Origin of the sequence: Gemmiger sp. An120 (genome assembly GCF_002160955.1) — a bacterium.
In the GTDB taxonomy this organism is placed as follows: Bacteria; Bacillota; Clostridia; order Oscillospirales; family Ruminococcaceae; genus Gemmiger_A; species Gemmiger_A avium.
Genome location: NZ_NFLN01000002.1, coordinates 57,344 through 115,014, shown reverse-complemented (window position 1 = coordinate 115,014; position 57,671 = coordinate 57,344). Strand labels below are relative to the sequence as shown.

42 protein-coding genes, 1 tRNA gene and 1 pseudogene (2 of these 44 running past the window's edge) are annotated in these 57,671 nt (G+C 48.1%); 17 read left to right on the top strand and 27 right to left on the bottom strand.

All coding sequences use genetic code 11. The annotated features are described in order from the left end of the window. The 11 genes and pseudogenes from B5E65_RS02255 to B5E65_RS02205 form a co-directional block, all read left to right on the top strand. Positions 1-1,882, top strand: partial view of an immunity protein Imm33 domain-containing protein gene (locus B5E65_RS02255; protein ID WP_087170156.1) — the 3' end only. 3,716 nt of this gene lie to the left of the window's left edge; 1,882 of the gene's 5,598 nt are visible here — the last part of the coding sequence; the start codon falls outside the window, past its left edge; the stop codon is at positions 1,880-1,882. Positions 1,883-1,899: 17 nt separating this feature from the next. Then, on the top strand, positions 1,900-2,178 hold the full coding sequence (locus tag B5E65_RS02250) for an Imm32 family immunity protein (protein WP_087170369.1): 279 nt from the start codon (positions 1,900-1,902) through the stop codon (positions 2,176-2,178). Continuing rightward, the gene (locus B5E65_RS02245; RefSeq protein ID WP_087170155.1) at positions 2,175-3,287 is read left to right on the top strand and encodes a hypothetical protein; all 1,113 of its coding nucleotides are present in this window, start codon (positions 2,175-2,177) and stop codon (positions 3,285-3,287) included. The genes B5E65_RS02250 and B5E65_RS02245 overlap by 4 nt, the downstream gene beginning before the upstream one ends. Positions 3,288-3,340: 53 nt before the next feature. Then, positions 3,341-3,730 (top strand): hypothetical protein, encoded by a 390-nt coding sequence (locus tag B5E65_RS02240; RefSeq protein ID WP_087170154.1) that lies wholly within the window; start codon positions 3,341-3,343, stop codon positions 3,728-3,730. 36 nt (positions 3,731-3,766) lie between these two features. After that, on the top strand, positions 3,767-4,516 hold the full coding sequence (locus B5E65_RS02235) for an SMI1/KNR4 family protein (protein ID WP_087170153.1): 750 nt from the start codon (positions 3,767-3,769) through the stop codon (positions 4,514-4,516). 59 nt (positions 4,517-4,575) lie between these two features. Next, positions 4,576-5,088: an SF0329 family protein gene (locus B5E65_RS02230; protein WP_087170152.1), complete on the top strand. Its 513-nt coding sequence runs from the start codon at positions 4,576-4,578 to the stop codon at positions 5,086-5,088. A gap of 19 nt (positions 5,089-5,107) precedes the next feature. Further along, a complete protein-coding gene (locus tag B5E65_RS02225) occupies positions 5,108-5,467 on the top strand; it encodes a hypothetical protein (protein WP_087170151.1) in 360 nt (119 codons plus the stop codon). 35 nt (positions 5,468-5,502) lie between these two features. Then, positions 5,503-6,711: an RtcB family protein gene (locus B5E65_RS02220; protein WP_087170150.1), complete on the top strand. Its 1,209-nt coding sequence runs from the start codon at positions 5,503-5,505 to the stop codon at positions 6,709-6,711. Positions 6,712-6,729: 18 nt separating this feature from the next. Then, positions 6,730-7,083 carry a hypothetical protein gene (locus tag B5E65_RS02215; RefSeq protein ID WP_087170149.1) on the top strand — a complete coding sequence of 118 codons (354 nt, stop codon included), beginning with the start codon at positions 6,730-6,732 and terminating at the stop codon, positions 7,081-7,083. Further along, on the top strand, positions 7,074-7,379 hold the full coding sequence (locus B5E65_RS02210; RefSeq protein WP_087170148.1) for a barstar family protein: 306 nt from the start codon (positions 7,074-7,076) through the stop codon (positions 7,377-7,379). The genes B5E65_RS02215 and B5E65_RS02210 overlap by 10 nt, the downstream gene beginning before the upstream one ends. A 21-nt stretch (positions 7,380-7,400) precedes the next feature. After that, positions 7,401-8,168, top strand: a pseudogene (locus B5E65_RS02205) (hypothetical protein); the annotation flags it as partial. A 157-nt stretch (positions 8,169-8,325) separates the two neighbouring features. Here B5E65_RS02205 and B5E65_RS02200 read toward each other — a convergent pair. Together B5E65_RS02200 and B5E65_RS02195 are read right to left on the bottom strand one after the other, a co-directional pair. After that, positions 8,326-11,256 carry a TOTE conflict system archaeo-eukaryotic primase domain-containing protein gene (locus B5E65_RS02200; RefSeq protein WP_087170147.1) on the bottom strand — a complete coding sequence of 977 codons (2,931 nt, stop codon included), beginning with the start codon at positions 11,254-11,256 and terminating at the stop codon, positions 8,326-8,328. Between the two features lie 26 nt (positions 11,257-11,282). Further along, complete coding sequence (locus tag B5E65_RS02195) at positions 11,283-12,587, bottom strand: RNA-binding domain-containing protein (protein WP_087170146.1); 1,305 nt, start codon at positions 12,585-12,587, stop codon at positions 11,283-11,285. A gap of 392 nt (positions 12,588-12,979) precedes the next feature. On the opposite strand from B5E65_RS02195, the gene B5E65_RS02190 reads away from it, so the two are divergent. The 3 genes from B5E65_RS02190 (at position 12,980) to B5E65_RS02180 (ending at position 15,412) form a co-directional block, all read left to right on the top strand. After that, positions 12,980-13,055, top strand: a tRNA-Pro gene (locus B5E65_RS02190). A gap of 328 nt (positions 13,056-13,383) precedes the next feature. Further along, positions 13,384-14,322 carry an abortive infection system antitoxin AbiGi family protein gene (locus B5E65_RS02185; RefSeq protein WP_087170145.1) on the top strand — a complete coding sequence of 313 codons (939 nt, stop codon included), beginning with the start codon at positions 13,384-13,386 and terminating at the stop codon, positions 14,320-14,322. Position 14,323: 1 nt separating this feature from the next. Further along, positions 14,324-15,412, top strand: a complete 1,089-nt coding sequence (locus B5E65_RS02180) for a hypothetical protein (RefSeq protein WP_087170144.1) — start codon at positions 14,324-14,326, stop codon at positions 15,410-15,412. A 69-nt stretch (positions 15,413-15,481) separates the two neighbouring features. Here the strand turns inward: B5E65_RS02180 and B5E65_RS02175 are convergent, their stop codons facing one another. The 19 genes from B5E65_RS02175 to B5E65_RS02090 all read right to left on the bottom strand — a co-directional run bounded on the left by B5E65_RS02175 (position 15,482) and on the right by B5E65_RS02090 (position 39,093). Next, positions 15,482-16,711: a tyrosine-type recombinase/integrase gene (locus B5E65_RS02175; RefSeq protein WP_087170143.1), complete on the bottom strand. Its 1,230-nt coding sequence runs from the start codon at positions 16,709-16,711 to the stop codon at positions 15,482-15,484. Positions 16,712-16,767: 56 nt separating this feature from the next. After that, on the bottom strand, positions 16,768-16,986 hold the full coding sequence (locus tag B5E65_RS02170; protein WP_087170142.1) for a helix-turn-helix domain-containing protein: 219 nt from the start codon (positions 16,984-16,986) through the stop codon (positions 16,768-16,770). Between the two features lie 69 nt (positions 16,987-17,055). After that, complete coding sequence (mobP3, locus tag B5E65_RS02165) at positions 17,056-18,996, bottom strand: MobP3 family relaxase (RefSeq protein ID WP_087170141.1); 1,941 nt, start codon at positions 18,994-18,996, stop codon at positions 17,056-17,058. After that, positions 18,984-19,418, bottom strand: a complete 435-nt coding sequence (locus B5E65_RS02160; protein WP_087170140.1) for a hypothetical protein — start codon at positions 19,416-19,418, stop codon at positions 18,984-18,986. The genes mobP3 and B5E65_RS02160 overlap by 13 nt, the downstream gene beginning before the upstream one ends. Positions 19,419-19,597: 179 nt before the next feature. Beyond that, positions 19,598-20,167, bottom strand: a complete 570-nt coding sequence (locus tag B5E65_RS02155; protein WP_242957459.1) for a helix-turn-helix domain-containing protein — start codon at positions 20,165-20,167, stop codon at positions 19,598-19,600. Positions 20,168-20,412: 245 nt separating this feature from the next. Then, positions 20,413-21,114, bottom strand: coding sequence for a hypothetical protein (locus tag B5E65_RS02150; protein ID WP_087170139.1), 702 nt, complete (start codon positions 21,112-21,114; stop codon positions 20,413-20,415). A gap of 174 nt (positions 21,115-21,288) precedes the next feature. Further along, positions 21,289-22,761, bottom strand: coding sequence for an LlaJI family restriction endonuclease (locus tag B5E65_RS02145; RefSeq protein WP_087170138.1), 1,473 nt, complete (start codon positions 22,759-22,761; stop codon positions 21,289-21,291). Then, entirely contained in the window at positions 22,758-25,007 is a 2,250-nt protein-coding gene (locus B5E65_RS02140; RefSeq protein WP_242957458.1) for an AAA family ATPase, read from the bottom strand. The genes B5E65_RS02145 and B5E65_RS02140 overlap by 4 nt, the downstream gene beginning before the upstream one ends. Positions 25,008-25,021: 14 nt before the next feature. Further along, positions 25,022-25,933 carry a hypothetical protein gene (locus B5E65_RS15975; RefSeq protein WP_143402951.1) on the bottom strand — a complete coding sequence of 304 codons (912 nt, stop codon included), beginning with the start codon at positions 25,931-25,933 and terminating at the stop codon, positions 25,022-25,024. Continuing rightward, positions 25,923-26,972, bottom strand: a complete 1,050-nt coding sequence (locus B5E65_RS02135; protein ID WP_158098492.1) for a DNA cytosine methyltransferase — start codon at positions 26,970-26,972, stop codon at positions 25,923-25,925. Before B5E65_RS02135 ends, B5E65_RS15975 begins: the two co-directional genes overlap by 11 nt. Positions 26,973-26,977: 5 nt before the next feature. Beyond that, complete coding sequence (gene dcm / locus B5E65_RS02130; RefSeq protein ID WP_158098491.1) at positions 26,978-28,003, bottom strand: DNA (cytosine-5-)-methyltransferase; 1,026 nt, start codon at positions 28,001-28,003, stop codon at positions 26,978-26,980. A 49-nt stretch (positions 28,004-28,052) separates the two neighbouring features. Continuing rightward, positions 28,053-28,268: a helix-turn-helix domain-containing protein gene (locus B5E65_RS02125; RefSeq protein WP_087170135.1), complete on the bottom strand. Its 216-nt coding sequence runs from the start codon at positions 28,266-28,268 to the stop codon at positions 28,053-28,055. Between the two features lie 365 nt (positions 28,269-28,633). Continuing rightward, positions 28,634-28,948: a DUF6809 family protein gene (locus B5E65_RS02120; RefSeq protein WP_343286377.1), complete on the bottom strand. Its 315-nt coding sequence runs from the start codon at positions 28,946-28,948 to the stop codon at positions 28,634-28,636. A 54-nt stretch (positions 28,949-29,002) separates the two neighbouring features. Beyond that, the gene (locus B5E65_RS02115; protein ID WP_087170133.1) at positions 29,003-29,971 is read right to left on the bottom strand and encodes a tyrosine-type recombinase/integrase; all 969 of its coding nucleotides are present in this window, start codon (positions 29,969-29,971) and stop codon (positions 29,003-29,005) included. Then, a complete protein-coding gene (locus B5E65_RS02110; protein ID WP_087170132.1) occupies positions 29,968-30,678 on the bottom strand; it encodes a tyrosine-type recombinase/integrase in 711 nt (236 codons plus the stop codon). The genes B5E65_RS02115 and B5E65_RS02110 overlap by 4 nt, the downstream gene beginning before the upstream one ends. Before the next feature lie 122 nt (positions 30,679-30,800). Then, the gene (locus B5E65_RS02105; RefSeq protein WP_087170131.1) at positions 30,801-34,109 is read right to left on the bottom strand and encodes an ATP-dependent DNA helicase; all 3,309 of its coding nucleotides are present in this window, start codon (positions 34,107-34,109) and stop codon (positions 30,801-30,803) included. 724 nt (positions 34,110-34,833) lie between these two features. After that, entirely contained in the window at positions 34,834-35,802 is a 969-nt protein-coding gene (locus B5E65_RS02100) for a hypothetical protein (protein WP_087170130.1), read from the bottom strand. A 53-nt stretch (positions 35,803-35,855) separates the two neighbouring features. Further along, the gene (locus B5E65_RS02095; RefSeq protein WP_158098490.1) at positions 35,856-37,763 is read right to left on the bottom strand and encodes a TOTE conflict system archaeo-eukaryotic primase domain-containing protein; all 1,908 of its coding nucleotides are present in this window, start codon (positions 37,761-37,763) and stop codon (positions 35,856-35,858) included. 25 nt (positions 37,764-37,788) lie between these two features. After that, entirely contained in the window at positions 37,789-39,093 is a 1,305-nt protein-coding gene (locus B5E65_RS02090; RefSeq protein WP_087170128.1) for an RNA-binding domain-containing protein, read from the bottom strand. Between the two features lie 759 nt (positions 39,094-39,852). Between B5E65_RS02090 and B5E65_RS02085 the strand changes: the two genes are divergently transcribed. From B5E65_RS02085 to B5E65_RS02075, 3 genes are all read left to right on the top strand, one after another. After that, on the top strand, positions 39,853-41,004 hold the full coding sequence (locus B5E65_RS02085; protein ID WP_087170127.1) for an SIR2 family protein: 1,152 nt from the start codon (positions 39,853-39,855) through the stop codon (positions 41,002-41,004). A 180-nt stretch (positions 41,005-41,184) separates the two neighbouring features. Next, entirely contained in the window at positions 41,185-42,075 is an 891-nt protein-coding gene (locus B5E65_RS02080) for a hypothetical protein (protein WP_143402950.1), read from the top strand. Between the two features lie 3 nt (positions 42,076-42,078). After that, a complete protein-coding gene (locus B5E65_RS02075; protein WP_143402949.1) occupies positions 42,079-47,007 on the top strand; it encodes a DEAD/DEAH box helicase in 4,929 nt (1,642 codons plus the stop codon). 265 nt (positions 47,008-47,272) lie between these two features. Here the strand turns inward: B5E65_RS02075 and B5E65_RS02070 are convergent, their stop codons facing one another. From B5E65_RS02070 to B5E65_RS02045, 6 genes are all read right to left on the bottom strand, one after another. Next, entirely contained in the window at positions 47,273-49,753 is a 2,481-nt protein-coding gene (locus B5E65_RS02070; protein ID WP_158098489.1) for a pPIWI_RE module domain-containing protein, read from the bottom strand. Next, complete coding sequence (locus B5E65_RS02065) at positions 49,743-52,826, bottom strand: pPIWI_RE_Z domain-containing protein (RefSeq protein ID WP_087170123.1); 3,084 nt, start codon at positions 52,824-52,826, stop codon at positions 49,743-49,745. Before B5E65_RS02065 ends, B5E65_RS02070 begins: the two co-directional genes overlap by 11 nt. Continuing rightward, positions 52,810-53,943 carry a restriction endonuclease-related protein gene (locus B5E65_RS02060; RefSeq protein WP_087170122.1) on the bottom strand — a complete coding sequence of 378 codons (1,134 nt, stop codon included), beginning with the start codon at positions 53,941-53,943 and terminating at the stop codon, positions 52,810-52,812. The genes B5E65_RS02065 and B5E65_RS02060 overlap by 17 nt, the downstream gene beginning before the upstream one ends. A 441-nt stretch (positions 53,944-54,384) precedes the next feature. Then, positions 54,385-55,200 (bottom strand): hypothetical protein, encoded by an 816-nt coding sequence (locus B5E65_RS02055; protein ID WP_087170121.1) that lies wholly within the window; start codon positions 55,198-55,200, stop codon positions 54,385-54,387. After that, complete coding sequence (locus B5E65_RS15970; protein ID WP_143402947.1) at positions 55,170-56,402, bottom strand: cell envelope integrity TolA family protein; 1,233 nt, start codon at positions 56,400-56,402, stop codon at positions 55,170-55,172. The genes B5E65_RS02055 and B5E65_RS15970 overlap by 31 nt, the downstream gene beginning before the upstream one ends. Before the next feature lie 105 nt (positions 56,403-56,507). Continuing rightward, positions 56,508-57,671, bottom strand: partial view of a DEAD/DEAH box helicase gene (locus B5E65_RS02045; protein ID WP_087170119.1) — the 3' portion only. It continues 1,104 nt past the right edge of the window; 1,164 of the gene's 2,268 nt are visible here — the last part of the coding sequence; its start codon lies beyond the right edge, outside the window; the stop codon is at positions 56,508-56,510.

Below are 57,671 nucleotides of genomic sequence, written 5' to 3'. Positions count from 1 at the left end.
CGAGGGACACATCCAGCAGTATTTTGGTGATTTCGAGCATGTATTCCATGAGCTGGCCTCCCCGGACATCCATGTGGACATCTGTGTGGTGCATCCCTCTGGGGAGCGGGACTACTATACCCTGGTCACCATGGGCATGGGCGCTCACCGGATGAATGTGCCGGAGGAGCTGGCGGAGTACAAGCTGGAGCGGGCGGAGCTGGCCATCGCCCTGCCCAAGGACTGGAAGCTGAAGCAGGAGGACATGAGAGACGAGCGGTGGTACTGGCCCATCCGCCTGCTGAAAACCCTGGCCCGCCTGCCCATTGCCAGCGACACCTGGCTGGGCTTCGGCCATACCATGGACCATGAGGAGGACTTTGCAAAGGATACAAAGCTGTGCGCCGCTATTCTCACCGGCCCCCAGGGGACGGAGGAGGGCAGCGAGGTCTGCACCTTGCCCGGCGGCGAGGAGGTCAACTTCTATCAGGTGATCCCTCTCTACCGGGATGAATTGGAATACAAGCTGGCCCATGACGCGGACGCCCTGCTGGACAAAATGAACGGCATCAGCTTTGTGGTGGAGCCTGATCGTCAGGATGCTATCACTCGTGGCACCCTTTCCAATGATGATTTTGACGGTGAAATGGACGATGCCTCCTATCATATCGAGAGCATTGAGGAGAAGGGTCTGCCCATTGACCCCATCAATGCCTACAACCATATGGCCATCTACTTGCGTTGGTGCATGGAGCATGATTTGATGGGCGAGGAATTCCTGAAAGAATACGGCGAAGTGGTCAAACAGGTCAAAGCCGACCCTGCCAGTGTGGACCTGCGGGCATTCATCCAGAATGAGTTGGACGGCTGCTTGTTCTCTGTGCTATTCGATCAGAAAGGCCGTGCTTTTGCAGGCTATTACTATGGAGAGGGCGACAGCCCCTACTATCCTGCCGATGTTGATGACAACGCCCTCCGCTTCTTCGGCCCGGAACGGTATCACTCCAATGAGTTCCAGGATGAAGCCTACCTGTTTATCCCCTTTGACGAGGACTACTACCAGGCCATGGCAAAGGTGATCGAGAAACGCTTCACCAACTGGCAGGGACAGGACTTCGACGAGGACACACTGGAGCCCTCTGATACAGCCCGGGCCATTATGGAGTATCTGGACTGCGAATGTACCTATTTCCCCTCCATGAAGGACGATGACCCCATCATGGCAGCTTACGGTTATGCCAAGCGGGACAGCGCCCAGGAAGGCTTTGTGCCGGTGCTCATCAAGGCGGATGACGAAACGCTGCTGGAGTGTCTGGTGTTGAACGCCGACCCGAAGAATGAGGCGGACATTTACGAATTTGACTTCAAAACTGTAACAGAGTACCGGAAGAAGATGCTCTCCACCTCCGTCAAAGACGGAAAGGCGGTTTTGCAGGAATTGACCGGCCAGCGCAAGGAAGAAGCCGAGGATGACGATATGGACTGGGATGAGGAAATCCTGGGCGAGATGGAGGGCGGAGAACCAAACGACCGCTTCTCCAGCTACTGGGATGATGATACGGAGATGACCTATCCGCTCATCCTGGCCAAGATTCCGGTCAAGAATCCCTGGGAGATCTTCGCGTACCTGCCCTTCGGAAACTGGAACGAGTGCCCCAACACGCCGGAGCTGATGGCTGCGGCCAAATACTGGTTCGAGCAGTACGGCGCGGTGCCTGCCGCGATGAGTCACGATGAGCTGGAATTCCTGCTTCCGGCCCCCGTCCCCAAGGAGAAGGCCATGGACACGGCGGTGGAACTGTATGGCTTCTGCCCAGATCTGGATCAGAATGAGGATGGAAGCATTGGCTCCTTGGCAGATGCCCTGTGGCAGTCCTCCGTCTGGTACTTCTGGTGGGATTGATGCAGGGGGTCATGGCGATGCAAACCAAAACACTGACCATTCAACTGAATGATGAACAACTGCCCATCCTTCCAGTGGAACCGGAAGCTCACCTCTCCTTTACCACTCATGCCGATGGAAATGAATTGGAGCTAACGGGAAACCGGGCGGGGCTGCTCCTGTTGGCGAAAGCCGCTTTGGGAATGGCAGAAACCGTTCGTGAGGATGGATTCCATATCCATTTGGATGACCTGTATAGCATCAACTCCGAGGGAAAAAGTATCCTGATCCGAAGGGAGGAACGGGCAAAACCATGATTGAAAAAACCTTTATAAACCCAACCACGAATAAACAGTGGCGGATCGAAATTGACGGACATACCATCCGAACCTGCTTGAATGATGGGAAGGTCAAGGAAATCCTGTGCGACTCCGCCTTCCAGGTCAAGAGCAAGGCAGCCAGCGCCATGATGGGCCAGATGCGGAAAGGATTTGTCTATCAGAATCCGGATGCCGCTATTGGTCAGGCGCGGTGCTATCGGTTTGTCGGTAAGGACAGTAACGGTTTTATGCCCCTGGCTACCACCCTCACACGGGATGACTTCTTCCTGACGAGGGTCGTCGGAGATTTTGAGGACGAGACCCTCTATCACTTCAATGGCAGCGGGGAGATCCTTGAAACGGTCTCTCTGGGTGCCAAGCGGATGACCTATGAGCAGATCCTTTGCCCCAACGATACCCTGCTGCTAAACAACAGCTATCTTCTCCAGCAGTTCTCACTCCGCACTCATGAAATCACGCCCTTTGCCAACAAGAAAAACAGCATGAAGACCATGCTGGATGCCAGCGGCGAACTGGCCCTGTGGTACACGGGCGAGGAGATCGTCGTCTATGACTTTGGCAGCAACACGGAAGTATGGCGGGAAACGGTAAAATGCAAGAAGTCAAAGGACCCGAATTTTGCCTATTACTGCTTCGGGATGCTCTCTCCCCGGCAGAGCAAAGCGGCCTACCGTGTCACCGAGGGTGAGTATGTGCTGGTCGATCTGAAGTCCGCCCAAAAAGTTGTGATTTCCAATGCGGGCTGGCATCCCTTCTTCTCTCATGATGACCAGTGCTTCTCGGTGGGCGGCAGGTTCTATCTGACCCAGAGCGGAGAGGAGATAGCCAATCCTTTCCCGTTTTCTGTCCGGCAAGGGCTGAGTTTTTCAGACACCTGCGCGGTGAAGACAAGGGGCAGCCTGATGGCCGTTCAGCAGGATCGTGGCAGCTCCCCCATAGAGCTGTGGGATACCGGCAGCGGCCAGCTGCTGACCACCATTGATGACCCCTTTGTGGTGCGGCAGGTGAATTTTGCCTTTACCCAAAGCGGGCTTGTCCTGCACACCGATTACGGGGCCATGAGCATCTATTCCTGCGCCCTCTGAAACGGAGAAGTGAACTATATTTATTTTTACGATGAGAAAATGGAGGGGGCACAATGAACTTTAGCGAAGCAATGCAAATGCTTGGAACCAAGTTGCAAGGAAAGTACGGGCATTTAGGATTCAAGTATAAAAAATCCGACAAAACACTTACGAGACACAGTAAAAATTTCACCTATATGATTGCGTTTTCCTCATTCGGCGGGAACACAAAGGATAGCATAAGCATAGAGGTTTGCTATATAATCAACACCCGTCCATACGACCCTTATGGTTATGCCAAACCAGACATCAACACACAACCGCTGTTTTACAGTTTAAGAGACAATGAAATATATCTTGATATAGGAAATGAAGAAAAGATTTACAATGCCTTTGAGATTGTTTGTCAGTGGATGGATAAAATACTGATTCCAAAAATGAATGAGCTTTGTGCTACCGAGTAATGTGGAAGTGATGGCGGAGAAAGAGCGTGGACACCTATGAACACAGAATCATTGACAGCAAAGCTCCTGGACCTGGTCGAAGGCCGGGAAACACCGGAAAGTTGGCGGAGCTGGTGGGACGAGCATGAGCCGGAACTGGAAACCCTGCTGAGTCGGGGCGAGTTTCTGAAGCTAAAGCCCTGCCGGCATGGCTTCCAGTGGGTCCCGGTGTTTGGTAGCCAAAAGGGAGCTATCGCCATTCTGGAAAAGAGCGGCACACCATTTGAAGCCAGCAATCTCTACCAGGAGCGGTATCTGGCCGAGCTGGACGCTTTCTGCAAGGAACAGGAGCGGGTGCAGCGGGAAAAACAAGCGAAATTCAAGGCCGACAACCCGGAGATGTTTCGACGCTACCCCAAGTTCTCCAAGACACTGGCAAAGGTGCTGGACACCTCTGATGAGATCAAGCCCGCCGCCACGGAGGAGCAGATTGGGAATCAAGAAAGCGTGCTGGACTTCACGCTCCCGTCCCAGGTGCGGGAGTTTTTCCTGCTGACCGCAGGCATCAATGTATCCACTGGCGTGATTCTTACCCTTTCCGGGATGTTTGATCTGACCATCCATGGAGAGCGGTATTGTGTGCTGGGCGAGTTCTGGAAAGAAGCGGACGGCGACCAGCTCCTGCTCCGCCCCGGAGAGGATACCATCTGGTACTACGCCCATGAGCAGGACAAGGTAAGGCGCCTCTGCAATGATATGACAGAACTGCTGGAGAAGAAACTGGCGAGGTATCTCAATGAACACTGAAAACATCGCCCATGAAAAACGCTATCGGGACTGGCAGCAGTGGAAAGGAGGCAATCACTATGTCAACCTGGAGCGGAATCCGCAACAAATTAGAGCATGACTACCTGTGCCCGGCGCTCCGGGGGCGCATCCAGTATTTTGCCGCCAGCTACCGGGAAAGCCATGACCAAACAGACCGGGCGGCCATTCGACTGAACGGCGTAGAGGTGCTGCGAAGCAGCTACTATGCCTATGAACAGAACTACTGGAACAGATATCAGGCCCTGCGGCGGGAGGGCGTCGGTGAGGACGACCCGAAGGCCCCCTTCCGGCTGGCCCATGAAGGGACGCTGAACGACGGCTGTTTTGACAACAATTTTCTCTATGAGGCATTTCACGAATTTGATAACCAGAGCATTGAGAACAGCCTTGTCAGCGAGAATCCTCTTGTCCGCATCTTTGCCCTCCTGGACCGCAGGCTGGGAAAGCGCCGACTGCTGGCTTTGGGGAAATCCATGGAGCAGGAGCTGGACTGGGTGCGGGCCTTCTATGTGATCCGGATGCAGGCAGAAGGGCTGATGGAAAAAGAATAACATTTCAGGAGGAATTGCCATGTCACAGATCGCATCCTTTTATCTTCTCAAAGACGGCCAGCGGCAGGAACTGTCCAACGGCGACTGCTCCGGCGCGGTCTATATGGCCATCTGGGACTGGTGTGAGAGCGAACTGGATCTGGATGTCCGTTTTCCTGCTCCCCAGACGGAGGACACTCTGGACTGCGCTCTGCTGGAGGGAGAGCTGGCGTCTCAACTGCTGGCAGCTCTGCGGGAGCAGGAGCTCCCGGAGCTGGCCGCTGAAATTGCCCCGGGCTGGGATCTGCCCACCGAGGCGGTACAAAGCGGACTTGAAACGCTGTGCTCCCATTTGGAACTGGTGCAGGACGATGCGGCCCTGTTGTACGAAATGACTTGACAGAACCATGCCCCATAGAATATTGCGAGGAAATTATGATCGAAATTAAAGGAAAATACAATGAGGCCAAGATCTTCACCGATGTGGTGGACAGTGCCTCCATCGCACAGGTTCAGGAACTGTGCAACCAAGAATTTACGGCGGGAAGCCGTATCCGGCTCATGCCCGACATCCACGCCGGGGCGGGCTGCACCATCGGCACCACCATGACTATCACCGACAAGGTGGTACCCAATCTGGTGGGTGTGGACATTGGGTGCGGCATGGAAACCATCCGCATCCGGGAGGGACGGCTGGAGCTTCAGAAGTTGGACAAGCTGATCTATGAGAAGATCCCCTCCGGCTTCTCCATACGGGATAAGGCCCACCGCTATCTCAATGAGATCGACCTGAGTGAACTGTGCTGCGCCCGCCATGTGGATCTGCTCAGGGCAGAAAAGAGCATCGGCACCCTGGGTGGCGGGAACCACTTCATTGAGGTGGACAAGGACGACGAAGGGAATCTCTACATCGTGGTTCACTCTGGCAGCCGTCATCTGGGCGTAGAGGTGGCCGGCTACTATCAGGAGGCGGGCTACAAGGTGCTCAACCGTACCGATGATGCGTCTCTTCAGACGCTGGTGGCTCAGATGAAGGCGGAGGGTCGGGATAAGGAAATCCAGAAAGAACTGAAGAAACTGAAAAACCTCAAACAGACCAGTATCCCCAAGGCTCTCGCTTATGTTTCCGGAGAACTGTTTGAGCAGTATATCCACGACATGAAGATCGTCCAGCACTTCGCCATGCTCAACCGGCAGGCCATGATAGACGAGATCGTCAAAGGCATGAAGCTCCATGTGGAGGAGCAATTCACCACCATCCACAACTATATCGATACCGACGCTATGATCCTGCGGAAAGGGGCCGTGTCCGCCAAGGAGGGCGAGCAACTGCTCATCCCCATCAATATGCGGGACGGGAGCCTGCTCTGTGTGGGCAAGGGCAACGAGGACTGGAACTGCTCCGCTCCCCACGGCGCCGGCCGCCTGATGAGCCGGGCGGACGCTAAACAGTCATTCACGGTGTCTGAATTCAAAAAGCAGATGGCAGAGGTCTACACTACCTCGGTGAGCAAGGCTACCTTGGATGAGTGCCCCATGGCCTACAAGGGGATGCAGGATATTCTGGACAACATCGGCCCCACGGCGGAGGTGAGGAAGATCATCCGCCCCATCTACAACTTCAAGGCCGGGGATGAGGATTAAAAAACGGAGAGAAATACCATGGTGAGAGATGGACTTGTGTTCAAAGATGAGGATGGTCAGGTCATATTCAACCAGTACAGCTTCTGCGAACTGGTGAAGCATCTGCTGGTGGAGCTGGTGGGGATCTCCTATGCGGAAGCCTCCCAGACAGTGGAACGCTCACCGCTGGCAGCGCCAGTGGCCGATGCCTTGGGAGTGGCGGTATTCAGCCATGACCTGCCTTATTACTGGGCTATGTCTTTCTACTATGGGAACGGTTACTGGTGGGAAAAAGGCATTCCGGCGCAGCCAGAGGATATGGATGCCTATGAAGCTTTGGAAAATAAGATCATGGAGAAATACCACTTAAAGGAGCCATTTATATGGATATGAGAGAGGTGTTCACCATCGACGGCCGCCGCTTTTCTAACATGGCCGGTTTTTATGACGAGGTGGAGCGGGTATTTACCTTCGGTTTGGACTGGAAGATCGGTCGGAACCTGAACGCCTTTAACGATATTCTCCGGGGCGGTTTTGGGCGGCATGAGTATGGACAACCCATCCACATCCAGTGGCTGGCCTTTGAAAAAAGCGTCCGTAATCTCGGGAAAGAGACTATGGACACCATTGTGGAAATCATTTTGGATACCGACCATTCCGGGCACGACTGTACCCTGGAACGGCTTTGACCAAGCAGAGGAGGCATCACTATGGGACTTGACATCTACGCCGGAACATTGACCCGGTACTACTCTCACAACTGGAAAACCGTTGTCCAGCAGTGGGCTGAGAAAAATGGATATACCTTCAACCGGATTACCCCAGATGGAGAGCCTGCCGATGATGGGGAGGAGCTGTCCCCGGCGGAGGTTCAGGCGGCGGTAGAGAACTGGCGGGACCAGATTCTGGCTGCCATCGCCCAGCCGGGGCAGGAGCCCTACGCCCCCTGGCCGGAGGACAATGAGAAACCCTACTACACCGACAAGCCGGACTGGGACGCCTTCGGCGCCATGCTGCTGGTGGCCGCCTGCCATACATATGGAGAGCCGGTGCCGCCTACTGTGGAGAAAAACTGGGACTTTGGGGAGCATCCTCTGATCTCCCGCCTTGCATCAGATGAGGAGCGGGTCTGGTCCCTGTTCCGTGGGGCCACTCGGTGGCTGCCTCTGTCGGATGCCTTCTTCTTTCAGGCCCCTCTGCCCACCGACGATCAGGCTATGATCGCCACCTTGGGCGGTCTGCGGAAGGAACTGGAGAAGCTGAACCAGCTGGCATGGCAGGCGGATGAGGACACCATCCTCGATTGGGCCGACACCGAGGGCTACCCGGTGGACGGCACCATAGGCTCGGACGGACAGTACAGCAAAGCGGACATCCCGGAACACGCCCAGTACGATACCCAATCCCTGGCCAAGTTTGCCTTCTCCATGTTCTGGCGGACCATGTGGTTTGCCGAGGAACAGCGGGCGCCCATTTTGGGACCGCATTCCCAGACATTCGAACCCCACACGCCGGACCAAACACTGCCAAACAGGGTTAAAGAGCATTGAAAAGCAGCAGAAAGCAGCGGTTTTTCTCTACCCCTTTTCTCCATTTCGTGTAATCCCAAATGCGGAAATATCCCGAAGACGACCCCTACATAGAAACATCTTCCATGACAAGCTGTTCGCTTTCTGCATGACCAGAAAGTGCCAGAAACTCACCGGCAATGTCTGGATTTTTGAACCGAAGCACATCCGTATCTTTTCTGCCAAACGCAAGAAAATCCACGCCGCCATACCACACAACGCTTTCATCAACGACGGCATACCGCTGATTCAGTTCTTTGTGCGTATGGACCACAATACCTGTCTGCCTCATCATTTTGATCGCTTCACACACACTTTCTTGATTTGATAATTCTCTGCTATCTGCCGTTCTGGTATGGATCGCAATTTCGACACCGGAAGCAACCGCCTTCTGTAAAGAGGGAAGAAGTTTCACGATTCTGCCTTTTTGCAGATAAGGACTGACGATAACCACGTTGCGGGCGGCATCATCCAGGTCCTGCTCAAAGGGAAGCATAGATGAGTATCCGTCGTAAATCACGCTGACAGACTGATCCGCTGCACCGAATTTGACCTGATATCCCAGTTCCGCATAGCCCTTCAGGCGTTTATGATACATCCGCTCCAGGGTGGGAACATGGATATCCACATAATCATAGATGCGAGCTTCCTGCTTTCCTTCATAATTTCTATGGAGACGTCCGGCATACTGTGCCAATGTACCTTTCCACGATATGGGCATCGCCAGAAGCAAGGTGTCCAGCCGCGGAGAGTCAAATCCCTCTCCAATATACTTTCCGGTGGCAACGACCACCACGTCCTCATCGTCAGGCACATTCTGCAATGCTGCCAGCTTTTCACGCTTATCCTTTTGCTTCTCACTACCAATAAGCAGAAAGACATTTTTCACTTGATCCGACAGACAACCAGCAAGCAATACAGCGTGTTCCTTCCGCTCCGTCAGCAGAATCGGTGTACGCCCCTCCTGTATCAACTTCAAAGTGTCTGACACCAACAGTTCGTTCCTGTTTTGATTTTCAATTACTCCGACGTACATATCCTGAATCCCATTGGCATTTGGTAGCCTCATGCGTGTAAATCTGGGAATTACAATGTGAGAAAAGCTTCGCTTTTCTGCCTGACTTTTGGCGTCCACCAAATACCGGACAGGGCCGCACTGCATAAAGATGATGGGATGATGACCGTCCTTGCGGACAGGAGTAGCAGACAAACCGTAAACATATTTGGCTTCAACTGCTTTCAGCACGGTTTCGAAGGTGAATGCGGCCACATGATGGCACTCATCTACAATGACCATTCCGTACTCTGTCACAAAAGACTTTACCGTCTTTTCTTCTCCCTCAAGCAGGGACTGCATGGTGGCAATATCGACAATCCCACTGCGGGAATTCTTTCCGCTGCCGATTTGGCCAATGAGGTACTGTTTTTTCTTCCTGCCGCGCTTTTTGGGAAGTTCCGGCAGAACCTCATGAACATTCAGAAATTGTTCCAGCGAGGATTTCCACTGTTCCAGCAATGCGCTGGACTGCACCAATACCAGAGTATTGACTTTGCGCTGTCCAATCAGATAGGCGCCAATCACAGTTTTTCCAAACGCAGTAGTTGCTGAGAGAACGCCCATGTCTGCGGCAAGCAGGGCCTGGGCAGCAGGTTCCTGTTCTGGGCGCAGCACCCCATTGAATTCCACATCAATGGAACGTCCCAGTGATCTGTAATCTTCCAGAATGACAGGGATTTCATATTGATCAAATAACCCCAGAATCTCATCCATGCAACCACGGGGAAGGCCGATGTATTCCTCATCTTCATAGCCGCAGTCCAGAACACGAGGAACGCCATAAACGGAAATGCGCATGGCTTGCTTGGAGCGAAATTCCGGATTTGGAAACGCCGCAAGTCTCTTGAGCGTATTCAATGCCCCTTGAGAGAAGTCTTTTTTCTCAATATAGATCAGATTGGAACTATACAGGCTTACCTGCAGCGGAAAATCTCTGTGTGTCAGTTTTGTCTGGGTTCGCTTGCGCTTCCATGGCACTTGCTTCTCCCCAGCATCTTCCAGTTCTCCCATGTCGCCATGATGACATAGTTTCCCCAGACATTCTTCCAACTGTTCCGGTGTAATTTTGGGCAGGGAGGACAGAAACGCCCACTGATCGGGATAAGGCTCAAAGTGATCATCCACAAACAGAGAATTTCCGTCTTTCTGCGCCTGGCCTTGAAATGGCAGGGCAATCAAATTCCCAAAACCGCCCTTCGGCACAATATCCTGAGACGGGAACAACCGGTCATAGGATGAAAAGGATAGCTCATGTCTGCACGACATGGTTCGGGTCAGCAAACCGGTCCCCAAGCGCCTGGCATCGGCGGCAGAAACAGGCTCCGAAAAGAAAAACCAGATATGTGCGCCGTTTCCGGAACGGGAGCGTTCCACTGCTGGTACAAGTCCTGCTTCTTTGCAGGATTTGCAAAATGCAGTCACATCAAGCTTCCAGTTTTCTTCATCAAAATCCGCAGCCAACAGCCAGGTCCTGTTGTCCTCCAGCATCGGATAGATTGCCGCCACATCTCTGCACAAAGCATCACGGCCCATCAAATGCGCCTTGACCACATCGGCCGTGAGTGGCCGAAACTCACGGTTGGGGCACTCTACGCACCTGTATTTCTTTTTATCACACAGGCCATGCACCCATTCATTTTTACAGACTGGGGTGTAACCGGTTTTCCCGGTGGTCGTGCTGTGATATCGGCGTGCATATACATCTTCCCGCCCTTTGAAAACAGAGAGGAAATACTCGATTTTCTCCTGTGAGGAGCTGTGTGCGTGAACCGGAGCAGACTGCACATCCGTTAGCGCACAGCTGCGCCACAGCGGCTCGGAGCATACCGCCCTTTTGCCGTTTTTATCTTCACAGAGAAGCAGCGCCTGCCCTCCATCCAGAGACGGGACAATTTCAAGAAGCGCATACTCCCGGTTATTGATGATCGCTTTTCTATTCATACACAGTCCCCCCTCCACACCCACAGTCACTTCCGTCTATACTTTGTTTTCCTGCCGTTTCCATCCTGATAAATCAGGCCCTTGGCGACCATGTGTTTCAGAATTCGGTTGGCTGTGGCTTGGCTTACATCCAGCAGCTGATCCACATCACGGCGTACGATATGGCCATGGGAACCAATGAAATCCAGAATCCGCTTTTCATCGCCTTTGACCGTGCCAATCAATGTCTCTGTATGATTTGCGCCGGCGTTCCTGTTTGGCAGCGTGATTTTGAATGCGTTGCTTGATACCTCGATTTTTGGTTTCAATTCCGTCTCCCCATAGGCGTTCATAATTTTAGGCATACCTGTGCCGTATGCCTCAATCAGCTGCAGACGATAAAATATGGCTGCCAGCTTGGGATTTCGGCAAACCGAGAGTCCCAGCATAATGTCATCCAGTTCAATGCCGGAAAGCAGTCCGCCTACAGAGACAAATTCAATTCTGTCGGCATATACACTGACCAGGGTGCTTGCACGGAAGGAATAGTCTCTGTGGACCAGCGAGTTCAGCAGCGCTTCCCGCAGTGCATCTTCCGGATAATCCCGTGTGTCGATTCGGTATAGCCCATCAAAAGTTGCCTTTGTCTGGTTACGCATATCCAGATAGCTGTACAGCTCCTCCATTTGCTGAAACAGCGAACCGTCAAATTCCCTTCTGTCCTGAAAAGTTCCTTTATCTTCTCCCGAGAAGGTCGCCGCCTTAATGGTGCTGGGACACTGATCGGACAGGAGCAGCGCCACATTGGAGTAGATACCATCTGCGGAAATCATCCCAAGGGTCTGCATTTTTGCAGCATCAAATGGGATATTCTGCTTTTCAAATTGCTTCTCTGCCGCTTCAAAGCTGAGGTTCTGTTCCAGCGAACGCATGGATTCGAAGCTGTCACCATCGGTTTCTTTGATCATTCTTCGGATCGCAGTATCTGTAGCCGGGTCAGAAGATGTGCCGTTTCTGACATAGACCCCACTGGGTTTCAATCCCTTACTGCCCAGATAATAGGGCCGGTCGGTTCCTTTTTGAATGGTCACAGCAATGATATCCTTGTCGCCGACGTGTTGGTTTTCGTAGCCCACAAACATTGTCACATCAGGCTTGATGGAATCTCGAATCATATTGTTTAGCTGCAAAATGACTTGGTCGGCGTTTTTGACCCCCAAGACATTTCCATCGTTGCTGACGCCAATATACAGCGTACCGCCTTTTGTATTGGCAAAGGCAATGACTTCTTTGCAGATATCTCCCACGACCTCTGCTTTCAGTTCAACAACTTCACTCTCAACAAATGCCATACACAGCGCCTCCTTTTCTTAGTTGTCATTATAATCATTCTTGTCATTCTTGTCAATTTGTATTCATCTGACAAGAAAATTATTCCGTGTTGTCAAAGCCCACGGTCCAGAGTATTTCTTTGTTTATGCGGCGTATTTCCTGCGCCTCTGCTCTGAGATGAACCATCTTGTCATCGCCCCCTAAAACCGGACGGAACATCTTTTAATATACAGAATCCAATCCCACACAAATCCCAAAAGACGAAAGATTTTCTTGAAACAAGCAGGGCAAAAGAGTTCTAAAGAGGAACTGGCGGAGCAACAGAAAGCGTCAAAGAGGGCGGCAGAGTGCTGTTTGAAAGTTCTGACACACGTTTGGGAGAAACCGCCCGGGCTGTCCCACAATTTCATATCGGGGTGTTGCGCAGTTGGTAGCGCGCCTGCTTTGGGAGCAGGAGGCCCGGGGTTCGAGTCCCCGCACTCCGACCACTTTTTGCAGAAAAACCGCCTTTTTAGGCGGTTTTTCTGCGTTTTTAGTTCTGTTTTTGCAGTTTGGATAACTGCCATTCAGCGGTGGTTTAAGGGGCAGAAAAGCGGCGTGAGCATGAGCGAGGATAGTCGCCGAAACCGCCAAATCCCTAACCCATCCCTAATTGGCGTGACTGCCGTTTTCTCGTTGTGGATACGACAAATTCTTGAGTTTTCCAGCCTTATCCACTATAATAGTTCTACGGTGAGCCTTTGCGCCACCAAGGCAGCCGTGTGGGTGTATTCCCATGCGGCTTTTTGACTTTAGAAACCAGATGGAGATGATGGTATGCTCGCTAATAACCAGATTTCCTATTTACCATATGATGACTATGCGCAGAGTGCCAATACGCTTTTTCATTTCATGAAAAAGCAAGAATACTTGAACTCCATTCTCCGTCGCAGGGCCATAATTCCACGGTATTGTATTGAGACCATAGACTACCTAAATATCCGAAATGGAACTCGCTTATTTAACGAAGTTGCCATTTTGCAAAAGTGTTTCTGTGATATTCCTTTTCACAAACTTGCAGATTCATTCGCTGTAAATGTTGTTGGTGATGTTTATAAATCCTTAAGCAAGGATGAACGGGCTGATCTCGAAAAGAACAACACACATTTTGCTTATTATGGAGAATATGCAGTAGCTTTTTCGAAAAGTTGGGGTGAAAAAAAGCATCTCCAGCCGGTTCACTATCTTAACAAAGATTCCCAATATGCAAAAGATTTTTCTGCTCTATTTGGTCGAGTTTTCAAGGATGATGACATTCCAGAAGAATATTCCCAAGATGTAATCAATCGTTTAGCGTACATCAAACCTTTGCGAGGGATTATGAAAAGGAAAATCACTCGTAGCGATTCCAGTTCTGCTACAATTGAAATCCAAAAAAATTTCCATGATGAGCGTGAGTGGAGATATGTTCCGAATGTTGAGGTTCTTACTGCTTTGAATACAGAAAGCATCATCGCTAATCCTTATATAATTCCTTTGGCCGACGAAATTAGCAAGGGGTTAGAACAGGATAAATACAAAAAACTTTGGCTTGACTTTTCGTTTGATGATATACGGTATATCATTGTTCCGGATATCCTCGCCCGAATTGAAATTATTAAAACTATAACCGATTTACCTGATAGTTGTTTCGAAAACCAAGACGATATTTTAATGCAGAAGAATGTTTTAATCAGTAAAATCCTGGTGCTGGAAGAAATCAGAAGGGACTGGTAATATGCCGAATAAACTCAAAGAGATTTTTTCTGATGATATGTTCAATATGAGTGGCACCCTGCATTTTAGAAACGGAGAGGCATATAAGAACTTCTTATCTGCTTTGGAAATTGTATACGCCGAAGGGCGTGTCGTTCCAGTCGAAGGTGTCACTTCAGTTTCTACAACAGTCGGACACCTGGGCACCAAATTCCCATTAGAAGAACAAACCAATATAACCCAATTCTTGGTTGGCCCAGCGGTAGAACCCGTGCCTATTACACTTGATGTAGACGGAAAAGAAAAAACTATAACGCTGTTGCGTAGCCGAACTAAAGATAAAGTAAGTTTGCGTTCCGAGCCTGATTCCATTGTTGCTTTTAATATTACATTCCTGCTTGGCGAAAATAAACATACTCTCAATTATAAGACGCAATTTGAGAAAGCGAAAAGTATTGGAGAAGTTGCTGACAGTTTTGGCATCGCCGCAGCACTCTTGGCGCATTTTTATAACCGCGAAGAAACTACCTCCTCTGAAAGTGCAAATATATCTATATCCGATATAAAAGAGTATTTCCGTCGTTACACATCTTTTTTTAAGCGTTTAAGCGCAATAGAGAGCAAACTTGCGATTTCAATTTCTCCAGATTTGTTGAAGGCTTTATCACTGGAAGAACAGCAGGATATTGATGAGCTTTATTTGCTCCTATGCGAGAAGAAAGTTGTTCGCTTGAGCGCCAAACTCACATCCATAAGTTCAACAGCTGTGACTATGAATAATGCGGAAGCATCTCTCAGTATTGGCGACAAGATAGCATTAACTTTCGTAGGTAGCATTGAGTTTAATTTCTTAAAGCAGTCCGTTACCCTTCACACTGCTAATCTGTTGATAAATGCGCTGGTGAAAGATATTCAAGAGTGTGATGACGGAACAGTAAAGGTTTTGTATGGTGATACTGATAGCAAACCCATGTATATTTCTTTTTCCGCATTTCAAACAAACGAAGAAGCAAAGCGAGAATCAGAAACCATATTGCAACACGAAGGAATCTATGTCAATGCCCTAACAAGCAATGCATATATTACTCAGTACTATGAAGAAAAGCATTAAGGTATCTATACACATCAACAAAGGCAGATGCCCAAGGGACAAATCCATGTCCCTTGGGCATCATCTGTTTTACCCTACCTTCTCGAACGGTATCACCTTACACCGGCTCTCCTCCGGCGGGTCAGGCGGTTCCGGTTCTGGTTTGGCCGTGGCCATCTCCATGAAGCCGCCGATCTTCTCCGCTGCACCTCTCTGCATATCGTTGGTGATATGCGTATAGGTATCGAGGGTGAACCCAGCGCTGAAGTGGCCCAGCATACTGGACAGTGTCTTCACATCCACGCCGCTGGAGAGGGCCATGGTGGCGAAAGTATGGCGCAGATCATGGAAGCGCACATGTTCCTCGATGCCGGCCTTTGCCAGCAGCTTCCGGTTGATCCTGGACACCGCGTCCGGACTCCAGTAGCCTCCAGTGCGGGGCGACGGGAACAGGATGGGATTGTCAGGGTGCTGTTCATGTTCCCGCACCAGCATATCCACCGCCTGCTGAGACAGTGCCACCTTGCGGACAGAGTTCTTGGTTTTCGGCTCCGTTACTACCAGCTCCCCGTCGATCCGAGTGACCTGCTTGCTCACCGATAATATCCGGTCTTTTACATTCAGGTCATCCCACTGGAGTGCCAGCAGCTCTCCACGCCGCAGGCCGCTGGATAACTCCAGGAAAAACATGGGCAGGACACCGTACTTCTCAGCTTCGCTGAGATACACCCCCAGCTTCTCTGGCGGGATAATGGTCATCTCCTTGTGCTCTTTGGGCGGGATGCGGCAGTTGTCGCAGGGGTTGTACGGAATGATCCGCTCCTTGACCGCCTGCTTCAGCGCCGCAGCCAGCACCATGTGGATGCGGCGTACCGTGCTTCCGGACAATTCCGTGTTGGTCTGCTTCTCGAAGCGCTGCACCCGCCCTTTGGTTTTGGAATCGTTGTACATCTTCTGGATCTGGATGGCGGTGAGCCGCTTGAGCTTTACTCCTCCGATGGCCGGTACGATGTGGTTCTCGATGACATTCTCGTAGGTCTTGGCGGTGTTGGGGCGGATCACAGGTTTGCTGTAGGTTTCAAACCACAGCCTGCACCACTCCGCCACGGTATAGTCCTCGTTGTGATTGACCGGGATACCCCGGTTATCCCGGATGGCCTTTGCCAGCTTCTCCTTGCATTCGGCCTGCGTCCTGGCAGATACGCTTTTCTGAATGGCTCGGCCGGTACTGGGATCGATGCCCTGGGTGTATCTGCCCTCCCAGCGGCCGTTGGGCTTCTTTCGAATGCTGCCCTCGCCATTTGCTCGTTTCTTTGCCATTGATCATCCCTCCTTTGGCAACACAAACAAATACCACAGAATCTCGGAAATAGCTACTAAAATATTTCCGTCTTTTTGGCCGCCTGCTCCTCAATCCACGCCATGAGCTTGTCCCGGGGGACGATGATCCGGCTACCCAGGGTGATGGTGGGGAAGTCCTTCCGGTGGGCCACCTCGTAGGCGTGAGCCAACCCAATACCCAGCACATCGGCCACATCCTGTACGGTCAGCATCAGGGGGAGTTCATTGAAAGAGTTATACTTGGATCGTTTCATTGGATTCCTTTCTACCCTTCCCTCGGAAGGGATTTTATTCCTTGTTTTGCGGCCCATTTTCTGCGCCGCTCACATGGTCATTTCGGACTGCTGCTCCTCATGGTCGTCCGGCTTGTGGCCCTGGGCGATTTTCTTCTCCCGCAGCTTTCTGAGCCGCTTGCGGTCGATCTGGATGCCGCCTGGGCGGGACTTGGGGATGGAGTTATCCTGGAACACCCGGCTCATGTGGTAGAGCAGCCGCGTCACCGCCAGCATCACATCGGGCGGGCGCTGTTCCTCCCTGTGATCCAGAAGGTACCGGGCGTATTCGTTTCCCTGCTCCGCCGACCGGGTCAGCCAGAGGATTGCCTGCTCCTCATCCTGGGGCACTTCCTTTCCCATGAGGTACAGCTTGCCCAGCAGATACTGGGCATAGGGGTTCCCGCCCTCGGCGGAACGGGTGAACCACTCCACCGCGCCCGCCGTATCCTGTTCCATGATTTCGCCACGGAGCAGCTCCTTGCCCAGGCGGTACATGGCCCAGCTGTTTCCGCCTGCCGCGGCGGTGCGCAGCCAGTCCATGCCCCGCGCGGTGTCCCGCACCTCCAGATTGGCGGAGAGGTACAACTTGGCGAGGGCATACTGCGCCGCCGGATGACCCTGCCGGGCGGCCTGTTCGAACCAATACCGGGCTTCCTCTCCGTTGGGGATCAGCAGAGGGCCGTCCCGCCAGAGCTTACCCAGCAGGTATTGAGAGTATCGGTCGCCGCCCTTGGCCAGCTTTTCCAGCTCCGATACCGCGCCGCTCCGCTCCTCCAGTGTCAGCTCTTCATTTCGAATGACCTCCCGCAGCGTCCAGTAGGCATAGGGCGCATTTTGAAACTGCTCCGGCTCGTCCCGCTGGCCCATGTCCTGGTCCTCGAAGGTGATTTGGCCCAGCCGCAGCCGCTCCGCTTCCCGAATGACGGCATTTTTGATCTGCCGAAACTCTTTCTCCTTGGACAGCGGGCGCCGCTCCCGGGGCTTATCATGGTAGTAGCTGTCCACCTTTCCCTGGAGCAAAAGCCACTGGTCATAGCACTGGCGCACCATAGAAAGCCGCTCCATCTGGTCCACGATCTCGTCCACCAGCTGCTTGAGCCGCTTGGGAAGGTAGCTGTAGGACTTCTTTCCCTTGACTGTCCCAAGCCCCGCCGCCAGCTCCTGCATGAGCTGCTCAGCCTCCGGGTGGTCGCACAGGCCATCCCGCATCGCCTGCACCAGCTCCAGCATGGCCCGCCGCGCCTGCCGCACCAGCTCGTCCCGGGACTCCGACTTCTGCTCGTAGAGGTGGAGCATCTCGTCCCGAAAGATGTCGTTGGTCAGCCTGGATTTAATCTGACGGATGCCCTCTTTGGATAGGTAGGCCTGTCCGGGTTTGACCGACCAGGCCATCATGTGGACGTGCGGATGCTCCCCCTCATCGTGGAAGGCCGCGTACCAACGGAAGTCTGCGGGCGGTATTTTCATCGCCGCCGCGATCTCGTTGCGGTGGGCGCGGATGAGATTTCTCCACGCCGCGGCGTTGTCGAAGCCCAGACGCGCCGCGTCCTCCCGCTTGAGAGAGATAATGTGCGCCCACACATTGCCGGTGTACTGCTCCAGTTCCTCCATCGCCTTTTCCAGCGATACGCCGTCGCTGTCGCCGAACAGCCCGTGGGAACCGAGGCGCTCCGCCCGGGGCCGGGTGGCAATGTACTTCATATACTGCTCCGACTGATGGAGCGCACCCCAGTTGGATTCCAGCGCCAGGCTGATGAAGGCAGAGGCTGTAGCCTTGGTGGGCTTGGTCTGGTAGTCCCCATACTCGTAGAGGGTTTTGGTGTCCGGGAAGTCTTTCACCAGCTTTGCGATGAGCTGCTCCTGCTTGCGTGTGGGCGGACGGTCATCCGGAAGAATTTCTACCCGCTCCCGGGTTGCGATGTAGCGGAGGTACCCGGCAGCGCCGCCTGTGCTTTTGATGTAGGGACTTTTCAGAATCAGTCTTGCCATTCGTCATCATCCCAGTCCGGCTCCCCGGCGGAGCGTGCACGCTTCTCAAGAGAGATGAGTCCGTTGGTGGCTCTCACATTCCGAACGCTCACCGCTCGTCTGCGCTTCAGATCATCCCGGTCTACCTCCACCGCATCCGCGATGATCCCGATGAGAAGATCCAGCTCCACCTCTCTGGTGAACTCCCGCCTGGCGATGTGATCCTCCAGCCGACCCAGTCTGCCGTCCAGCGTAGCCTGGAGCACCGTGGGCAGCAGAGATTGGTTGTCCTGAGTTTCCAGATAGTCCACATAGAAGTTGATGGCCTTTTCCACAAACTCGTTTTTGCTTCGGCAGTTGTCGGCAGCGTACCACTGCTCCAGTCTCCGGCTGGTTTCCGGCTTCATCCGCAGCGGGAAACGCTCTTTGGTTTCATTGCTCATTCAATTCCTCCTTTTTTCTATCAGACATCTGTGAAAAGCCTGCAATATGGGGCTTTGGGAGAAAGCTGACGCCAACGGCATCTTTTCTGCCTGTCAAAGACGCCATCTTTCGTCCCCCCGAAACTGCCCGCACTGCGGGCAGAAGTGGCCGACCGGGCGGCGCTTGCGACGCCAGGTCTTTATCCTGCTTTTTCTTTCGTCCCCGGAAGTGCCTCCGCAGGCACTCCCTGAAGCTCCCCAGAACGTGGCCTAAATCTGCTCTCCGAGCCCGAGGGGGTATCCAGCCCCGCAGGCTCGCCCAAAGGCGCACACAGGGCGTTCTGGGGGCTTCTGCGGGAGGATTCCGCCAGACGCTCCGCCGCCCTCTGACGGGCGGCATCCTCCTCCAGCTGCCGGAACTGCCGCTCATAGAACGATTCCATCGCCGCCTGGATGGGGCGGATGGTGTAGAGCAGGTTTCCGTTGAGCGGCCGGCCGTCCTTGCTCCGCACCATCGTCGGCTCGGTGCGGATGAGATCTTTCTCCTCCAGGCTGCGCACATACTTGCTGACCGTGTTTTCGCACATTCCCAGCGCCTTGCCGATGGTCTTGTAGCTGGGCCAGCACTGATAGGTTTCTCTGTTCTCGATGCTCAGCAGATAGCAGTAGATCGAGATTTCCGGGTGACTGAGACCGATGTGAAACACTTCGTTGGGAACCAGAAAATAGTTTTTGTTGGGATCGCGTTTGGGCCACTGCCGGAACTTCATACAGCACCTCCTGTCCTTTCTTTGTTTGCAGTACGAACATCATTAGCCACACATACACTTGCTCACTCAGACATGGGCATCACCTCACCGAAGAGCAGTTCTGTATTCTCGATTGACCGTTCCTCAAAATTCATTTTGAAAATGCCCCCTCACTACTTAGCCGAACCATATAGCGGGCTGACATAAAATTGACAGAAAAAGAGCGCCTGCCATTCAGCAGACGCTCTCATCTCGATGTAAGTGTATCAAGTTGTTTTGGGCCGCAGGCGACAAGTTCCGTCCGCTTCATCCCGCTCTTTCAGCAGCTGCGCCAGCGCGGTGAGCAGCTTCTTTTGCAGATAGTCCACGCTGCCGCGGTTCAGCTGATGGGCTTCCGCGTACTTGCGGATGGACAGACCGTCCACGAACCGCTCTTGAAAGTACGCCTGGTGATCCTGCAGCACCGTCTTCAGCGCGTTGTCCAGAAACTGTATGTCCTCTTTCAGTTTAGCAAAGTCACTTCGGGTGATGGCGGCATACCGCTTCTCATTCATGCAGAGACGATACTTGGCCGAATCGAAACGGTAGCTCTCACAGAGCTCTTTGGCGTATGCGAGGTAGGTGGGCGCAGATTGATAGACGCGGGAGTCGTACTCGGCATCCCGCTCCGTGCTCTTTTTGCGGATCGGCCCGCGCATACCATCCTCAGCAAGATTGGAGATGACTGCTTCGGTGATTTTCATATTGGTGACCCGCTTGTACCTGGCCTTCCGCTCACCGTTCACCTCCACGAATGCGCAAAAGGATTTCTTGCTCATTGTGAAGTACTGCGGAACTTCAGAAAAAGAATAGGAGCGCAGGATGACCGTCTCCTCACCGGTTTCAGCATCCTCAGCAGCCGTGACCAGATAAATTAGCTTGCCGTCATACCGCCGGTAGTACCCTGCCCGGATTTTTCTGTCTGCCATCTGGTCACCTCACATTTCCGCATACGCTTTTGGCTGCTGTGTGCAGAGTGGTAATTGCGATTTTCGCAACGACCACACGATCGTGTTTCGGAAGATGAATCTGTGTTTAGGGCAAAATTACACAAGTAAGATGAGCTTCTCCATTATTTTATGCCCAATGCGATGTTCTTCACTTTAGAGATTAAGTATACAAATATCCATCTTTGCATTGTCAATATAATGGCGGTACATTGTTTCTGCAGGCAAAAGGCGCACCTGAATATCCTGTAGCCCCAACTTGCTCAGCATAGCCAGGGATACAGTACCTTTTTCGATTATCTCCTTCGACGCAGTCGGCATAAGGAAGCAGTTCCTTACTGTGCTGATTTGATGGGCCTCCACAAAAGGTCTGAATGCCAACTGGTACAGATACTGCTTGGTAATGGATTCAATACCAGGCTGACCACGCAGCTTTTTGTTATGTTCCAATTGAATGTTGTAGTACTTGGCATCAAAAATGATAAACTGATACTCTCCATCAATCTTCACGATGGAAACAAGATCTGGGATTAGAGTATCCTCGGCCTGCTTCACAAAGCACTCACCAGTTGATGTTGTTCCGGACCACTGCGGTTTATCAATCAAATCAATAAGTTTCTTATGCCGCAAATCGCGATATTGTGTGGCCAACGGTACAGGAAGCCGCAGACCACCGATTGGCTTCTGTAGCTGGTTATCCATTACTTCTGCGCAAACTTTTTCCCATACCAGGTTGAAACTGTTTGTGCCAAACATGCTGAAGCAATCGAGATCATCCAGTGCGCTGCTGTTGGCTATATAAGCATACAGCGTTTTCAGCAGAAGCTGCTTGCGTGTGTTGAACTGGACATTGAGTTCCTTGACAATACGCTCCAGTACATACTCTTTATCACCGAAGTCCTCAATACTCTCATCAGATATATCGGCACCCATAATATCGAATAAATCCAACAGGTCGGCATCTCTTAATTCCTCTGTACAACGCGTGAGGATACATTCGTGAAGGCGCTTGAAAAAATCAAAATCGTCATTCACCCGCTTCATGGTTAGTAATTCCGGGTAATACGGACGATTGTTGCTAAGGAGGGTGAAAGTTTCGTTGATGGTTCTATCCCAGAGAATTTCACCAGTTCCGTTGGATTCAATAATATCCTGTGTGTTGGTATAAGCACCATACTCGAAATAATCCTGAAGGAGGAACAACATAACAGCCAGCATATTAAATGCGCTGCTGTCACTCGTATCGTTGTACATACGAATGATTTGTTCCTTGGAATTGTACTTTTCAAGAACTTTTAGCACTTGTTTCAGTTCTGCTTTGGGGGCCGTGGCATCGAGCAAATATTTTGGATAGCATTTCAGCACACGGCCCTCAATGGTAATAACCCCCACAAAAGTGAATACATACAGATATTCGTTTTCACCGACTTCGACATCAGCAATTTCGATGTCCTCGTCCAACAGATCTGTGAGATCCTTCTGTGTGTCATTCGCTTTTACAGCCTTCAGCACACCATATTCTTTCAGACGTTTCAGAATGCGAACAGTCTTTTCCTCGGAACAATGAAACTCTTTAACCAGGTCTTCCTGTGTATAGCGTTTTTGTTCTCGTAAAAATACCGAAATCATTCCCCATCATCCTCTGGAACATTATCAATAAATTGGCTGCTGATTCCTTCACAGAAGATATACACGCCCTTGGCATCAAATTCTCTGCAAATCTTGGAATACTGGTTCTTCGCCTTCTCATCACAGCCGCCAAACAATGTAATACGCTTCTGTTTTGCAGCATCATCGAACAGATACATAATGACCTTGTTTTTGAAAATGCGAGTAAACACTGTGGGGTCAATCATTTCGCTTTCCGGCAGATTTTTCTTGGAAATGAAATATGGCCCCATCAGCTTATCCTCATTGACTTTGTAAGTGAGAAGTTCATTGTTGATGGCTTTGCGGAGTACATTCCATTCCACAATACGGCGATATTCTCCCTCTCCGAGGATGACCTTTTTGCCAACAATTCCGGCTTCGCTGTCATCGATACCCAGATAGGTGAAGTCCCATCTACGCTTGAATGCAGTATCCATCGGGAATACACCCTGGTCAGCACTGTTCATAGTAGCCCAGATAAACATGTTATCCGGGATGCGAATTTCAGAGTAATCGTCGGGATTGCCGCCGAGCTCTCCCGCCAGATACCTTTTGATGTCCTCGGACGCCTGAATCGGATACTCACTGACCTCGTCATCACCACGATCAAGCAGTTGGAACACATCACCGAACACAGCCGCAACATTGGCACGGTTGATCTCCTCTATTACCAGCAGGAAGGGCTTGGGTGCATCGGTCCTGCCGTTCTTAATCGCTTTCACATAGGTGCGCATAAAGGGCCCCGGCACATAAGAATAGGTGATAGCATCCTTACCATCGCTATCCTTGCAAGGAACAGGTTTATATGTACCGACAAAATTAGCATAGGAATAGTCTGGGTGGAAGGTCACTCGCTCGTACTCGCCGCCATCCGCAAGCAGGGCATCCTTTTCACAGTTGAGTTTAAAACTTTTACCGGTACCAGGGGCACCAAATATAATGCGATTTCTCTCAAATGAAGACTGATATCCCGTTTGAAATATAATCGGAATAAACATATTATCTATGTTTACAGATTTACCGGAATTTTGGAATTCGTAATACTTTTTATACAAAAACAGGAGATTCTCTGGCTTTTTTATCTCATAACAACTCGTCAAGTATCCTTCATCCTCCGGGAGTCTATCCGATTCATCAAACGGAGAATGCCAAATACCAGATTTTTGATGTGCCATATCTTCAGTCGCATTATAGAAGTATGGAGATAGGCCATCAACAAAAGCTATCAGTTGAGCACCATCCATCACAGTCATCACTGAAGATGCCGATGTTTCATAAAATGCTTTTAGTTCTCCTGCTTTTCGTGATGCTGTTTTTTTGTCGTTTTGGTAGTAATGTAATAATAAAGCTTCTGCTACTTTATCTCTGTCAAGAGTACCATTTTTAATAAAATTGAGCAGATCTCCAATTTCTCTCCAGCCAATTGCAACAATACCTTCTTCACGCCATTTCTCAGCATAATGTTTAGACTCATCAGATGACCCTAACCTGTAAAAATGACGGATCTCTCCAAACATCGCATAACAAATATCTTGAAAGTCAGGCGACATATAGCTTGTCCTCTTTTTTATAAGGGCAAGCTGTCCATTCATTCCATAGTATTTTTCACTTGGATTTATTCCAAATCCAAACAAAATATGCTTCAGCCAGTCTGCCACATACCATCCAATAAATTTGTCTGGAAAAATCATGTGAAAATACTTCTGTACCCATGCGTAAGAAGCAAATTTCCCCATCAGTGCGTTCAAATCATCATCCAGCTTTTCATAATCCTCTACAGAATCAAGTGTCTTGGATTGAATCATCTCACAAGCATTTACAAGATTGTCACGGATTGTCTTACCCAGCTGCAATGCATCTTCCGTGGAAAGAATTTGTGGTGACTTTGGTGCACCTGTAGTCCACTTTCCATCTTCTTGTCGCTGAAAAAGGCCAAATTTAAAAGATGATCCACCCGAAATACTCCCAAATGTTCTCTTGAGTTTTGGATTAAACTCAAGATGATAGCAAAGGCTATCATTATTGCCATCAGCTGTCAAGAAAATATAGCTCAGAAGGTCATCATCGCTTAAAGACTTTAAAACTTCCGGGGAAAACTTTTCTTTGAATTCGTTAAGCAAACTAATAATTTCATCTTTGGATGTGTCGAACTTGACTGCGTGTGAATTAGGATATTCTATTACCAAGTTTGCAGCCTGTTGGTATATCAAGGATTCTCCTTGCACAACTTAATCCTCCTTTATTTGCTTTCTTTAAGGATATATTCAACATTATTGTCATAGTTTCCGTAAAAATTGAACCAATCTTGCTTATAATCGCTCTTTTTGTACTCCCAGAAAGAAGACGGATCAGAAAGACGGTTACATACATAATCCACTGCTTTTCTTTCTTTTATAGAATATGTAGATAATGCTATCGTATTTCCGTCACCACTAACATTAAAAAGCAGCGTTTGTGAAAGCAGTTTCATCCAATCAGCCATATTTCTTCTGGCCCTTGTTAACATCTGGAGTTGTTGACCATCATGCCGAGACTCTATGATGCTTTCAGTGCAGGACAAATAGTCTGACATGATTGTACACCGTACTGCGTAGCGTTGCATTTCGTCCAGAGATAGTACTGGCAACTCACCACTTTCCCACAGTTTATATAAAATCTTCCATATCAGGACTGCTGGTCTCAATTGTATATTGTAATGTGCCTGTAGTTCTGTAAAAGACTCATAGTTAAAATTTTCGCCATAGCTTTTCACCAAAGATGGGCTTAGTTGAGACTTATGCCCATTTGGATACTGATACCTCAATAGTTGCAAAGTGATTAATTCCGAGTAAGAAAGGCTATCGTTCAAATAGGCCATTGCTATGGGCGTAAATGTAAGCACTTTACTTATCCTGGTAGAATATATGAGTCCAAATTCGCTCAAAATCTGCTGGTAGTCTCTCCAGGCGTCAACTTGATTGCTATCTGACCGAACATTGGCTGTAAGGATTCCGTTATTAACGAGATATCCATTTATTTTCTCCGCATTTACAGTTTCGCCTTTGCAAAGAAGACAAGCATTTAGCAGGCCATCAAACACTTTGGCTTTAAGAACACCAGCATGTTGGGTAATCGGCCATGACAGACCTGCATACGGAATATTAGGATACATTTTGATCCTCCAACACTTTTCTAATCACCGATAATATTTCATACGCTAATAAAGGTGGGACAGCATTTCCTACCTGGCGATATTGTTCTGTTCTTGAGCCAGAAAATACATACCAATCAGGAAAACTTTGTAGGCGAGCAGTTTCTCTTACGGTCAATGCTCGGGGCTCATATGGATGAATAAACGGTCTTGCACCTCCTGCAGAAGATCCTATCATCACTGTGCCTGACGGCATATCTGGCCTAAGTTTATCCGAGTAGGAGCCTCGATCTCTTCCGCCTTGAGGTACGGCTTCAAATCGTTTTCTAACCGCGTCTGTGTGAACTCTTATTACTTGATTTGGCAAACCATCTACATTTTCTAATGCATATTTACTCGGCATTTTATCAGGGAGTCGATCATATAATGGTCCAGTTGGGTTTACAGGGAAAGAGAAAGATTTGCATGATATGTCAGGTCTAAACCCGACAATAAAAATCCGTTCCCTCTCTTGTGGTATGCCAAAGTCAGCTGCATTTAGTTTTGTTCTGTATAATTGATATCCTGTTTCGCTTTTAATAAACTCCAAAAGATTACTAAAATCCTCTCCGTGGTTTACAGTCATCAATCCTGGAACATTTTCAAACAAAAACACTTTTGGTTTTAAGCCGGAAATAAGTTCAAAATACTTTATCGTCAGTCTACCTCTTGGATCATCCAGAGATTTCCTTTTTCCCATAATGCTAAAGGCCTGGCAAGGAGGTCCGGCAATAATCAGATCAATATCCTGATTCATTTTAGCCAAATCTCTGATCTTTGCAGCAGTTAAATCTATTGCATCGTCATTATATACAGAGACATGGGGGAGATTAGCTTTTATTGTTTGTGTATAGGCTGGAACAATGTCACTCACCAAAAGGGTCTTGAATCCAGCAAAATGTGCGCCAAGGTCAAGACCTCCACCTCCGCTGAATAGGCTAATACAGTTATATTTATACTCAACTTCTTGACTAAAAGAATTCAGCCGCTGAAGATATATGTTCGTTTTCTTTTGATTCAAAATAGTCAATCCTCCTGATAACCAATCGCTTCCATAATGTTTCTGAAAATAGATTCAATAACAGGTGGACAAACAGCATTGGCTAATTGCTTAGCGGCATCAGTTCGACAAACCGCAGTAAAATCATAAGTATCAGGAAATCCCATTACTCTTTTCAGCTCGTTAACACTTAGATGCCGACGTTCTTTTGAAAGAATCGGAATATGTGCACCTCCACCTGAGTTCAAAACAGTAAGGGTAGGCAAGGGACTATCAATTGATAATGCTCTTACACCACTGGATCTCACTTGGAAAACGCAATCACTAAGATCGCAATTAGCTGCAACGCGTTCCAATACCTTTCTCGTTCGCGGAACCTCAAACGACATCTCCTCTATTGTCTTGATTCCAAGATAATAGTCAATGTACTCATTCCATCTTTCGGTGACAGGAATGGAGCGATCACCACGAATAATAAACGGTCGAAAAGATGTTTTTTCTGTTCTTTTCTCCGTAAATTTAACTAAACGTTCTCCATAGGTATCTTTGCGCAATCCCACGATATAGATACGTGAACGACTTTGAGGAATTCCAAAGTATGTACTATCCAATATGACAGAAGATACAGTGTATCCCGCATTCACCAGCTTTTCGGTAATAATTCTAAATGTTCTGCCTTTATCATGCCTTACTAAATTTGGAACATTCTCCAAAAAAACTATTTGTGGTTTTTTTACCTCTATCACGGATAGCAGCTTGAAAAAGACCGTTCCTCGCGAATCTTTGAATCCAAGTTCTTTCCCCGCAGATGAGAATGGCTGGCATGGAAAACCAGCGCACAACATATCAAAATCAGGCAAAGTATATGGATTAATCTCAAAAATATCTTTTGAATCAAAGCCAACCCCGAAGTTCTTCTTATATGTTTTTTCACAATTGTCATCGATTTCGTTTGCATAGACCGACTCAGTCTTGACATCTGAAGCCTCTATTCCAAGCCTGAAACCTCCAACCCCTGTACAGAACTCCGCATATCGAATTGGTTTTAACATTGGTTTACATCCTCTCGTGAAATCTCTGTTCATCTTTTGCTAATTCTAATTAATCGTCATCTTTCTCTTTCACCAGCTCGATGATATCGCAGAAATCGCAATCCAGAACCTTACAGATTTTGGTAAGAATCTCCGTGCTGACGTGCTCGTTCTTACCCAGCTTAGCGAGAGCAGTGGTCGACATACCTGTGGCCAAGCGCAAATCCTTCTTTTTCATGTTCTTATCAATCAGAAGCTTCCACAGTTTATTATAGCAAACGGTCATAACAAACACCTCTTGCACTGAGTTTATACTAACTCAAAATTATTCCTCAATTGAAAAACTAAGTTCCAGCCGTGGGACACTAAATAATTTTATCAAAAGAAGCTCCATTTGTCTATCGAAAATCTGATTTTTAGATTTGTAATTTTATTTTTGGATACATACTCTCGAATTAGAATTATCAAAAATAGCTGTAGAGGCCCTCCAGTAATGCTAATATAGTTCTTTTGTCAATATACCATATTCTATAGTTCCATTAATGCCGTCAATTTTGGAGTCACCGTTTCTTATATTTTCAACCTGATTAGAACGCTGATGTTTTATCTGACCAAGACCAAGCACACGATTCTTATGCTATGGGGATTGATCTATTTATCTCTTTTATCTACCAAATGAGCGCCCGACCTCCTGGTCCGACAGGAGAATGAGCGCTCGTTTTCGTCGTTGTGTAATTCTGCCGAGAGCCTCCACGCCAGCTCAAATCCGGCGATAAAGCTGTCGAGGGAGGTCTGTTCTCTGATAGAGTCCTGGGCGTCAATGATCCTCAGCACCAGCTTGCGCTCCGGTTTTTCCAAAGTCGCGATCAACGCTTTGTGGCACTCCTCCACTTCGTTCTCCTGCTCGTCCAGCTCCGGGCAGATATAAAAGTGATCATACAGCTCTTTGAGCAGTTTGTTTTCCATCGTCGTCATCTCCTTGCGGCCCAAACATATACCACACTTTCCACGCAATAGCTATCAAAATTTCAGGAGGTTGCCCAGAATGTCTGCCGCTTGCCGCAGTTCCTCCTGAGATGCTTCGTTGGGGTTGTTTTCGCTTTTGGCGGCTGGGCAGGTCAGATAGGGAGCGTAGTTCTGTCGCGTCATGGATGTTCGGAAATGGCCCAGCATCTGCGATACCTCTTTGGTGTCCATCCCATTTTGCAGCGCGAGGACGGCGCAGGTGTGCCGGAGATCTGCGAAGCGGATGTGGTCCAGCCCTGCCTCCTTGACAATTTCATTGTGCATCCGGCGCACCATCTGGGGTGAGTAGGGTCTCTGTGTGGCCGGGTGCATGAACATGAGCGGGCTGCTGGGGTGCCTGGCGTGTTCCACGTCCAGGAGCTCGACAACCTCTTGGGTCAGGCAGACGGTCCTGGTGCCACCTTCATACTCCACCAGCTCCCGCCGCTCCACCGACCGGCTCTCCGAGATGGTCAGCGTCCACATCTTAACATCCAAGTCGCTCCATTTCAGTGCGATCAACTCTCCTTGCCGGAGCCCCGCCGTCAGTGCCAGCAGAAACATGGGGAGGTGGCCTAACCGATCCGCCACGTCCAGATAGTCCTCCACCTCTGCCGGCGTCAGCACATTGGCACTGACCTTCTTGGGCTTCGGATAATGAAACGCACGGGCGGGGTTTTCCGCTATCAGTCCGTCCTGGATCGCTTGTTCCAGGCATTGCTGGAGCAGTCGGTGGATGTGCCGCATGGTGTGTTCGCCCAGTCCTGGGTATTCGGGACTCTCCGGGCGATGACCGCCAAAGTGTTTTCGCTCCTCCAGAAAATCTCCAACCTGTTCCGCAGTCAATTCCTCCAGCGGTATATTCCCCAAGCCGGGGAGGATATGGTTTTTGAAGAGATAACCGTGGGCTGCATAGGTGGTTGGCCTGCTTTGGTTCTTGTCATAGGCCTCCCGCCAGTGGAGGATATACTCTCTCAGCGTCATATCCCCACCTCCATGCATTGGCGCTGCAGGTTCCGGAAGGCCACCCACGGCAGGCCGGCCTGTTTCAGTATTCGCTTGTGCAGGTAGTAGAGCTCGTGAAGCTGATACGGCGCTCGGGTCTTGGGGTTGAGGAACACATAGCAGCCGGTTTCCGGTATCTGTTCCAGAAGATGCTCCGCCTTGCGGTTGAGGGCCAGCAGGCGCCGTCCCTTGAGGATATACCGGCAGCGGATATGAAAATCGGCCCACGACAAGGTGATGAGTTCACATTGCCGCAGGCCGCTGGAGAGTCCTGTGTAGATGAGAGGGAGTGCGCCAAGCTTCTCTGCTGCATTCAGGTATCGCTGGATCTGCCCCAGGCGCAAGGGAGCAGTCTTATATTCCTCTGCCTTCGGTTCATGGCAGAGCCGCACCGGATTATAGGGAATACGCTGGTCACGGGCCGCTTCATCCATACAGCGCCGCAGGAGCAGATGGACGCACCAGATGCTTCTGGCGCTGAGTCCCTGGTTCCGCAGACCGTCATAGAAACTGGTGACGGTGTCTTCTGACAACTCCGCCAGCGGAATGCTACCGATTCCGGGGTAGATGTGGCGGTAGATCAGGTTGCGGTATCCGCCCACGGTGCTACCGCTCCATCTGCTCTGATTCTCACAAAACCAGCGGCCGCACCACTGGCCCACGGTGCAACTGTTTCCTTTCTGCATATCGTCGTCTCCTTTCGGCAACCGAACAATACCACAGAAAAGGAGAAATAGCTACTGCTTTCTTCAGTCTATTTCAGCGCAGTAGTGAGACCAGCTGCAATCCGCATAGCATTATAACAATGTCACCCTTCTGCCAATTTTGACTTCACAATTTCCAAACTTTTTTTCTTCATCTCATTTATCGCAAATCCCTTTACAACCTCTTGCATCGTTTCGGAACTCCAGTAAATCTTCAAATTTGTCTTAGCTCGAGTAATTGCCGTATAGAAGACACCATGAGTTATTTTTTCGGCATTATTGCTTGGAATAATCACCTTAACCGAGTCATATTCCAGACCTTGCGCTTTGTGAATCGAAACAGCGTAGGCAAGTTGGAACGGGACAACAGATTTGAGCCGCAAGTCTTCATTCTCTTCCTTTAGTCTCTCATCGTATTCATATACTTCAAAACGAATCCGCGTGCCATTTTCTACAGTCTCTACAAACTCAATGCCATCTCTCCTACATGCTACTTCAGTTAATGGAATATCAACATCAACAGTAAATGAAATAGAGTTTGAAGACCTTTCGATATTAACGATGCGTCCTTTCAAATTGTTGTATAGAAGATCAAATCTTTTTGAGTCATTAAAGAGAATGGGATCGCCGATTTTGTAAGTCCATTCGGCCCAAGAAACAGCCGCACTTTTGGTATTTGCAGCTTGAAAATAATTGTTCATATTATTTAGCCCAAACTTTCCATCGTAATTCAGGCAAAGAATGACCTCATCCTCATATTCTCTTTTAAAGACATTGGGGCCAATATCTTCGGAATATGGTCCATTGATAACCAGTTTTTCGGTTATCATATCTGATCTGGTTCGAACTTCATTCCATAGGCTAATAAGAGCTTGATCCTGAGTTCTCCAAGTACTCAACAGTTCAACATTGGACCCCTGAGTTTTGATAATATCTTTTGCATAGAAAAACCAGTTTCCAAACTCAATAGATTCAATCTGATGAATATCTCCAGCCAACACCAGAAAACTATCAGGGCTCATCCTGTTCAAAAATCTCTCCATGGTTCGGTTGTCAATAGTACTACATTCATCCATGAATATGATATCGTAGTCTGGGAGATTTACTTGTTTGGTGAAACTGTCTATGCTGATAAAATCAGAATCTGTTCCTGGATTATCAATACGTCTCTTCAAATTTTGAAGTGCTGTGTGCGTTTTAGTTAAGAAAAGTTTACGTTGATTTGACATCAAGTTTGAAATATAATTGATCAACGTTGTCTTTCCTGTCCCTGCCGCTCCATAAATCAGGAGAAGCCGAGAATTAACAAACACATCTTGGATGGCCTGCTTCTTTAAATCGTCAGCAAAATCCAAGGGACTTTCTCGGAGAAATTTTTGGTTATACTCTCGCTGTCCTTTATTTCCGTTGTTGGAGAATTCCAGCAGTCTCCTCAATATGAACAAGGTTGTTCGTTCGTAAGATTGGATGCATGCAAAGCCATCAGAAAGAATAATTTGATACCCTTGACTCCGTTCCCACGAGTCTAACTGATCATTATATTTTTGTATCTCTGCTACACTGGATTCGGAAGTGGTTTCAAAATAAATTTCTCCAGTTTGCTTGATCGCGTTTCGAATGGATAAATATGGGCGAACCACATCAATCTTTTCGATACCGGCAACACTAATAAGTTTTTTGACTTGGTTACCCGCACTCGTTTTACTTCCTGTCAAATTGGAAATAAACGGATTTCTTTCGAAGGGATAGCAACTACTTGGGAGGTACAGTTTAGCAGAAAGCATTTTATGGGTGAATTGCGTCGGCATTACACTCTCCAAAGTTTCTTCCCGAAGATTCAAAAGCAAATATCTTACAACATTGCGGCCAAACTCATTTGAAGCTTTAGAATAGTGCTCCCTGAGAGTGAGGAGAACCTCCTTGTACACTGATGTGTTTGTGGTTCTATAAATAGAGTCGATAACCCTCAAAAATTCAACTTCCTGAAAATCAATCAAATCAAGGAAGCTAAGACCTGTTCGAGTAAGAAAGCGCATTAATTCCTCGTACTCTCCATACTGAGAAGATATGCGAGTTGGAATCTTTAGCACTTTCCCCAGCTTATTCAGACACACGGGATCTATGGACACACGCCAATTAGTAATAACTTTAATTGAAGAGTCAATTCCCCACAAATTCATTGGGGCGTCTACATAGCCGACCTGAACAGAGTAGCTTGTGGAGATATTTTCTTTTGAGTATGCTGTGATTCGATTATATTTCGAAGCGTATGCACCAGCCAACTGAAGTGTGACTTCATAATAACGCTCTCGCCCAATAAAAAACGGGATCTTTTTCTGGACATAATACCTTGATGTACGCAGAGCACACCGGGTAGAGCCAACCGTGTTTATCGCTATTGCTACCATCTCATAATATTGCTGGTCAATTTGGTCAATATGGAGTGGAAATTTTTCCAGATTACCTAAAATATTTATTCCGTATTTTTCACCCAATGATTTTCTTATTTGCCACAAAAAATCATAATACTTCAGCATCAAACGTTCTGATTGACCTTCATCTGGGACGCGTTTACCAATGTACTGCAGTCCTCTGAGGAATATACCAAGGTACTTGGTTTCAATAGTCAACATGGAACGTTCCCATGCTAACGGAAGCGTTGGGGTATCAATTCCATCAGCTATGGCGTTGAGCAGAAGAGCAGCTGTGCACAGATCATCGAGTCTTTTGAGAATTCTTCTCGACACGCCATCACGAGTATCATTGAAAATATCGAGCCTATCAATACTTTCCATGATTTCTGTATCGCACGCTGAAATTATTTTCTCAACATCGTGGCGGGTATAGCTCTTGCTATCCAGCTGATTTACAAATGAGTGATGATTTGCAATGTATTCCAGTTTTTCACAAAACGCAGCAACGCTTTCATCTGTATTCAGAATTTCCTCGTCAGCAGAAAAGGCGATGGTCATACTATCATTATCAAAATTAATCGAATTCAGGAAATCTACGGACATATACTTCCAAAACACTCGCTGGGTGCCACGCTGATCTGGATTAAGCACAACAAACAGTATCCCAGGATCTAAGGAGACATGATCACATATATAAGCAGGAAAAGCCAAACTTTTTAGCGAATATTTAACAATACCATCTTTTTCACTATACAAATGGGTTCCTTTAATTTGAACAATGAAGTTCTGCGTTGGGCGTCTGGACACATTTGGGTTTGAAACAAACTCAAATGTACCATCATGATTTGGCCAAGTATCGTTTGCCTCAAAAGAAGTATTAATTCGCCCTCCAGGATTTAAAAATGCTCCCAAAAGTGCGATGGCAGAACGGTCCTCAACAGAACGTTCAGAATGTGTTTTAATGTGCCGTTTAACCTTTTCCCTTACCTGCTCAATCATCGCTTACTCCTCCGGGCGCATCAAATAGTCATCTTATAAACCGCACTTTGCGATTCTTATGCAATGATTATAACTCTTGGCCCATAGGCAGTCAACGAAGCGTCTATCAGCATTAAGGTACAATATGGTTTTTGGGGCCCTTCGCTTATATTCTCCATCTATATGACCCAAAATCTAAACTTTGATGCTTTTTGATTTCTTTTGGTAGCTGTCGTTGTTGAAATGGCATGCTTTTTTGTCAAACATCTGCAGCCTCAGACCCGGAGTGGCACTGAATCTGCAGGATAATACGATAGAATTTCTCGTATCAAGGTGTGCTCCAGCTTTATTCTTTGTTTATGCGGCGCATTTCCTGCGCCCCCTCTGTGGCGATTCAGCCTGTCTTTTCTGCTCACCCCGGACGGAACTTCTTTTAATATACAGAATCCAATCCCACACCCATCCCAAAAGGAGAAAGTTTTGCTTGAAACACGCAGGGCAAAAGAGTGTCAAAGATAAACTGCCGGAGCAGAGGAAAGGGCCAAAGAGGGCGGCAGAGTGCCGTTTGAAAGTTCCGACACACATTTGGGACCGCATTCCCAGACATTCGAACCCCACACGCCGGACCAAACACTGCCAAACAGAGCGAAAGAGCATCAAACATCAGCAAAAAGCAGCGGATTATCTCTACCCTTTTTCTCCATTTCTTGCAATCCCAAATGCGGAAACATCCCGAAGACGCCCACTACATAGAAACATCTTCCATGACAAGCTGCTCGCTTTCTGTATGACCGGAAAGTGACAGAAATTCACCGGCAATATCCGGATTTTTGAACCGAAGTACATCCGTATCTTTTCTGCCAAAAGCAAGAAAATCCACGCCGCCATACCACACAACACTTTCATCCACAACAGCATACCGCTGATTCAGTTCTTTGTGCGTATGGACCACGGTACCTGTCTGCCTCATCATCTCAATCGCTTCACATACACTTTCTTGATTCGCGAGTTTCCCGCTCTCTGCCGTTCTGGTATGGATCGCAATTTCGACACCGGAAGCAACCGCCTTCTGCAAAGAGGGAAGCAATTTCACGATTCTTCCTTTTTGCAGATAAGGACTGACAATAACCACGCTGCGGGCAGCATCATCCAAGTCCTGCTCAAAGGGAAGCATAGATGAGTGTCCATCATAAATCACACTGACAAACTGATCCGCTGCACCGAATTTGACCTGATATCCCAGCTCCGCATAGCCTTTCATGCGTTTATGATACATCCGCTCCAGGGTAGGAACATGGATATCCACATAATCGTAGATACGAACTTCCTGCTTTCCTTCATAATTTCTGTGGAGGCGTCCGGCATACTGTGCCAATGTGCCTTTCCACGATATGGGCATCGCCAGGAGCAGGGTGTCCAACCGCGGGGCGTCAAAGCCCTCTCCGATATACTTTCCGGTCGCAACGACCACCACATCCTTATCGTCAGGCACATTCTGCAATGCCGTCAGCTTTTCACGTTTATCCTTTTGCTTGTCACTGCCAATGAGCAGGAAAACATGCTTTACCTGGTCCGACAGATGACCGGCAAGCAGTGCAGCGTGTTCTTTCCGCTCCGTCAGCAGAATTGGTGTACGCCCCTCCTGTATCAACTTCAAAGTGTCTGACACCAACAGTTCGTTCCGGTTGTGATTTTCAATCACACCGGCGTACATATCCTGAATCCCGTTGGCATCCGGCAGTCTTAGGCGTGTAAATCTGGGAATTACTATGTGGGAGAATCTTCGCTTTCCGCCTGACTTTTGGCATCCACCAAATACCGGACGGGGCCGCACTGCATAAAGATGATGGGATGATGACCGTCCTTGCGAACAGGTGTGGCAGACAATCCGTAAACATATTTGGCTTCCACTGCTTTCAGAACGGTTTCGAAGGTGAATGCGGCCACATGATGGCACTCATCCACAATGACCATTCCGTACTCTGCCACAAAAGACTTTACGGACTTTTCTCCTCCCTCAAGCAGGGACTGCATGGTGGCAATATCGACGATTCCACTGCGGGTATTCTTTCCGCTGCCAATTTGGCCAATGAGGTGCTGTTTTTTCTTCCTGCCTCGCTTTTTGGGCGGTTCCGGCAGGACGTCATGGATATTCAGAAATTGTTCCAGCGAGGATTTCCACTGTTCCAGCAACGCGCTGGACTGCACCAATACCAAGGTATTGACTTTACGCTGTCCAATCAGATAGGAGCCAATTACGGTTTTCCCGAACGCAGTCGTTGCGGACAGAACACCCGTGTCTGCATCCAGCAGCGCTCGGGCGGCAGGTTCCTGTTCTGGGCGCAGCACCCCATTAAATTTCACATCAATGGAATGTCCCGGTGATCTGTGATCTTCCAGAACGACAGGGACTTCATATTGATCCAATAACCCCAGAATCTCATCCATACAACCACGGGGAAGGCCGATGTATTCCTCATCCTCATAGCCGCAGTCCAGAACGCGAGGAACGCCATAAACGGAAATACGCATGGCTTGCTTGGAGCGAAATTCCGGATTTGGAAACGCCGCAAGTCTCTTGAGCGTATTCAACGCCCCTTGAGAGAAACCCTTTTTCTCAACGTAAATCAAATTGGAATGATGCAGGCGTACCTGCAGCGGAAAATCTCTGCGCGTCAGTTTTGTCTTGGTTCGCTTGCGTTTCCAGGGCAGTTGCTTCTCCTCGGCATCTGCCAATTCTCCCATGTCGCCATGATGACATAGCTTTCTTAAGGCTTCTTCTAACTGTTCCGGCGTGATTTTCGGCAGGGAGGACAGAAATGCCCACTGATCGGGATAAGGCTCAAAGCGATCATCCACAAACAGTGAATTTCCGTCTTTCTGCGCCTGTCCTTGAAATGGCAGGGCAATCAAATTCCCAAAACCGCCCTTCGGCACAATATCCTGAGACGGGAACAACCGGTCATAGGACGAAAAGGATAGCTCATGCCGGCACGACATGGTCCCAGTCAGCAAACCGGTCCCCAAGCGCCTGGCATCGGCGGCTGAAACAGGCTCCGAAAAGAAAAACCAGACATGGGCGCCGTTTCCGGAACGGGAGCGTTCCACTGCCGGTACCAATCCCGCTTCTTTGCAGGATTTGCAAAATGCAGTCACATCAAGCTTCCAGTTTTCTTCATCAAAATCCGCAGCCAACAGCCAGGTCTTGTTGTCCTCCAGCATCGGATAGATTGCCGCCACATCTCTGCACAAAGAATCACGGCCAATCAAATGTGCTTTGACCACATCGGCTGTGAGCGGCCGAAACTCACGGTTGGGGCACTCTGCGCACTTGTATTTCTTTTTATCGCACAGGCTATGCACCCATTCATTTTTACAGACTGGGGTGTAACCGTTTTTCCCGGTGGTGGTGCTGTGATACCGGCGTGCATATACATCTTCCCGCCCTTTGAAAACAGACAGGAAATACTCGATTTTCTCCTGTGAGGAGCTGTGTGCGTGAACCGGGGCAGACTGCACATCCGTTAGCGCACAGCTGCGCCACAGCGGCTCGGAGCATACTGCCCTTTTGCCGTTTTCATCTTCACAGAGAAGCAGCGCCCGCCCTCCATCCAGAGACGGGACGATTTCAAGAAGCGCATACTCCCGGCCACTGATAATCGCTTTTCGATTCATACACAGCCCCCCTCCACACCAGCAGTTACTTCCGTCTATACTTTGTTTTCCTGCCGTTTCCATCCTGATAAATCAGGCCCTCGGCGACCATGCGTTTCAGAATCCGGTTGGCTGTGGCCTGGCTTACCTCCAGCAGCTGGTCCACATCACTGCGCACGATATGACCATTGGAACCAATGAAATCCAAGATCCGTTTCTCTTCACTTTTGAGCGTACCAACCGGTGTCTGTGTATGATTTGTGCCGGCGTTCCTGTTTGGCAGCGTGATTTTGAATGCGTTGCTCGATACCTCGATTTTTGGCTTCAATTCCGTCTCCGTGTAGGCTCTCATGATTTTAGGCATACCCGTGCCGTATGCCTCAATCAGCTGCAGACGATAAAATATAGCTGCCAGCTTGGGGTTTCGGCAAACCGAGAGTCCCAGCATGATGTCGTCCAGTGCAATGCCGGAGGGCAGTCCACCCACAGAGACAAATTCGATTCTGTCGGCATATACACTGACCAGGGTGCTTGCACGGAAGGAATAGTCTCTATGTACCAGCGAGTTCAGCAGCGCTTCCCGCAGCGCATCTTCCGGATAATCCCGTGTGTCGATTCGGTATAGACCATCAAATGTTGCTTTTGTCTGGTTGCGCAGATCCAGATAACTGTACAGTTCCTCCATTTGCCGAAACAGCGAACCGCCAAATTCTCTTCTGTCCTGAAAGCTTCCTTTATCTTCCCCAGAGAAGGTTGCCGCCTTGATGGTGCTGGGACACTGATCGGACAGGAGAAGCGCCACATTGGAGTAGATACCATCCGCAGAAATCATTCCAAGGGTCTGCATTTTTGCAGTATCAAATGGGATGTTCTGCTTTTCAAATTGCTTCTCTGCCGCTTCAAAGCTGAGATTCTGTTCCAGTGAACGCATGGATTCGAAGTTGTCCCCATCAGTTTCCTTGATCATTCTTCGGATCGCAGTATCCGTAGCCGGGTCAGAAGATGTGCCGTTTCTGACATAGACCCCACTGGGTTTCAACCCCTTACTGCCCAGATAATAGGGCCGGTCGGTCCCTTTTTGAATGGTCACAGCAATGATATCCTTGTCGCCGACATGTTGGGTTTCGTAGCCCACAAACATGGTCACATCAGGCTTGATGGAATCTCGAATCATATTGTTCAGCTGCAAAATGACTTGGTCGGCGTTTTTGACTCCCACAACACTTCCATCGTCGCTGACACCAATATACAGCGTACCGCCTTTTGTGTTGGCAAAGGCAATGACTTCTTTGCAGATATCTCCCACGACCTCTGCTTTCAGTTCAACAACTTCACTCTCAACAAATGCCATACACAGTACCTCCTTTTCTTAGTTGTCATTATAATCATTCTTGTCATTCTTGTCAAAACACATTCATTTGATAAGAAAATTATTCCGTGTTATAAAAGCCCGCAGCCCAGGGTATTTCTTTGTTTATGCGGCGCATTTCCTGCGCCTCTGCTCTGAGATGATTCGTCCTGTTATTGCCCTCCTCAAACTGGGCGGAACATCTTTTAATACACAGAATCCAATCCCACACAAATCCCAAAAGACGAAAGAATTCCTTGAAACAAGCAGGGCAGAAGAGTTTTAAAGAGGAACTGGCGGAGCATAGGAAAGCGTTAAACAGGGTACAAAAGCTCTATTTGAAAGGACGGACATATTTTTGGGAGCAGGAGGCCCGGGGTTCGAGTCCCCGCACTCCGACCACCTTTCTTAGAAAAACCGCCTAAACAGGCGGTTTTTCTGCGTTTTTGGTTTGTTTTTTGCGGTTTTGATGATTGCTGTTTTGCGGTGGTTTTAGGGGCGGAAAAGCGGCGGGAGCATGAGCAAGGATAGCAACTGAAACCGCTAAATCCCTAACCCATCCCTAACTGGTGAGACTGCTGTTTTCTCGCTGCGGATACGACAAATTCTTGAGTTTTCCAGTCTTATCCTTTATAATAATTCTACAGTGAGCCTTTGTGCCACCAAGGCAGCCGTGTGGGTGTATTCCCATGCGGCTTTTGTTGTTCTTGGATCTTGATAGCAGATAATTAACATGAATGCTTTATAAATGAGGAATTTGTTATGGACTGGGTAACCGCTATAAAGGAGATACAGAAAGCCCAAGAGGATGACCGATTGGTCATTTTTGTGGGGGCGGGAGTTTCAAAAAACTCCGGGGTTCCATCATGGTATGAATTGATTAGGAAGTTCGCAGATGAACTTGGTTATAGCCGATGTGATACATGCCAGAAAAAAGTTGCCGATTGCCCAAAGTCGGATTGCAAAGACCGATACGAATATACCCAAGAGGAGTTCCTTCGCATCCCTGAGTATTACTATCAGCAAGACCTCTCCGAAAATCATGCCAATTATTTTGGCTTAATCCAAAGCACATTGCATTGCGATAAAGACCCAAATTCAATTGATGATGAAATATTTTCCATCTTTCCCCGCCATATTATTACAACAAATTATGACCCCCTCATCGAGAAGTCCCAATCGGTGAATTCCCTGCTATATACTGTTGTAACTCGCGATAGTGATTTACTTGCAGAGGCAAATGATCGTTATATTATCAAAATGCATGGCGACCTCGGGAACCCGGACACAATTGTACTCAAAGAAAGCGATTATATTAAATACGAGCAAGAACATCCTTTGATTTGCACATTCATTAAATCGCTTCTTGTTAATCATACATTCATTTTCCTTGGTTACTCCCTAAACGATAACAACCTTAATTTAATCATTGGATGGATTAATTATTTTAGGGAACTTCATGGTGTCGAGAAGCGTCCGGCTAATTTTTGGATTACCTCAAAACCTGCCGTGCCATTTGAAGATACACGTTTAGAAAGCCGAAACATTTATGTTGTTGACCTCAGTTCTTTGCCTACTGATTTAGAAGAAAAAGCAGCCATTCCTTCCTCCATTACCAATAGTACTGGGCGAAGGCTATTTACATTTCTTCGCTGCATAACAAATCCTCAAATTACGTATGAGCACATTTCACTTGAAAATCGAATTGTTGAAAAGTATCAGCTATTAAAATCATATTCTAAGATTTCTTATCAAGATCTCATTGCAGTACAACCACTTGGTCAGACAAAATTTTTAGATACAGAACTTATTTTTTACGATAAAACTTGGTATAACTGCATACAAAAACTATTAGCCGACAGCTCGTCTGGTGTAGCTGAAATTTTTAAGCGTGCAGGGGTTTCCGCAGTTTAATTCTACAAGGATCATTCACCGTTCCCTGTTCCAAATGCATATGAGCCTGTAGATACTCTTTTTCAACTTTATCTTAATAACGACTACGTTTCACTGAATTCCGAACTTGAGAATAGCAAAGATTTAGCTAAGAAAATATATTATGGTCGTTTGCTCGGAAAGGGAAAAAATCACATCGAGATGTTGGTTGCTTCTGACGCAGAACAAAATCCACCTGCCGACTATGTCTCTATTTTGCTATATAAGATGAGAGCAAGGATTGCAACACTCTCTTATTTTGGACCGCAAGAGAATACAACTTTGGAGCTTCGGCGGGCCTTTAATATATCCCCGCCCGAACGATACAAGAATGCAGTATCTTTTCTGAGGATGCTTTTTGAGTCTTCCGCTAAAAACACGCAAAAAATGGAAGGAATTCTCAAAAAGCATGAAGACAGATATGCATTTAATAATAGAACAACCTATTTTGATCATTCGTACATTGGCATATGGGAGTTAAAATCATATGCTTACGACTACTATTTCTTTTTCAAAGAAAATAGCATCCCACTTGACTATTTCTTGGAGCCAAAAGAATATTTAAGTTATTACCTAAGGGCAATACTCTGTTCTTATTCTCCCGAAAATAGAGCGGCAGATATTTGGAAAATCGTTACTCATAAGGAAATACGAAATTACCCAATTGGCGAAGTGGACTTAGATATGTTCGTCAAATTTGTTTCTCCAAAATCTTTGAAATCCTGGCTTGAAAAATACTCGGTACAACACTTAGTCGTTGAAGACGGTTTTGAAGTTACTCAAAAATTCATTAACCTGTGTGCCAGTTTTGCTCATTTCAAAATCCAGTATTGGGCAGAAATGATTCATATTGATGATGAGGGATTGCTTTATCAAAGACCTTTTATTGAATCCTCTCCGGCATATGTTACGGTACAAAACGGCATTGAAACAGCATCCCTTGAAGATTGGATGAAAGAGTATTTCTTGCAGTTAGCAAAGGCTGGTATAGGAGTATTCCCTTCTCCATTCGCTCACCAGATATCGGCACTTGAAGCTGCCGCCAGAGGATAAAACTTGTTTGTTTCGACTGGTACTGGTTCCGGTAAAACTGAGTGTTTTATGTGGCCACTTCTTGCAAAGATGGCAGCTGAAGCAAGAAATTCCAGGGAATCATGGGCAAAACGAGGTGTTCGTACAATTATTATGTACCCGATGAACGCCTTGGTTTCAGACCAGGTTAGCCGACTCAGAAGAATGATTGGAGATCCTGACAACAAGTTTATCAAAATCTTCCGAAATACCTGCGGTACCGGAGTACGTCGTCCTCAGTTTGGAATGTATACTGGCAGGACTCCATACCCTGGAACTCAACCTTCCACAGACCAGGACAGAAAACTTGAAAGAACCTTAGCAAGGATGTCTTTCCCGCAAAATGATTCTGAGAAAGAATTCTTCAATCGTCTTCTCAAAGAAGGAAAGATACCTGCAAAGGCAGATATGAATCAGTTCCTTCAAGGTCTGCATGAGAGTAAGCATATTCCAAACGATGATGATGCAGAGCTGATAACACGATTTGAAATGCAGCAATTCTGCCCGGATATTCTCATTACAAACTATTCTATGTTGGAATACATGCTATTGCGTCCTAGAGAACAAAAGATCTGGGATGATACACGCGAATGGCTGGCTTCAAACAGCGAGAATAAATTATTGTTCGTTATAGATGAAGCTCATATGTACCGTGGTTCATCCGGTGGCGAAGTGGCATTACTGATTCGCAGACTGTTCCATAAGCTCGGTATCAGTCGTGATCGTGTACAATTTATACTTACTACCGCAAGTATGCCTAACAAAAATCAGCAAGACGTTGATTCCGTAATGAAGTTTGCAAATGAACTTACCGCTTCTGACACAGCAACTCGTTTCTGTTACTTGACGGGTGCGCGGGAGGTAATTGACGGACAGCTGAAATATGATATTCCCACCGAGCTCCTATTAAACTCAGATCCTGGTCAATTTGAAGACAGGGATGAAGTGAAACTTTCTGCGCTTTTGTCATTCTGGAGGCACTTAGACGGATTTGATCCTAGCATTACATCCTTGGGATCAATATACAACTGGATGTACGAAAACCTTGTCTATTACCGTCCGTTCCACGAGCTTATAAAGTATTGCCGCGGAAATGCAGTATCACTTGGAGAACTTTCTTCTTATATCTTTCCTGAGCTCAATACAGAGGATGCGCTCAAGGCGGTTAGTGTCCTTTTGGCAATTGCACCGCTTGCAAAAAACGCTAAAGGCTCTGTCCTTTTCCCTGCACGTATGCACATGCTCTTCAAAGGTATTTCGGGGGTATATGCCTGTACCAACACCAATTGTAGTTGCTCTCACTCGGAAGGTGGACTCAATTTAGGAGAAATCTACTTATCGGATGGTAATTTGATTTGTCCACATTGTGGTAGTGTGGTATACGAACTTTATAATGATCGGCGTTGTGGTGCGCTGTTCTTCAAAGGCTATGTTCTTGAAGATGACTCTGGGCTCCATGGAAATGTATATCTGTGGCATTATCCCGGTCAGTTGATGGATCGCAGGATGAAAGAAATACATCTGTTCATTCCAACTGACGATTTTGAGCTCCCTGCAAAACAGGGTAAAAATGCTATACGTCCCTGTTATCTTGATATTAAAAGCGAATTTATTAACTTCATAGATGACGCATCCGCTGGAAAACCATGGATTAGAAAACTGTACTATTGCAACTACTCTGCAAAAGGTAGACCGCAGATTATTACATTCCCGACTTGTCCGCATTGCAGACATCAGCTTTCCACATCACAGCTCACTTCGTTTAATACACGAGGCAACCAGTCTTTCTTCAACCTAATCAAAGCACAGTTTCAACTGCAACCCGCTGTACCAGGGAAGGACAGTGATCCGAATCGTTTTCCTAACGAAGGGCGCAAAGTTTTGCTGTTTTCGGACAGTCGTCAGCGAGCAGCAAAGCTAGCTCGAGATATGTCAGAGGCTTCGGACATATCTGCTGCAAGGCAATTATTTGCAATCGCCATCAAAATGATGGAAGAACAAACGGTTGAGCAGTCGATGAATTCGCTGTATGATTATTTTTGCCTTGCCGCTGGTCAGCATCATGTGCAGATTTTTCATGCGCCTGAGCGGATAAAATTTGCTGAAGATTGCACTGCTGCACTGAACAACTACAATCGCTGTGTAAAACGAGGGCGAGAGTATACCCCAAGATTCACGATTGCAAACGCTCCCGTTCAGATGCAAGAGCATCTCCTGCGTTTGTTTGCTGGTGGCTATAATACCTTGTATGACTCGGCCACAAGCTGGATTGAACCTACAGATCAAGCTCTTTTTGATGCGGTAGATGCACTCGAAGAGAACAATGTGACAGTTACTGATGAGGAGTTTATTGATTTTTTTAATGCTTGGATACTATCAATTTGCGATATGTCTACAGCCATCGGCCATACAATTAGTGACACAATTCGGTTGAAAGTCCGCCCTAATTACAGTGGTTACGGACTTGATAAGGATTGGGGATTCTCAAAAACCATTCGTGAAATCATGGAATGGCATGACGGGAATAAAACCGAGATGGCGTGGAAACGAGTGTTAAAGGAAGAATTTCTTGATTCAGTGCAGCCTGATAATGGGAAATTGTATATTGACCTGTCTCGAGTAAAGCCACGTTTTGATACTTCTCATGTATGGTATAAATGTGAACAATGCTCTGAATTGACTCCTTTTACACTGAAAGGTAAATGTCCAAGCTGTGGATCTTCTCATATCCATGAGATGAAATCTGGCGAATATGAGGCACTTGGTTTCTGGAGAAAACCGGTAGCTGATGCGCTTCAAGGCGAGCCGATTCATGTAATTGACACCGAGGAACACACTGCTCAGCTCTCACATAAAGACCAACGTCATGATCTTTGGAGTAAAACCGAACAGTATGAATTGCGCTTCCAAGATTTAATCCAAGATGGTGAGATACCTGTTGATATCCTTAGCAGTACAACCACAATGGAAGTTGGTATCGATATTGGCTCTCTGGTTGCGGTCGGCTTGCGCAATATTCCTCCCATGCGTGAAAATTACCAGCAGCGAGCTGGTCGTGCAGGTCGGCGTGGATCTAGTTTGTCTACTATCGTTACCTTCTGTGAAGATGGTCCGCATGATACACTGTACTTCAATGATCCAATCCCTATGTTCCGCGGTGATCCTCGCAAGCCTTGGATTGATGTAAGAAGCGAAAAACTTCTCCAGCGTCATCTTGCTATGGTTATTCTCCAAGAATTTCTTTTGGAAAAGCATACGAGTCTTGACACAGTTTCAGCTGCAGTTTTTCTGAACGACTTTCTTGATGATTTTAAGCACTATCTTGCTACTTACAACGCTGATAAAGACAAGCTGCTTCTGCCCGTCGGGATACCGTTTCACTATTCAGTGTTTGAGAATGCGCTGAAAAAATCTTTCGATACACTTAGAGAAAAATGTCAGACACATCCCGAACTTTTTGGAGTAGAAGAAGGGGCTAAGGAGGGTGAGGCAAAGATTCTTCTGGATGCTCTCTATGAAGAAGGAATTATCCCGACATATTCTTTCCCCAAAAATGTCGTAAGCACTTACATACCGGATATATACGGAAAAATTCTTTACGAAGTTGACCGTGGCCTGGATATTGCTATTGGAGAATATACCCCTGGTAGAGCAATCGTTGTTGATAAGCAGACCTATCAGATTGGCGGATTCTACTATCCTGGAAGCGAGCGCCGCCACGGTCAATCGCTGACTCCGGCACGTGCTTATACAGAAGATCCGAATTATGTGAAGGAGATAATCTCTTGTTCTGAGTGTGGTTGGTTCGGCTTAAGGGAGGATGAAACCAAGAGTTGCCCGTTTTGTGGAAATAGTGATTTGAAAATCGCCCGTGAAATGATGCGTCCATGGGGCTTTGCACCAAGAAATGCCGAATCGATACCAGATGTTCAGCTGTCAGAAGAATACACTGCTGTACAGCAGCCTCTTTATTCAACTCTACCCGAGGCTGAAGAAATGAAACTTGTCACAGGCTGTAAAAACATACGGATTGCTTCACGAACAAACCAACGCATTATCATGCTGAACAAAGGATCGGATGACAAAGGTTTTATGGTCTGCAAGGACTGTGGAGCTGCTATGCCGGGTGATGATGTTTCTGTTCTAAACGATATTAACAGACCTTACAAGTCGAAGTATGCTCGAAGTAAATGTCTCCACCGCAACTGTTTTAATGTGAATCTTGGCTATGACTTTATAACTGATATGTTAGTTCTCGAATTCACAATTGACGATAGGATCATTGATGTCAGAAGAAACGACAATCCATGGCTTAATCGAGCAGCGCAATCCCTAGCTGAAGCACTGCGACTTGTGGCAAGCAAAAAGCTTGATGTTGAATTTACCGAACTCGTTACTGGTTATCGTCTTAGAACTGGTTCTGAAGCCTCTTATGTTGATATTTATCTTTATGATAGCCTGTCAAGTGGCGCTGGTTATGCTGTCAGTGTGGCTGATGCGATTGTTGAACTGCTCACTGATATGAAAGACCTTCTAAGTGCTTGCAATTGCGGATCGGCGTGCTCTAAATGTCTAAAGTATTACAGGAATCAATATGTCCATGGTATGCTTGATCGTTTCGCCGCGCTCCAACTTCTTAAGTGGGGTGTCGATGGGATAAATGCGTCGCCAATCAAACCAGAGACACAGATAAAGATGATAATGCCTTTGGTAAATATTCTTAAGCAATCTGGTTGCGAGATTACTTCTAATGGTGAAATTGTTGCTACTGGACGAAGAAACACAAAAAAGGTTGTTGTATATCCCGCAATGTGGGTTGAACCGCAAGCTACTGATACCATTTATGTAAGTGACGCTTATATCAAGCATGCCAAACCTTATGCTGTCCAGAAAATTCTTGATAACATTCAATAGCGCAACTTGATTCCTACGTAAAATAGGCTGAGTAAAAGTTGACCTCTCTTGCTCTTTGATTTCTTGACTGACACAATTAAAAAAGCCCACGGAACTGTTTGCTTACACGGTTCCGTGGGCTTTTTCGATTTACATATACTCGATCTTCAATTTATTCAACGGATGCCCTTTTGGGTTGCTACAAATAATATAACAGCAATGTATTTTGATGCCCCGTACTCTATATTCCAGTCTCTGAAAAGGTTCAATTCGGTTATACATCTTATTATGCGTCAAACAGGTATTCTTCCAGTCCTTCTGCCAGGTGCAGCGGAAGAGGAAGAACAAGCGATTGGTTGTATTGGATGGGAACATGGCGTAATGCATTGGTGTAGAACACCCAATTATCCGCTATGTCACCTGGCTGCAGTTGCAGCGGGTATAACTCAATCATATCCTTTTCAGCAAATCGCTGCTGGGGATGATCGATTCTAGAAGCCTTGAAGCTGTTAGTGTATTGAATATCATTCGGTTTCGCATGAATTCCCCAAAAGACATCATCGTATCGGAATATTCCGGAGGAAGAAGTGTGCTGCAGCCGCTCTTCGGTGGATTTTGGGCTGAGATCCGTGTAATAGTCAGGAACCTCCTGGTTGCTTCGGATTCGCATAATTCTCACCCCGGATCCGAGCAGAGGCATCTTATACGGATTTTTCGGTATTCCCACATTGATTTCTGCGGGGCAGTATGGTTCCGTTGCATCATAATCTCTGATTTCCTTGTCGGAAATTCCACCCCACACGGCGCGCGTGGTGCCATCTGACCGCACGACCAGCAAAGCGCCATCCTCTTTGCAGTAAAATTGATTTTTCAGTTCGATCAGTTTTTGCTTGGCTGGCACGCGGCTTGCCTCAACACAGCGCTGCTCCAAATTTCCGTCCCAGAAAAGCTTAGCCATTTCAAGGCAGGCTTCCCGATACGACACAGCTCGTTTCGAAAAAGCATCGCACTGGACTCTTGTTTTTCCCTCGGGGATATTCACGGTGACATAAACGGGGAGAAAACGCGCCCTGTTTGCAATGCCGTGAACCTGTGTGCAAAGGTGCATCCCAACGCAAGGGGTATTGGCCAGAGGAGGAAGCACCTTCGCCGAATCCAGCAAAGCAACAACACCCAGTTGACGGTAGAGGTCATACACCGCACTTCGAATTTTGTCGTTCCTCCCATTCTCTTCTGGTGTGATGAACTGCACAACTCGGCCGGTTCGAGCAAATGCGTTTCGGAGCACTTGCTTCGGATCTCCTTCGGTGTACTGCTCCTGGCCGGGCAAAACAAAAATACACGCGGTTACGGTCTCTGTCTTGCCGATCGTGTTCATAATGCGATCGCTGTATTGGATTTTCGTGTTCTTTTCATCATCCGGCAGGGCATCGGCCAGATTTCCAACCTCTTTGGGTACACAATGTATTTGCAAGCAGGAATTCTGTGTGTTTGGGCCAAAATCCTGCTCGATCTTTTCTTGGATCTTTTGCAGCAATTCCTCCTGCACAGGATCTTTCCACAGACCGTATATTTCAAAATTGATTTCATCCGTTTCGGCACACTTACTTACCCATTGGCGGAATTCTTCAGGGCAGTTATATTCTTGCGGGTTATGAAGGCACGGAATTTTTTGTCCCTTCATGGAAACGCGGTTTGCCTCGGGCTGCTCACACACCACATTGCATTCTCGCAGCAAGCCAAAGATGGATCGATACAAGCACGCCTTGTCTAGCACCGGGACGCCGGTCCCGATTTTGGATTTCTCCATTCCCGGCATACCGTTTTTGTAGGGGAGGAGAATGCGGACAGTATCTGCTTCCGGATCCATCAGAACATCTTCAGCAGAAGGCAGCTGCTGATATCCCCAAATGTTGTAACACTCTTTATCCTGTTCCTTCCAATCCACCTTTGCAGCCGCGTGATTGTATTCGATCTGCACCTGACAATATTTAGTTTCTCCAACTTTGATATGGGCATTGATGTTCTCTTTCAAAAATGGCGCACGGTCTTTTTTTGAAGAGCCGGGAATCCAGCGCCGAATACTCATTTGGCACAAAAGCAGGGCTTTTCTTTTTGGCGGAGTGGTCTGCACTGAAAAATCGAACACAAAAGAATACCGGTGCCCGCTTTTCGGATCAGACAGCGGGTGGCTGATCAACTGATTTTTTGCGGCATAACAAAGCTGGAGCGGTTGATCATGCAGCATGACTTCCTTTCCCAGCAAGTGATTGATGACCAAAAGCGGAATCGCTTGATACGCATCTTCACTCACGGTACCATTTTCAAAAGCAAGGCAGATCACAGCGCTGCTTTGAAGCGCCGCAAATGCGTCCGGCTTGATTTCCCCGCAAAAGTCAGCGGCCAGTTTTTTGACCAGGGGAGAAACGCGTGGCGGTACAACATAAGTTCCCTTGATCCAAACCTTGATCAGCTCACAAAGGGCACGAAGATCGTTTTCGGTATAAGCGGAGCAGGAAGTAAGCCAGTGGTCATCCACACTGTCTTTTTTCAGCGGTGCCAAGGCAATCACGCCATCCATCCAGCTTTCCACCAGCTTTTTGAGCGAATTTGTGGGAAGGCCGTATTCATCCTTGAACCGCGGGTTGTGTTTGCGCGCAATGTCCAGCAATACCGTTTTCCAGCGCTCCGGGAACCCAAGGTAATAAAGCGTACAGCTTTGATTCGGAGCGATGGTGTACGCCAGGGGGTAAATCTTATTGCTCATAAGGAATGTCCTTTCTGTAAGATTGATAGAAGGGTGCATAGAGTGTTTTTGCGATTTCTGCACTTTCTTCCTGCGTCATCAGCTTTTCCAGGTACTGACCCAATTCAGAAAGGCAGTCAAAATCACCGGACTTTTCGGGCCGGCAGCGAAATGCGCCATCGATAAAGTAGACATGCGGAGCGGGTTTGGTCACGTCTGTCACGCGTGCCAAACGACCGAAAATCTGCAAAATCAATACGAAAAGGGTCGCGACCACGTCTTTTCTTTCGTCTGCACTCAGTTCCGCAATGCCAAATGACTTGGTCTTGCTCATTTTGTTCCATTGCTGTGCGGCAAACTGGCGGATTCTCGCGTTGTATGCAAACAAGGATTCCTGCGGTTCCCGTTTGCAACGGGACTCCGCAAGTCCATTCAGCTTACTGCCCTTCTGCTGAATATCATCCGGAACCGCCATGGGGCGAACCATGAAAAAAACAGCTGAAAGCGCAGAATGTCCGTGCTCATCCACGATGTTGTGTCCACGTTCAATGGCCATTGCCGGCGCAATCAGAATCTCTGCATTCATTTGTGCGAAACGGCTGACTTCTCCACGCCGGACGGTATTTTCGCTGCTGGGCGCATTGATGGCATCGGCGATCATCCTGCAAGTGCGAGCCGAACAATTCACCTTTCGCAAGGCGGTGTCCAGCGTCTGCTGCACTTCCTGTGCCTGCGCATAGCTGTTCACGACCAGCAAGATCTTCCCTGCTTTGCGCTCATATTCACGGATGATCAAATCGACAGTCTTTTGTGTTGCTGCGCGCAATTGTGCCATCCGCTGATCGTCTCCGGAGCCGGAAACGCGTTCAAGGAAACCGGACTCAAAAAAGCGTGTTTTTTCCAAAAACGCCCGTTTTTCAGCGTCTGCCTCTAAAATGTACTTTACCGGACGATTGATGTGATACTCATAAGACCCTTCAGCCCAGCTGGAACCGGACAAGAGGATCACATGGGGGCCGGCGGGATTCCCCTGGTCGTCCGTCCTCAAATAAGGCAGATCCTTCATCAGACTTCTTCCGAAGGCAAATTGGCGGAACAGAATGATGTCTTCCTCATCCGTTTTTTTCAGGCCAAACAGATTGCCGCATAATGCCGAAGGAAGGTAATGCTGTTGCTGACGGAAGCGGGTTTGCAGAAAGCCAAACAGCTCATTCTGTCCATAGGAAGTTTCATGGCTGGCTTCATATGCATCGCTCAATCCTCGGATAAAGTGGTCGAAGTAAATCAACCGCAAAATCAATTTGATGCGGGCGTCCTGTATCTTTCTCGCTTTATTTTTTTCTGGCCGGGGAAAAGACGCTCCAAGCTCTGCCAACCACAAACGATACATCCGATCAAAGAAAAACTCGTCTGTACTTTTGCAGGAACTCTCCAGCACCGCCCACAAGGTGCTCTGCCGTATTTTCTCCTCGTCTTGCATATCGATCAGGTCATAGATTTCCCGATAGACGGCATGCGGGATCTTGAATTCCGTTTCTGTTTGGTATAAATCCTCTAACAGTGTGAGTGCCGAGAAGGGATCCCCATACGCGATTTTTCTCCATGTCCCCAGCTCATGGTGCAGAGACTTCACAATACAGCTCAGCACAGTCACACTTTGGCGCTGCATTTCATCATATCGCTGAACAGCCAGGTTCTCCTCCCGATGTTTGCTGCTCAATTTCATGTATGCGCTGCAATCTTCAGCGCACTCCCGAATGTAGTCATTGAAACCGGTCTCTGGCATAAAAAAATGATCCAGCGTTTTCTGAACTCTGTCGCTCTCATCAAACACAACCAGATCGAAATCTAGCATCACCAATTCCAAAAAGGTCTCTCTCGCCTGACCCACCCGCGATGCCGCAAAGCCCGCAACCGTTGTAACTACCACAGAAGCGGAATAGCACTCTCGAAGCATTTTCGTTCCGGAGCACTGCTCAAAATAAGGGCAAAGAAAATACCGGTCCCCCTTTTTGAGAGAGTAACATGGCTCTTTTCCGAAAACGATCGCTGCGTCGTGCTGCTCGTCCATTCCATCAATAAGGCAAGCAGGCGTCAAGTATTGGGAATATGCTGCGGGCAAACAGATTTCGTCGGGCTGTGAGACCTGATTGATGTATTTCAGCCTTTCGCTGCGGCCGATCAACGGACTTGCCGCAACACCGAGATCGGACAGATATTTCTGCAAGCTCAGTGTTTCAGCAACCGTGTCAACCACCACAGCCATTCGCAGTCCATGCTGATGGCACCAGAAGGACAGGACCTTGATCAATGTTGACTTGCCGGCGCCTACCATACCCACCATGTTGACCACATCGTGGATCGCAAACTCTGAGCAAGGCTGAACGGCAGAACCGTTGATTTTCTTCAAGACATTTGTTTTAAGGATGGTGTGGCAGGGGTCCCCCGGACGGATTTCAGCCATCCTTTCCGCAGTGCTCAGCAGCTCGCTGATGGAAATGGTAATGGGCGCCCTGCTGTTTTTCCCCGCCGAAGCCGCCCATGCCGTACCGGTGTTCTCACCGTCCAGTTTGACATGAACCGTTTCAGCCTCTCCGCTTTCCAGATTGTAGATATAGCGGTAGGTGCCATTCCCTGCGTAAAGGGGCGTCTTCGCGTTTTCAACATTCTCCGGCCAAAAGCGCGCCCATTCCTTTTCGCGCTCTTCGTACGGATAGGGATATGGCTCGGATATTTTCGAAAAAGAGCGTTTTCCGTCCGCTTCCCGAATGAAAAACGCACGAACCGCGTCGTAACGCGAATCTCGATATACTCTCAAATCATCCTGCCAATACTTTTGAGAGCGGTAATACCCCAGTCTGAATCGCGCCTGCTGAAGCGTGTGTTCCAAGGGGGAGCATCGCGTTGCTCCGATCAGTTGGTATTGCGTGAACAAAAGGTAGGCTTTTGCCGGATCGGCATCCGGTGCGGCCAAATGCAAGAGATACAGAACCGCCTCGATGGCCGCAAAACGCGGCAGCGGCATTGCGCCTTCAATGCGCTGAAACTGCGCGGAAAGAGGCGCATACCAGGCATCCTTATTGTTGTTCTTCATGGCACGCAGCCTCCCTTTTGTTGATTTCACGTTTCAATGTCTTCCACGTTACACACGTCACATTTTTTCGGTTTTCCAGCGCACGGTTGACGATCGCGGTGTAATTATTTTGGGTTTTCGTGTATTCGTCGGGGACCACATAATATCCTCTTTCATAATCCCCCGTCGGAAATTCGCTGTCATTCAGAATTTTCGTTCGCAGTGCAATCGGGTTTCGGTATGCTTTCGCGTCAATTTCCCAAATCGCTCTGTCAGAGAACTGTACTTTCACATCGTATTGGTCCATCTGAGGCCACAGCTCCCAGTGCATTTTTTTCTTTTCACAGAATGCCGCGATAGCAATCTCCAATTTGCCGGGAGCCGCAAAGTATCGCATGATGCCTTTTTTCAAGCGGTAAAGCCCGCCGCCGGAAGCATCCAGCTTCATCTCATCGGTCAGATCGGGAATTACATCTGCGCAGTGGGAGGAATGACAGAGATATCCGTACTTCCCGCGAGTCATGGTCCAGCCGCAGCAGGGGCACCGATAGCTATCCTCCAAAACCTCTTCATAGGCAAATTGGAACGCCTCTTTCGCATCCGGAGTATCGGCCAATTCCAGCGACATGGATCGTCTTTCCTCGATTGAAATGATCGGGTGTTCTATGATGTATCTTCTGAGCCGCGTGTAAGTTTCCTGCCCCAAAGCCTTGATCTTCTCATAAAGGACCCGTTCATCCGTTCCATCCATAATGTCACTGTCCTGGGATTCAAGATACTCATAACAGTCAGAACTGGGGCTGAACAAATTTCCGCTTCGTTGATACGCAAAGGCCCCGTAATTATAAAAAGGTTCCTCCTGCAAATTCAAAGAAGCAATTGTATGCGGATCCCATTCAGCGAACCACTCACAAATCGGCTTGGTGATAAAATGCCCAAGGAAAGAGGTCTCATCCGCATATCGCGCCATATCCCGCACAGCGCCGCTTTGAACGCCTGCCGCTAAAAACATGTTGATTCCGTGTTGCAGCGCTTTGCTGTAAGGATATCGAGCGGGCTCTTTTTGTAAAAGCTGCTCCTTCTCAACCAATCCTTTTGCAATCAAAGCAAATGCTTTTCTCATGAATGCCGTATCCATACACAAAGCCTCCTGTTCCGGAAAAATAAAAACGGTCCTCTTGAACGTACAAGAGGACCGTTGACAGATACAGTATTGGGGCACATACAGCTTGCAACTTGCTAAGGCCAAGTCATCATATGTGCTATTTGCTGCATTTTAACTTTTCTCGTGTACAGATTTAGTATACATCTGGAAAGCCGGTATTGTCAAGAGCATCTATCGCAATCTTCTGCAGTGATGATATTCATTTTCATTCCAAAGCCATTTTCAGCGTTGATTCGCCACTCGAAAGCTACTTTCTTTTGCAAAATATTGCTAACTGCACAAAGTAGCAGTACAAGTTTTTCGCATTTCGACAGTCACTCAACCATTTGTTCTTATTTCCTTACCACTTTATCAACACACATACAAAAGCCCGCGAAGCCAGTTCTGAAAAGGCTTCGTGGGCTTTTTCGTTGTTTACACCATGGTTGCGGGCGAGCATAAAGTTTCGTCTGACAGTTCCGTATATTCCGCAAAGGTCAAGTCGCTTTCATCGCCCAGATAATTCGGATCACTCAAGATGGTTTTTTGCAAGGATGCCTTCAGTTTGTCACAACAAGGTTTGAACGTGATGAAGGTGATTCCGCCGCCAAGCACGCCTCCAACCACCGGAATGGTTTTTTTGAAAAATCCGGCGAACACCTCTTTGGTCATTTTAATTCCAAACCACTTAGAAACGCTTTTGACAATAGGGTAAATAGTGCCTTTGGTCAGTGCTCGACGAAGCAATTGCTTTTCGACGCCGGTTCCCAACGCCTTTGCCACAGATCGAAGCGCATTGCTGGCGCCTGCAACACCATACATTACCCCCATGCAGACGATCATCAAATTCATAGTTTCGGAATCAAAAGTCTGCCCTTTTTCCTCTACATCGATCTGGGGGAATCCATAAAGATACATCAGTTTTTGCGTGGCTCGCAGCAGATACCCATAGTACTGTGCAATGTCCGCGGGTATGGTGGCCGCCATTGCAACCCCGCCAGGCATTCCCAACGCAGTTGATATGCCCGAAACGCAAGCTCGTCCGTATTTGATCACTTCATCGGCAATCTCATCCACAAGTTGCTGCGAAATACCGGCGCGGAGCGGTGTGCTCTCGACTGCACGATCGATGACCTCCTGAGTGCATTTGGTCTGAAACTCTTTGCGCAAGAATTGTTCACGGTCGATACGGATTCCCGGCACCTTCAAGCCCATAATGATTACGTCTTTGATGTCGACCTTATCCCACACTTTTTACTGCACTCCTTGCAAGTCCCAAGATTGGCATGATGGATGCCGCCATAAATCACAAAGTTGTCTTCAGTGAAAATCTGTCCACAATGCTCACATCTAACCCAGCGCTTGCCCGCTGGATCGCGGAAAGGATGCTCTTGATCATCATCGATAATCGCATCGATTTTTTCTTTTGTACATTCCCGAATGGCTTTTTCGCGTTCTTCTTTAGCTTTAAGTTCTCGAGCATGTTGCTCTTTTCTTTCGCTCTCGGCTTCTGCTTCTGAAGCGCGTTGTTTTTCCATCTGTGCGAGACACTTCTGCCGCTTCGCTTCAGCTTCCTGCCGACGTCGTTCCTTCTCAATACGATGTTGCTCCCTCGCTTTTTCCTGCAATATTCTTCGTTGTTTTAGTTCACTTATATATTGTTGTTCACGCTGTTCTTTCAAAGAATGGAGAGATTTCCCGGAATATAATAGTCCTCCATTTTTGCCAAAATCGAAGGATGATATGTAATCAGAAACGATTTCCAGCTCCTTCCACGACCCATTGTCATTGTGATAATAAAAAACCCCTTTAAGCTTAGATTGGGAGTACGCGGGTCCCCCCCTATCGTCGAATCCCAATTCCAAAAACAAACAATACCCCTGTCTCTTTTGAATTTTCATCATCATTTCTGGATACTGCGCAAATATTCCTGCATTTTCGACATCGCATACATAATGAAGATGAATACCAGAAACGTTTCTATCCAGGATATCTAGCTTTTCATCAGTAAGATTTGCGCGATCATGGCAGTAACTAATAGCAACACCTTTGTTTTTTGCCAGCAAAGTTATTTCATACCGACGGTCAGTGTCTTCTACTTCGCAGATTGGTACGCGAGATTGAATATCAGCATCAGGATATTTATCACTCATCCAACATTTCAGAACTATCTTTGAATAAATTGATATGGAACCTTCCGATACAAATTCACATTCTTTATCTGACTGCCCACCTTTTAAGCGAAAGTGCTGCGCTCGAAGATTTCGATCTCCGGCAACAAGAATCAAGTTAGCCCCACATCCGCAAGGGCAATACAATTCTTTGTTCTTACTTTTCGCCCGCAACGCCTCGACTTTTTCTGGTATATTAATCTGCATTCCATCGACAACAGAGAAGATGCTTTCGATACCGATAAGTTTTCCGTCGCAAATACAAGTTGAACGCAAAGTCATTAAACGGCCTCCTTATTTGTTATTAAAGCTTCTCTTGATTTCTGTCGTAGACAAATGCTATTGTCTACCCGTAGCTTCAATCGAAGTCTCCGCTCCGTGCGAGCTTCAGAAGAGTCTGTCAAAATATCCCGCCAGCTTTTGGTCGCAGACCCGCTCCATCTCCACCTTTTCTTCCTTTGTAAGTTTTCTCCACACCGCGTCGTCCGCCTGGACGATTCCCAGGGTTTTGGTATGGCGGAGCATCTGCATATCTTCAAAGCGCTTGAAGGGATTGGCCAGGATATTCCGCTCTGCCTCTTTGTCGGTATAGCCTCCCTTGGCGAAGATGCTGTTTTTCTTTTCCACCACCAGCCCGGCAGCACGCCGGCCTTCGTAGTAAGAGCGGAAATAGGAAACGATGTCCTCCAGCTTGATCCGGCCCTTATCATCAGCATAGAGCAGAATGGCCTTGATCAGCACCGGCTTGTAGGAATAGCTCATATCCATCTGGCGGATCATGTCCAGAAACAGCTCCTTGCGGTTGGAGTCATCGATCAAGGTCCAGCCGTACTGAGTAGCATACTCCTCCAGCGTTTCCTTCTTGAAATACTTGAAGGTCCTGTGCTCACTCATGGGCACAACCAGGTCGGGCACCAGCTTGCCTTCCCGCACATATCGCTCGATGGTCTCGGTCTGCACGTCCACACGACGGACGAACTCCATCTGAGAGATCATCCCTTCCGCCTCGTCCTGCCAGTTGAAGATGTCCACCAGTTCATAATCGATGGCGTCCACCGGCCAGTCGATCAGCGCCTCCGGCTTCTCCCCTTTCGCGTACAGTTCCGCTTCCGCAGCCTTCCTGACTCCAGGCGCAACCGCCAGTTGACCAGGTCGGTATTCTTTCAGTTTGAACAAGCGATGCAGCGACTGGGGCATATTGTACTGGCTGGCGTTGTCCACAAAGTCAAAGACCATTAGGCTTTCTTTGCCCGAATAGAGCCGCATTCCGCGGCCCAGCTGCTGGGTGTAGAGCACCCGGGACATGGTGGGGCGGGCCATGAATAGGACTTCCGTTTCCGGGCAGTCCCAGCCCTCGTTGAGCAGATCGCAGGCGCAAAGCACCTGGATCTCCCGGCTGACGAACTTGTCCTGGAACTCCTTGCGCTCCGCTTGCTTCATACCGCCGGACACCGACGCGGCCCGCACGCCTGCCTCCCGGAACAATTCGGCGATCTGCTCGGCGTGTTTCACAGAGGCGCAAAACACCACCGTGCGCTTATCCCGGACGTA

Excerpts from the sequence above, each read along its gene's own strand:
- B5E65_RS02250 (WP_087170369.1), top strand. The coding sequence starts at position 1,900 with ATGCAAACCAAAACACTGACCATTCAACTGAATGATGAACAACTGCCC.
- B5E65_RS02245 (WP_087170155.1), top strand. The coding sequence starts at position 2,175 with ATGATTGAAAAAACCTTTATAAACCCAACCACGAATAAACAGTGGCGG.
- B5E65_RS02240 (WP_087170154.1), top strand. The coding sequence starts at position 3,341 with ATGAACTTTAGCGAAGCAATGCAAATGCTTGGAACCAAGTTGCAAGGA.
- B5E65_RS02235 (WP_087170153.1), top strand. The coding sequence starts at position 3,767 with ATGAACACAGAATCATTGACAGCAAAGCTCCTGGACCTGGTCGAAGGC.
- B5E65_RS02230 (WP_087170152.1), top strand. The coding sequence starts at position 4,576 with ATGTCAACCTGGAGCGGAATCCGCAACAAATTAGAGCATGACTACCTG.
- B5E65_RS02225 (WP_087170151.1), top strand. The coding sequence starts at position 5,108 with ATGTCACAGATCGCATCCTTTTATCTTCTCAAAGACGGCCAGCGGCAG.
- B5E65_RS02220 (WP_087170150.1), top strand. The coding sequence starts at position 5,503 with ATGATCGAAATTAAAGGAAAATACAATGAGGCCAAGATCTTCACCGAT.
- B5E65_RS02215 (WP_087170149.1), top strand. The coding sequence starts at position 6,730 with ATGGTGAGAGATGGACTTGTGTTCAAAGATGAGGATGGTCAGGTCATA.
- B5E65_RS02210 (WP_087170148.1), top strand. The coding sequence starts at position 7,074 with ATGGATATGAGAGAGGTGTTCACCATCGACGGCCGCCGCTTTTCTAAC.
- B5E65_RS02200 (WP_087170147.1), bottom strand. The coding sequence starts at position 11,256 with ATGAATAGAAAAGCGATCATCAATAACCGGGAGTATGCGCTTCTTGAA.
- B5E65_RS02195 (WP_087170146.1), bottom strand. The coding sequence starts at position 12,587 with ATGGCATTTGTTGAGAGTGAAGTTGTTGAACTGAAAGCAGAGGTCGTG.
- B5E65_RS02185 (WP_087170145.1), top strand. The coding sequence starts at position 13,384 with ATGCTCGCTAATAACCAGATTTCCTATTTACCATATGATGACTATGCG.
- B5E65_RS02180 (WP_087170144.1), top strand. The coding sequence starts at position 14,324 with ATGCCGAATAAACTCAAAGAGATTTTTTCTGATGATATGTTCAATATG.
- B5E65_RS02175 (WP_087170143.1), bottom strand. The coding sequence starts at position 16,711 with ATGGCAAAGAAACGAGCAAATGGCGAGGGCAGCATTCGAAAGAAGCCC.
- B5E65_RS02170 (WP_087170142.1), bottom strand. The coding sequence starts at position 16,986 with ATGAAACGATCCAAGTATAACTCTTTCAATGAACTCCCCCTGATGCTG.
- mobP3 (WP_087170141.1), bottom strand. The coding sequence starts at position 18,996 with ATGGCAAGACTGATTCTGAAAAGTCCCTACATCAAAAGCACAGGCGGC.
- B5E65_RS02160 (WP_087170140.1), bottom strand. The coding sequence starts at position 19,418 with ATGAGCAATGAAACCAAAGAGCGTTTCCCGCTGCGGATGAAGCCGGAA.
- B5E65_RS02155 (WP_242957459.1), bottom strand. The coding sequence starts at position 20,167 with ATGAAGTTCCGGCAGTGGCCCAAACGCGATCCCAACAAAAACTATTTT.
- B5E65_RS02150 (WP_087170139.1), bottom strand. The coding sequence starts at position 21,114 with ATGGCAGACAGAAAAATCCGGGCAGGGTACTACCGGCGGTATGACGGC.
- B5E65_RS02145 (WP_087170138.1), bottom strand. The coding sequence starts at position 22,761 with ATGATTTCGGTATTTTTACGAGAACAAAAACGCTATACACAGGAAGAC.
- B5E65_RS15975 (WP_143402951.1), bottom strand. The coding sequence starts at position 25,933 with ATGTATCCTAATATTCCGTATGCAGGTCTGTCATGGCCGATTACCCAA.
- dcm (WP_158098491.1), bottom strand. The coding sequence starts at position 28,003 with ATGTTAAAACCAATTCGATATGCGGAGTTCTGTACAGGGGTTGGAGGT.
- B5E65_RS02125 (WP_087170135.1), bottom strand. The coding sequence starts at position 28,268 with ATGACCGTTTGCTATAATAAACTGTGGAAGCTTCTGATTGATAAGAAC.
- B5E65_RS02120 (WP_343286377.1), bottom strand. The coding sequence starts at position 28,948 with ATGGAAAACAAACTGCTCAAAGAGCTGTATGATCACTTTTATATCTGC.
- B5E65_RS02115 (WP_087170133.1), bottom strand. The coding sequence starts at position 29,971 with ATGACGCTGAGAGAGTATATCCTCCACTGGCGGGAGGCCTATGACAAG.
- B5E65_RS02110 (WP_087170132.1), bottom strand. The coding sequence starts at position 30,678 with ATGCAGAAAGGAAACAGTTGCACCGTGGGCCAGTGGTGCGGCCGCTGG.
- B5E65_RS02105 (WP_087170131.1), bottom strand. The coding sequence starts at position 34,109 with ATGATTGAGCAGGTAAGGGAAAAGGTTAAACGGCACATTAAAACACAT.
- B5E65_RS02100 (WP_087170130.1), bottom strand. The coding sequence starts at position 35,802 with ATGTACGCCGGTGTGATTGAAAATCACAACCGGAACGAACTGTTGGTG.
- B5E65_RS02095 (WP_158098490.1), bottom strand. The coding sequence starts at position 37,763 with ATGAATCGAAAAGCGATTATCAGTGGCCGGGAGTATGCGCTTCTTGAA.
- B5E65_RS02090 (WP_087170128.1), bottom strand. The coding sequence starts at position 39,093 with ATGGCATTTGTTGAGAGTGAAGTTGTTGAACTGAAAGCAGAGGTCGTG.
- B5E65_RS02085 (WP_087170127.1), top strand. The coding sequence starts at position 39,853 with ATGGACTGGGTAACCGCTATAAAGGAGATACAGAAAGCCCAAGAGGAT.
- B5E65_RS02080 (WP_143402950.1), top strand. The coding sequence starts at position 41,185 with ATGTTGGTTGCTTCTGACGCAGAACAAAATCCACCTGCCGACTATGTC.
- B5E65_RS02070 (WP_158098489.1), bottom strand. The coding sequence starts at position 49,753 with ATGAGCAATAAGATTTACCCCCTGGCGTACACCATCGCTCCGAATCAA.
- B5E65_RS02065 (WP_087170123.1), bottom strand. The coding sequence starts at position 52,826 with ATGAAGAACAACAATAAGGATGCCTGGTATGCGCCTCTTTCCGCGCAG.
- B5E65_RS02060 (WP_087170122.1), bottom strand. The coding sequence starts at position 53,943 with ATGGATACGGCATTCATGAGAAAAGCATTTGCTTTGATTGCAAAAGGA.
- B5E65_RS15970 (WP_143402947.1), bottom strand. The coding sequence starts at position 56,402 with ATGACTTTGCGTTCAACTTGTATTTGCGACGGAAAACTTATCGGTATC.